The sequence below is a fragment of the Xanthomonas cissicola genome (assembly GCF_008801575.1).
Lineage (GTDB): Bacteria > Pseudomonadota > Gammaproteobacteria > Xanthomonadales > Xanthomonadaceae > Xanthomonas > Xanthomonas cissicola.
In genome coordinates this window covers 1-46,972 of the sequence record NZ_VZPL01000036.1, presented here as the reverse complement: position 1 = coordinate 46,972, position 46,972 = coordinate 1, and the positions used below count along the sequence as shown (strand labels likewise).

Below are 46,972 nucleotides of genomic sequence, written 5' to 3'. Positions count from 1 at the left end.
AACGGTTCATGCGTGTGTAGACCGTATGCCAGTTGCCAAAGCGCTTGGGTAGGCCGCGCCATTTGCAGCCATGCTCGGCAACGTAAAGGATGGCGTTGACCACTTGCAGGTTGGTCATGCTGACATTGCCGCGCTGCGCCGGCAGGCAGTGTTCGATCAGAGAAAATTGTGCTGGCGTGATCTCCATGCCCAATAGTTTAATCGCTCGGGCCATTAGTGTTAACAGGCCCTAGTTGCTGCGCCACGCCGTTGCCGCAATCGACGAGATACGGTTGCCCGTCGATGACCAAGGCATTGGCGGCCGCCGCCCGCAATGGCGAGGGTGTCGGGCCACCCTTGGTGCCCAGCAGCACCAGCACGCTGCCCTTGGTCGGAAAGGGTGCAGTCGGCGCGGGGCCGGGCTGGGAAGATGTTTGTCGTGCCGGGGGACGTGCCGCAGCGCCGAGCTGCCCCACCGCAGTCAGCGCACTCGCAGCTAATGCAGTGCGTAGCAGCGTGCGACGGGAACGGGAGGGATGAGATGCGGTCATTGCGGCTCGTGTCGATGTGCGTGGGTTGAGTGTCGACGCAATTCTGCGTGCTGGATACACAATACGGCAGGCGTCGCTGGCAGCGGTCCGAAACAGCGGCCCATACGCTGTTTTTTCGCAGCTCCTGCTGCCATTCTCAGAATTCGCGCGCAATGAATTGATCCAAGGCCTGCGAACGATAGAACGCCATGCATTGGGCGAAGATGCGATTGAAGGGGCCACGGCGCGCTTCGTCCTTCATCGGGACTTCGCGCTTGTCCAAACCCGCCGTGTTGGCGTCGACAAAACGATGCAGGCGGTCGGTTGCGCCGGCCTTGGCGTTGTCCATCGCATAGGTAGTCAGCAGATACGAGCGGTCGCGCAGCTGATCGGGTGCGTACTTGCCGCTATGCGTGTAGTTGTCATCCAGGCATCGCTGCAGTGCGTAAGCCTTGATGTCCTCGCGATCGGCCGGCTTGCCGGCCGCCAGGGCAGGGGTTTGCAGCGCCAAGGCAGCAAGGGTGATAACCCACAGTGGGGTATGTATGCGAACCATGGGCGGCCGTTGTGAAGGAAAAGACCCAATCAGTCTGCATCATTGCGTCGCTCGCCGCCGGTAGCGCAGCGTTGGTGCAGCCGAAGCCAATCTCGCATTGCCCGATTTGCCGAAGTGAGTCTTGTACACGCACCGTGGCGGCAACGCACCGACGCGCTTGTTGGGCGAGGCTGCAAAATAAGCAGCTGTGGAGCGATGCCTCGCGCGAGCGCATCACGCCATTGCCATGAGTACGTGGCCAGAAGATGGTGGTGTCATTCGAAGGCGTGCGGACATTGCAGCGTTAGGGGCAGCGCATGCACCCATCGCTGAACCGTAGACGCCTCGCCCGGCAAACGGATTGCCGGACCAAGCGCGATCAAGCGTGGCAGGCGCAACATCGCCTGCCACGCGGCTTGGCCGCTTACTGGCCGAAGTAGGTAGAAATGGTGGAATACACGTCCGAGAAGCGCGAGTAGTAATCCGGATCGGTCTGCGCGCTGCAGAACGAATAGCCGCCATACAGGCCGCCACGCAGCTGGTAGGCGCCACCGCTGGCGATGGTGAACAGGCCCGAGCCGGACGAGCCGCCTTCGGTGACACCGTCGTTCCAGACCACACGATAGAGAGGGCTCTTGCCATCGATGGAGCTGCTCAGCGCATTCACCGTACCCAGCGAATACTTCTTGACGTCGCCCGATGGGTGATGGATGCCGACAATCGAAGTACCGGTAGAACCGATCGCCGCGCTATTCCACGCTGCGTAGAATGCGCCGCTTGGCGGTGCGGTCTTCAGCTCCAGCAATGCGGTGTCGCGCGTGGTGTTGGCATGCCGCAGGAATGCGCCGCCCGTCAGTGTGGTTGCCTGCGAGCTGACCGTACTGCCATTGCAGCTGGCCGCATCGTAGAACCAGTATGTCTGCAGCGTGTTGGCCACGGTCTGCGTGCTGATGCAATGCGCCGCAGTCCAGAACAGGTTGCGTTTGGGCGAATTGGTATTGTTGAGCAGGGTGCCGGTGCCCAGGAACGAGCCCTGGCTGGTGGTGAACACCATGCGCGCCACTGCCTTTGCGGCGCTGGTAAAGCCGGTCGTGGGGTTTGGCACGGCAGACGATATCGTTCTGACAGGAATCGCTTTCGCCGATGGCAATGGTCATCATGTCGCGCGGGCTGGCAGTGGGGCTGATATCCAGATGCGACAGCTGCGGGATGCTGAGGCTGAAGTTCTCCGGATACAGCCCGGCCGGCAGCGACAGTTCGACCAGCAGGTCCTCGCCACTCACCGTCGGCGACCACCCGATGTCGTTGCCGCTGGCAGCAAAGCTGGCGCCGGATTGCTCGAACACGCGACCATCGTTGCCGGCAAAGCGCAGCGTCGCCTTGGACGGGTCGCCAGGCGTTGCACCGGCGCCACGCAGGATCAGCGATGCACGCAACGATGCCGCCTGTGCGGAGCTGACTTTGAGGCTGGCCACGCGCGAGCCATCGGGAGCCATCTGCCAATCGAGCTTGGACAGGTTCACCGTCGGCTGTGCGACTGCACGCGAAAAACCGATCTGCAACGGCTGCCCCTGCTTGACCTGCGCAATGCGACGCTCGCGCACACGGCCGATCTCGGCACTGGTGGGTGCGGCAAGTTGCACCACGCGCGTGGGCAGAACGCCGCCGCGTAAACTCGCCGATTGCAACGTTGCCGCACCAAGCTTGGCCGCCTGCGGCGCGGTGGTGACCGGCGCTGCATCCATCTCGGTCGGTGGAGCGGCCGCTGCGGTGCCGGAAATAGCGGAAAACAACGCCAGATACATCGCGTTCTTGCGATTCATGGGTAGTCCTTCTCGTCAGGGATCGTCAGGCTGCAGCGGGGGCTGCAACAAGCGGGCGCCATCGTTGGCGCCGAACGAGCCTAGCGGAAGTTCAAAGATGAATATGTGCTGAAAATCTCTTTCGTGAATGGAAAGTCGTTCTCAATACAAAGCTCGCAAGAGTCTGCCAACCATTGGGCCGTCGTGTCGTCGGCCCGGACGTCGCGGTAGCTCCCAGGGCGGCCATGTTGGTTCTGGTCAGCAGGTGCAAGTCCAGCATCCTGCTGCGCAGTGGCAGCTTGGTGTCTTCAATCCACGTGATCTTCGTGGTGGCGATCAGCGCTCCTAGGGCTTTGGGAGACCTCACCCCGGCCTGGAGGGATGCACAGCGATGGTGGAGCCAGTGAACCCTCCGTTCGTTTTCACGGCGGTGGACGACATCTCTGGCTGCTTGCCAGGCGGGGATATCACCAGAATCTCTGCGCACTCACGTGGAATATGTCGCATGCGACCCACTTCAACTTCTTTTCCAAGTCTGCCGCACGCGCAATCGCGCGAGAGCGATAGCTGCGTGCCTGTCTCCGCTACCGCTTTCCCCTGGCACGTGCGCGAGAGCGCCAATGCGTTTCCCGGTCTCAGCGCTGCGCCGGTCAAACGCGTACGCAAAGTGACACAATCAATCGCGGCAGATGCGTCGCGGTCATCTGGCATGCGTCTGCCGCAGGTAGATACCCAGGTATGCGATCTCGTCAGCGCGATTGCCCAAGTGGATCATGCATCGGCGCAGCCACACGGACAGGATCCGCAATGGGAAATGCGCTGCCGCACCGTACTCGAAAGCATGCGCGCATGCGCAGGCGAATCCTACAAGGGCGATCCGGCGACGGTGGCTGACATCGATGGGTTGCATCTCAATGTGCCGATGTCCACGCGGCGGTTGAAACTATGGGAGCGAGAGACCGACGACGTGATTGTCGTGGTGCTGGGTTTTTCCGGTACATGCCTGGATGCGACCGACGACCTGTTATGCGACATGAAAAGCCAGATCGCGCAGGTACACGTCAACGTCTTCGACGAGCGCCTTCCGACCTTGGGCAAGGTTGGAGCGGGCTGGCAGGAATGGTGGCAGTCCGAAGCTCAGTTGCCGCGCGCCGACGGAACCGTCATGAAGGACGTGCTGAAACGCTACACGAATCGCGCGCGGGAGAGCGGCAAGGCGTGTCGATGTCATTGACGGGACACAGTCTGGGCGCAGCAGTGGCCACGGTCGCCGGTTTCGACATCACGCACTTTCTGCGCGCGGCCGGAGCCCCGGGCAAGATCAGCATTTATTCATTCAATCCGCCGCGGCTCGGGCCAGCCGGCGCCGACAAACACTATATGCAAAGCTTGAGATCGAAGTACAGCGAGCTGCGATTCACGCTGCGCCAGTTTACGCGCGCTCTGGATCCGATCCAGTCGGTGCCCTTTTTCATGCATCACCCTCACTGGGATCACCCCGGGGCTGCTGACGAGCGCGCCGGCAGCACCAGCGGTGATCGCTTCGCTCAGTTCATCACCGTGACGGACGGCCCGGCCAGCACTGTCAACCTGGCGGACAATCACGAATTGACGTTGTGGCGACCTTATTTCCTGTCCAAGATCGAGCCGGCCGATCTGCAGCGCATCTTTTCTCCCATGGAAGTGCCACAAGGGACATCCGGAGACCGGCGTCTTTCCCGCAGGCGACTGTTCGCCTCGTTGCTGCCGTACCGCGAGCCGCCGGCCAATAGCCGGCCGGATTAAGTAGCCGGCAATCAATGGCGAATAAATTTTCTAAGCCAAGAGGGATTTTCTAAAGCGTTATCAATCCTGACCCCTGGCCATGAAGATCGCTCGCTGCACGTCAAACCGGCGCCAGGCAGTGCTTGGACTGCAACATGCCCGTGGCAAGTCGCGGCAGCATCTCGCGAAAACGGATCGATGGTTGAGCGATCGTCCATTTCTGCAACTAGAGCCCTGCGTATCCGCATTGATGGCGTGATGCACCACGCTGATGACGTGTTTGAGGTTGCCCAGCACGAATTTGACCCGTCGCGCACCGCGGCACCGGTGGGCCAGGAGTAAGCCGGCACAACAGACGGTGCTGCTGTGGCGGCTATTCCAGCGCGTCGCTGGCGCGGAATTCGGTGGAGCGTCCGCTGAGTTTCAAAAACGCCAGTACCGCCAGCCCCACCGCCATCCACGCAGCGCCGCCCAGTTGTGCATGCAGATCGGCATTGAGCAGCACGTAGGCCAGGATGACGATCCCGATCAAGGGCACCGCGCCATGCAGCACATGCCGGCCCTGGGTGCGGAAGTGCCACAGCACTGCGATATGCAGCAGCACGAAGGCGGTCAGTGCGCCGACGTTGCACAGCGACGACAGCAGCGCGATCTGCCCGACGAAGACTTCGCCCAGTACCAGACTCAGGCCCGCCACCAGCAGGATCGCGCGCTGCGGCACGCCGGTGCGTGGGTGGATGTAGCGCAGAAAGCCCGGCAACTGCCGGTCGCGCGCCATGGCGAACAACAGCCGCGAGGTGGCCGCCTGTGCAACCAATGAATTGGCGATTGCCGCGCTGATCGCCACGGTGAGCGCAATGACGATCTGCAGCCATGGCCCGGCGATCAATCGCCCGATCTCGAAGAACGCATCGTTGGATGCCTGCGCGCTTGGGTAGCGCTGCAGGGTGGGCTGCAGCAATGCCGCCAGCCAGGTTTGCAAGACGAACAGCCCTGCCACGATCAGCAATGCCAGCAAGGTTGCACGTCCCACCACACGGTTGCCACCGCGCGCTTCCTCGGACATGGTGGAGATTGCATCGAAGCCGAGGAACGACACCACCGCCACCGACAACGCGCTGAAGATCAACTGCGGAGAAAACGCTTGTGGGTTATACAGCGGGCGCCAGCTCCAGTGCGCCCCATTGACGCCGCGCTGGATCGCCAGCGTCGCCAGCACCACGAACACCGCCAATACCAGCAACTGCGCAAGCAGGAAAAAGCGATTGGCGCGTGCGGTGGTTTCGATGCCACGCAGGTTCACCACCGTGTTGAGCACCACGAAGAATGCAATCCACGCCGACTGGGGTACCGCCGGCAACACGGTATGCATCGCATTGGCGCCGACCACATACAGCAGGGTCGGCACCAGCAGGTAGTCGAGCAGAATCGCCCAGCCGGCCAGAAAGCCCATGCCGCTGCTCAGCCCGCGCCCGACATAGGCATACACCGAACCCGCCACCGGAAATGCCTGCGACATCTGCTGGTAGCTCAGTGCGGTGAACAGCATCGCCACGAAGCCGACCAGGTAGGTCAGCGGCACCATCCCGGCACTGATGTCGAAGACGCCGCCGAAGATCGAGAACGGCGCCGTGGGCACCATGCACACCAGCCCGTAGATCAACAGATCCTTGAGCGTGAGCTGCCGCTTGAGCTCCTGTGCGTAGCCGAAGCGTTCCAGCGTGGCCGCATCGTCGCGGCGTGGAGTGTCGATCATGCAGGTGTCCGCTGAAAGGAATGCCGGCACGCAGCGCAAGCGCCTGGACGACCTGAACGCCGGTGCCATGCTGCCGCCATATGACCGGCATTGTGACGATAATGTGGCCGGCAAGCCCATCCATTGGCAAAAGTGCTAGGTTTTCCATGCTGGATGTCATCTGCTGGCAACCACCGGTACCGAAGGATCACCATGTTCGACATTCTGGCCAGCCTGGGCCGCGATCTGCAGGCGTTGCGGACGCTCGATAGCTGCCTGGACCGGGTATTTGGCGATGTCTGTGCGCTCGGCTTCCAGTCGCTGGTTTACGACTACGCGCCGGTGCCCCTGAGTCTGGAGGGGGCGCTGATCACGCCGACGGTGTTCATGCAGCGCAATGCGCCGGGCGATATGCAGCATGTGTGGTGCGAGCACGGGTACTACCAACATGACCCTGTTCAGCAGCGTGCAACGCGACGTACCACGCCGTTCGTATGGTCGTACCGCACCGACGGCCATTGCCCGGGTGTGGAATATGTGGGCGGTCAGCACCGGCAAGTGACCCGGTATCTATGCGATAGCGGCATGGGCACCGGTGTCACCGTGCCGCTGCATTTGCCTGGTGGCGCATTCGCCACCTTCAGCGGCGCGATCGATGCCGCGGCGGCACAAGCGCCGCGTTTGGCCGAAGCGCAGTTGCTGCCCTTCCTGTTGCTGGCGCATGCCTTCCAGTCGCGTGCGCAGGAGTTGCTGGATCCGCAGGAACGCCGCTGTCACCACATCGCGCTGACCCGTCGCGAGCGCGAATGCCTGCAATATTCGGCCAAAGGCCTGACGTCCAAACGGATCGCCGCGGCACTTAACCGTTCAACCGCCACGGTAAACCTGCATCTGAATTCAGCCGCCCGCAAGCTGGGCGCACGTAACCGCGTGGAAGCAGTGGTGCGTGGTATGCACTATCGATTGCTGGAGCCATAAGCATTATTCGAGCGTGCCTGCGTCGCTGCGGTACCGCGGCGACGCAGGTTTCGCAGTGGCAGAGCGCATATGGAATGCCGCTTCGCTGGCGCGACCCACCCGTGTTCGAAACGCTGATCTGTTCTTGGACCGAATGGAATCCAGTGGCGCTCGCAGATGCGATAGATGCGGTGATTCGAAAGCCGTCATTTCGATCAAAAAGCGGTGCTGAGTCGCGCGCTCGCCGTTGCAGCCGGCGACGCGCCGCGTTCGATCGAACCGGCTATCGGCCAGCACCAACCGCGCATCCGGGCGCGCCCAAACCTGTGAAATTTGCCAGTTAACGCTGCTCGGCGCGCTCGCTAGGCTCGGGCCTCATCATTGCCGTAGGCAGGCGCAGGTCATGCAGTGCACCGAGGGTTACGTCGAATTCCGCGGCTACCGCACCTGGTACCGCATTACCGGCGACCTGTGCGCGGATGCCTGCCCGCTACTGGTGCTGCACGGCGGCCCCGGGTGCACGCACGACTACGTGGACAGCTTCAAGGACCTGGCAGCCAATGGCTGCGCGGTGATCCACTACGACCAGCTGGGCAACGGGAACTCCACCCATCTGCGCAATGCCGAGCCAGGCTTCTGGACAGTGGGGTTGTTCCTGGACGAGCTGCAGACGCTGATCGCGCATCTGGGGCTGTCGCAATACGCATTGCTGGGCCAGTCCTGGGGCGGAATGCTGGCAGCCGAACATGCGGTGCGCCGTCCGGCTGGCCTGCGGGCGCTGGTGATCGCCAATTCGCCCGCCTCGATGGGGTTGTGGCGCGCTGCTGCGCTGCGCCTGCGCGCGCGCCTGCCCGAGGATATCCAGGCAGCACTGGACGAGCACGAAGCCGCCGGTACGCTGGATCATCCGGCCTATCGCGCCGCCAGTCAGGTGTTCTACGCGCAGCACGTGTGTCGCGTGCTGCCGTGGCCTGCCGAGGTCGCGCGTACGTTTGCCGCCATCGACGCCGATCCAGCCGTGTATCACGCCATGAACGGCCCGACCGAATTCCACGTGGTGGGCAGCCTGCGCAACTGGAGCATCATCGAGCGCCTGCACCGCATCACCGCACCCACGCTGGTGCTCTCTGGCAAGTACGATGAAGCCACGCCGGAAACCGTCGAGCCCTATGCGCGGTTGATTCCGGATGCGCGCTGGCACGTGTTCGCCAACTCCAGCCACATGCCGCACGTGGAAGAACGCGTGGCGTGCATGCGCCTGGTCGGCAATTTCCTGGACGATCAGACACCGTGGCCCGGTGGCCAGATGTTGCGCTCGTCAGCACTGGCCAATCGCGCTGTTTGAGCGTGCAGGGTGCGTGTGCGATGGCCAGCGGGCCGATCGACCGCACTGCGTTTAGCTGCCTGCCTGCTGCGATGATGCGGCTATGGGCGGACACCTCAATCCGTGCCTGCGATAGATGCCCTGCAGCGTCGTATGCTTGCATCGAGGCAAGCGCGGCGCTGCATGCGTTCCGCGCATCCGTGTCGATGGAGGTTCGAGCACGGTCGCAGGCCCGCTTCAAGCTGCCGGCCCATGTTGATGCGCCGGCGTCTCAGTGCACACGCCGCAGCGTGGGAGGCATCGCAGGCTACTGGCGGCCAGGCGCGTAAGCGCTCTGATGCGCTGCGACGGCGCTCGCGCGCGACAGCTTGCGTCCGCAGGTTCGTGCCGATGTAGAGGCAAATGCTGCATTGCATGACGGCAATGCAGGGGCCAGCTGCGATCGCCAGGCGCGCTGATTGCGTCCATGCCTGTCGCTGCGATCGGCATGTCGATCGTGACGGTTGCAGGCGCGATTGCTCTGCGCGTTCGAGCACGTGCGTATCGCCGGCATCTGCAGGTACACGACACCTACATGCGTCGCCCAAGACAGGGCTAGTCGCACCGCAATGGCGTGTCCTGTCCTGGCTGTCCTTTGCTGTCCCTTTTGCATGTCTCGGAAAGAGAACGCCGCGGCGTGTCTAAATTTCGAAGATGAATAATTGTTTTATGTTTTAAATCGCGCGAAAAATGCAGCCCCCCACGCACCGCATTGCTGTTGTCGTCGCCACTGCGCAGACGGCCTGCATTGCTTGTCGACTTCTTTGGGAGAGGCTACATGATCATCAAGACGCTCCAGGGCGCACTCGCACTTGAACTGTCCGCTTGCGTCGCGGGCGCGATTGCCGGCCCGGTCGGCTACGGTGCCGCCACCACCGGCGGCGGCAACAAGACAGCGGTCAACGTGGCGACGTTCGAAGCGGTGCAGGCCGCCATCGACAACTATTCCGGTAGCGGCGGGCTGGTGCTCAACTACACCGGCCAGTTCGACTTCGGCACCATCAAGGACGTGTGCGCGCAATGGAAGTTGCCGGCCAAGACAGTGCAAATCAAGAACAAGAGCGATATCACGATCAAGGGCGCCAATGGCTCGTCGGCGAACTTCGGAGTGCGTGTGGTGGGCGATGCGCACAACGTGATCGTCCAGAACATGACCATCGGTTTGCTGCAAGGCGGTGAAGATGCCGATTCGATTTCGCTGGAAGGCAACTCCAGCGGCGAGCCGTCCAAGATCTGGATCGACCACAACACCATCTTCGCCTCGCTCACCAAGTGTTCCGGTGCGGGCGATGCCTCCTTCGATGGCGGCATCGATATGAAGAAGGGCGTGCACCATGTCACCGTGTTCTACAACCATGTCTACAACTATCAAAAGGTCGCGCTCAATGGCTACAGCGACAGCGACACCAAGAACTCGGCTGCACGCACCACGTATCACCATAACCGCTTCGAGAACGTGGAATCGCGATTGCCATTGCAGCGGCGCGGCTTGAGCCACGTCTACAACAACTACTTCAACAATGTGTTCACCTCAGGCATCAACGTGCGCATGGGTGGGGTGGCGAAGATCGAGTCGAACTACTTCGAGAACATCAAGAACCCGGTGACCTCGCGCGACAGCAGCGAGATCGGCTACTGGGACCTGATCAACAACTACGTTGGCAGCGGCATCACCTGGAGCACGCCGGACGGCAGCAAACCCTACGCCAATGCCACCAACTGGGTGAGCTCCAAGGTGTTCCCGGAGTCGCTGGGCTACATCTACACCGTGACACCGGCGGCACAGGTCAAGGCCAAGGTGATCGCCACGGCGGGTGCGGGCAAGAACCTGGCGGAGTGACTGGGCGCGCGCGGAGTCGCGAATGAGCGGTAGCGAGCACTGGTCAGATGGACGTGGAGGGCGCGCAGGAAGCGCGGAGCTCTGGTCTACAGGACGATCCGACGGGTGGCCGTCCATCTGAGGCTTGCACAGATGATTGCCCGTTGCTCTTGGCCGCATCAAAGCACATCTCCGGATTGTTCGGGGATGTGCCTTGCCCGTTTCTTGAAGACGAAAGGTCATGCGCGCGCTGCACGGGCCGACAGGCGGCAGCGTGCGCCAGCGGGTTGCTGGGCGTTGTCTGCTGCAAAGCCGAGCGCAAGGGTGCGATCGGGCGACATCGCCACTCCTTCCCCGGGCTGGCGTCAAGAGGCGCGGCAGGCGCTGCGACGCGGTATCGTGTCGCGATTCCATCCATGCAAGCCCATCCATGCCGCTTCCGACCGATTCCGTTGCTGAGACCGCTGCGCCCGCCACGCCTGCATTGCGCCATGCGCTGAAGCCGCGGCAATTGATGATGATGGGCCTGGGCACGGCGATCGGCGCCGGGTTGTTCCTGGGTTCCGGCGTGGGCATTCACGCGGCCGGGCCGGCGGTGCTGATCTCGTATCTGATCGCCGGGGCGTTGGTCATCATTGTGATCAACGCGCTGGGCGAAATGGCCGCCGCCAAGCCGGCCAGCGGGGCATTCTCGGTGTATGCCGCCGATGCGATGGGCCCGACGGCCGGCGCTACCGTGGGCTGGCTGTGGTGGTTTCAGATAGTGGTGGTGATTGCGGCAGAAGCGGTAGGCGCAGCCGGGCTGCTGGCCACGGTCTGGCCGGCGTTGCCGGTGCCGTTGCTCTCGTTGCTGTTCATGGCCACGTTCACTGCGATCAATCTGCTCGGCGTGCGCAACTTTGGCGAGTTCGAGTTCTGGTTCGCCATCCTGAAAGTGCTGGCGATCGTGGTGTTCCTGCTGATCGGCGTGGCGTTGCTGGCGGGCTGGTTGCCTGGGGTGGCGTCGCCCGGGCTGTCCAATTTCACCCAGAACGGCGGCTTTGCGCCGAAGGGCCTGGCCGGTATCGGCTCGGCGTTGCTGGTGGTGGTGTTCGCCTTCGGCGGCACCGAAATCGTAGCGGTGGCCGCAGCGGAAACCGCCGACCCGGGACGCAGCCTGGCGCGCACCATCCGCACCGTGGCCTGGCGCATCTTGGTGTTCTACATCGGGTCGATCAGCGTGATCGTGGCGGTGGTGCCGTGGACCAGCGCCGCGCTCAGCTCGCCGTTTGCGGCCGTGCTGGAGGTGGCTCGCATTCCCGGTGCCGCCACGGCGATCACCCTGGTGGCGGTGGTCGCACTGCTGTCGGCGCTCAACGCCAATCTGTACGGCGCTTCGCGGATGATCTTCTCGCTGGCCCAGCGCGGCGAAGCGCCGCGGTTGCTGGCCAGGACCAGCGGCGAGCAGGTGCCGCTGGTGGCGGTGATCGCCAGCGTGTTGTTCGGCTTCGCCGCCGCAGCGTTGGAGTTGTTGTATCCGAACAAGGTGTTGCCAATGCTGCTCAACATCGTCGGCGCCACCTGCCTGCTGGTGTGGACGATCTCGCTGGTGTCGCAACTGATCTTGCGCGCCCGCGCGGACCGTGCCGGCCTTGCGCTGCCGTTCCGCATGCGCGGCTATCCGTTTCTGACCGTGCTGGCGCTGGTCATCCTGGCCGTGATCTTCGTGTTGTTGGCCTCTTCGGCCGATACGCGCGCGCAATTCCTCTCGATGGTCGCGCTGACCGCAGTCATCGCGGCGGTCAGCGAAATCGCGCGACGCGTGCGCGCGCGGATGTGAGCGATGGTGGGCGTGGTTGGGTGCTGATGCGTTGTGTGCGATGACGGATTTGTAAGCTATAAGCAGCGGGCAGCCGCTCATGTGCGTGGGCAACGGGGAATTGCCCTCGCCGTTGCTGGCAACGTTGATGTGTTCCGGTTTTGGCCTGGCCACGGATCACGGCGTCAGCGGAGTGCGGCCGCAATCGCGCACGCGCGCTAACCCACTTGTCCAGGAGCCGCTGCGGGCGTACACCCAGGCCGTGGCCGATCAGCAGGCTCCTCGTCGCGTGCGGCGCCGCCGGCATGCGCGGCCGCATCGTCGCCAAAAGCGTCCAGGCCTCGTCCCGCCCTGGTTAGACGACGACGGGTCCAATAATGAAAAACCGCCGCACCGATAGATTGCGCAGCGAAACGAGAATTGCGTCAGCAGTCCTGCGTTTTCCTCTCGGCCTTTGCATTCGTCTCGGGAATCTGATGGTCCAGTTCGGTTATTCTCACCTGAACGCACAGGCTCGACCCATCAAGGCGCTCGAAGAATATCGGCCGGATAGTCAATGCGGGAACGCGCGTTATGGGTCACTTCTTCAGACGTCATTGCCGGGGTTCGCCCATGCATGCAGTTTCATCCGACAACCTGGCTGATTTGCCTTCGCCGCTCACGCTGGAAGCAGTGCATGCGTTGGCGTGTCCGGTCGATACGCATCTGGATTCGCTGTATCTGTCGCGCCTAGGCGGCTTCGATTTCTGGAAGGGCGATTGGAAAGCGCATCGGCGTTCTCCGATCCTCTGGTTGATGTCCAAGACCTCACCGAGAGGCCGCAATCAACCGCTGATGTACCACGTGAGCGGCCCGGACTTTCTCGCCGGCGGCTATGGCGGTGCCTGTTTCAGTGCCCACGCACTTTGGGAAAACCTCGTCGGCGCGCCTTTTCTCGACCCCTGGAAACACTGGGTGGAGCATCGGCGCTATGTCCAGGAGATGGTGGCGGCGAGCGGCGGGCGAATGCGGCTGGCACGCAGCGCCGCCGAGCTACGCGCGATTCGCGCAGCGGGTCTGTGCTGCGCCATCCTGTCGTTGGAAGGTGCGCACATACTTGGACCACGCGGGCGCCGCAGCCAGGCGCTGCGGCTAGCGCGTCTGGAAAGTGCAGCCAGGGCCGGCGCCGCCTATCTGACGCTCAACCATTTCAGCCATACCGACATCTCCCAGGCCGGCTATGCATCGCTCAATCCGTGGCGCGAACGTCAGGGCGCGGGGCTGACGGAGTTTGGCCGGCAGGTGGTGGAGCGCTGCATCGATATCGGGCTTCTGGTGGATCTTTCGCATACCTCAAGCCAGGGGATACGTGACGCCTGCGGCATCTGCCTCCGTCGCAACGTGCCGGCCTTCGTTTCGCATGGCGCATCGCGCAGCGTCACGCGCGGTGTGGAAACGCGGCCGTCGCGTCACTTGGACCGGGCGCTCGACGACGCGGCGATCCGTGCCATCGTGCAGACCGGTGGCTGCATCAGCGTCATCCTGGCGCCGTACTTCTTGCAGCACTCCTATCTGGCCGATGGCACGCCGGACATGGATACCGATCTTGCCTTCGTCGTCGGCTATTACGAAGCGTTCGCCCGACAGATTGCTGCCATGGGGATCGTGGAAGATCCATGGAAACACTTGAGTTTCGGCAGCGATTTCGATGGCGGCATTTCCAGCCTGCCGACCGGGATGAGCAGCGGTGCGGATCTGCCCAAGCTCACGCAGGCGATGCTGGATGCCGGCTGGCCGACGCAACGCATCGTCGATGTGTATAGCGGCAACTTTCTGCGGATCTGGGAGCGGGTGCGGCCATAGCGTTCCGCCGACTTGGTTGGAAGGCATGGCATGGCGGGTCCTGCGTCGTCTGTCGACGTGCACTGATTGGCGCCCGGTACTCCGCAGCGACAGCGGTCGCACCATTGGGTCGCCTCTGGCGCACGGCGCACTGCCCAGCGGAGGCAGGTGGTCCGACGCACCGCAGGACAAGGGCGGCAATTTGTCGCGGATGCGACGCCGTGTCGCATCGGGAACGGGCGCGACCGTCCCTATCATGATCGCCTAGCGCAGCAGCGTGCGCGCGATCGCCCGATGCAGTGCATCCCGGTGATCGACCTGCGAGCTGCACGTCGACGATCACTTTTCCTGGAGGGTTCTCCATGGACGCACTGCTGTTATCGCGGATCCAGTTTGGATTCGTCATCGCGTTCCACGTATTGTTTCCGGCATTCACCATCGGGCTTTCCAGTCTGCTGGCGTTTCTGGAATGGCGCTGGTTGCGCACGCGTCTGCCGGTCTGGCGCGAGCTGTATTTTTTCTGGCAGAAGATCTTTGCCGTGTCTTTTGGCATGGGCGTGGTCAGCGGCATCGTGATGGCCTTCCAGTTCGGGGCCAACTGGCCGGAATTGAGCCGCGTGGCCGGTGGCGTGATCGGGCCACTGCTGAGCTATGAAGTGCTCACCGCGTTCTTTCTGGAAGCCAGTTTCCTGGGCGTGATGATGTTCGGCTGGGGGCGTATTTCCGAGCGCCTGCATTTCCTGTCCACCTGCATGGTGGCGCTGGGCACGCTGTTTTCCACGTTCTGGATTCTTTCGTCCAATAGCTGGTTGCAGACCCCGGCCGGCTTTGATGTCATCGGCGGCATCGTGCATCCGGTCGACTGGTTGAAGATCATCTTCAATCCCTCGTTCCCGTACCGGCTTGCGCACATGGCGCTTGGCTCATTCATCACCACCTGCTTCGTGGTGGGTGCAGTGGGCGCGTGGTATCTGCATCGTGGCGTGCATCGCCAAGCCGGGCTGTGCATGCTGAAGCTGGCCGTGGTGTTTGCCGCGATCGCCGTACCGCTGCAGATCGTTGTCGGCGACATGCACGGCTTGAACACGCTCAAGCATCAGCCGATGAAGATCGCCGCGATGGAAGCGCACTGGCATGACGAAAAACCGGGCGAGGGGTTCCCGCTGGTGGTGTTTGCGGTGCCCAACGCACAGGCCGAGCGTAACGACTATGAGGTGGCGATTCCGCGCCTGGGCAGCCTGATTCTGACCCACCGCCCGGATGGCAGCGTCGCACCGCTGACATCGGTGCCGGCAAGCGAGCGCCCGCCGGTGACGCCGGTGTTCTTCGCCTTCCGCATCATGGTAGGGATCGGCTCATTGATGCTGCTGGTGGCCTGGGTGTCTGCGTTCGCGTTGTGGCGCGGCAAGTTAGTGCACTGGCGCTGGTTGCTGGCGGTTTGGCGCTGGATGTTGCCGAGCGGCTTCATCGCGCTGATTTCCGGCTGGTTCGTCAACGAAATCGGCCGGCAGCCCTATGCGGTCTACGGCTTGTTGCGCACCGCCGATGCGGTGGGCCCGCAGTCTGCGCTGATGACGGCCATCTCGCTGGCGGTGTATGTAGCCGGCTACGCGTTCGTGTTCGGCTGGGGCATCTGGTACCTGGTCAAGATCGGCAAGCAAGGGCCCACCCCACATGCCGACGCGTCGCATCTGGACCATGGCGAACACACGCCCGCACGGCCGCTGTCGGCAGCCGACGAATCGATCGACGGAGCCGCATGATGGAGATGACGAGCGTCTTGCCGGTGGCGTGGTTTGCGGTGATCGGCTTCGGGGTGCTGATGTACGTCGTGCTGGACGGCTTCGTGCTCGGCATCGGCATCCTGGCGCCGTTCCGCAAGGACGAAGCGCAGCTGGATCTGATGATGAACACCGCCGCGCCGATCTGGGACGGCAACGAAACCTGGCTGGTGCTCGGCGGGGCAGGGCTGCTGGCCGCATTTCCCAAGGCGTATGCGGTGATCTTGTCGGCGCTGTATCTGCCGGTGCTGTTGATGGTGATGGCCTTGGTGTTCCGCGGCGTGGCCTTCGAATTCCGTTTCAAGGCGCATCGCTCGCGGCGCTTGTGGAGTAATGCGTTTGCCGCCGGTTCGATCCTGGCCACTTTCGCGCAGGGCGTGATCCTGGGCGCCCTGGTGCAGGGTCTGCCGATCGAGAACGACCGTTATGTCGGCGGCATCTGGGGCTGGTTCAGCCCGTTCGCGATGTTGACGGGCGCCGCCTTGGTGTTCGGCTATGCGCTGCTCGGCAGTACCTGGCTGATTCTCAAGACAGAAGGCCATGTGCAGCAGTTGGCGCGGCAGTTGAGTCGACCGTTGACCATCAGTGTGTTGATCTTCATCGGCCTGGTCAGCGCCTGGTTGCCTTCGCTGCAGTCGCATGTGATGGAGCGCTGGTTCAGTGGCACTCACTATCTGTGGCTGATGCCGATGCCGCTGCTGGTTGCCATCGTGGCGGTTGCGCTGTGGCGTGCGAGCGAGGCCGCACGCTCGGATGCGCTGCCATTCCTGCTGGCGATGGGCCTGGTGCTGGGCATGTGGCCGTATCTGGTGCCGCCGGTCTACACCCTTTGGCAGGCTGCCGCACCGCCGTCTTCGCAGCTGTTCGCGATGGTGGGGCTGGTCATGTTGCTGCCCCTGATCCTGGGCTACACGGTATGGTCGTACCGCGTATTCTGCGGCAAGATCACCGCTGACAACGGCTATCACCACTAAGAGCAGCTAACAAAACGACTGCGCAGCCGCCAGGCGGGCGCGGCTGGTGCTCGGAATCGGCATGTACCACGCGAACACTTCGGTTCCTGTGCGCCGTCCGCACCACCTGACGACTGATCGCTACGTTTTGTCAGCCGCTCTAAGGCGCATTGGCCGTGTCATGCCGGCACGCGGGCGCAGTGCCGGCGTGGCGCTGCACACCGTCAGCGCAGGCGCTGCTTGAACATCCATTCCCACATCGCCGGGTCCGCATAGGTTGCGTCCCAGGCATTGTGATTGCCCTGCGGATATTCGCTGTAACGTACATTGGCACCGACGCCCTTCGCGGCGCGGTACAGCGCGCGGTCGTCGTGCGGCGGCACCGAATCGTCCTTGGCGCCATGGAACATCCAGATCGGCACGTGCTTGAGTTGCGTCACTGCCGCGGTGTACGGGTCCGCTTCCTTCGCCACCAGGCTCACGTACAAGGTGCGGCGCTCATCGCGCGGTGCCTTGAGCGCGCCGCAGATCGGCACGATCGCCGCAAACCGCTGCGGCTGCATCAGCCCGATTTCCCAGGCGCCATAGCCACCCATCGAAATGCCGGTGAGGTAGGTGCGCTGCGGGTCGACACCGAACTCGGCGCTGGCCGCGTCCAGCGCTGCGATCGCCATGCGCGCATTGATGCCCATCCACTCCTCGTCCTCGGGCACTTGCGGCAGCACGACAAGTGCGGGGAAGTCGGCGGTGTGTTCGCTCAAGTACGGGCCCACGCCGACTTCGGCCTGGTCGCGCCCGTTATCGCCGCGCTCGCCCGAGCCATGCAGGAACAGCACGATGGGCCGCGGCTGCGGCACCTTGGACGCGGGCACGAACACTTGATAGCGGTACAGGCGCCCTTCCAGTTTCAACGTGCGGGTGACGAAGTGGCCGCGGCGTTCGTCGTGGTGGCGCTCAGCCATGCTGGAACAGCCGGCCAGCAATAGCGCAAAGGCAATGACAACAAGACAACGACGAATCACGCAGCTCTCCCGACCGATCACATGGGTGCAGTATTACCGCATGCCGGTGCGCTAGCGTGTCGATGCGCGGCGATTCCGGTCGAATATTCATCTGCTTGTCGTCATCGCATGCATGGCCGCTGGGCCCAGGCACCGCAAGGTCAGGGCAGCAGTATCAACGTGGCCAGGCCCAGGAAGCTCAAAAAGCCCATCACGTCGGTCAATGTGGTCAGGATCACGCCACCGGCCAATGCCGGATCGAAGCCCAACCGTTTCAGCGTCACCGGCACCAGCACTCCGCCGAAGGCGGCAGTGAGCATGTTCACCGTCAGCGCGGTGCCGATTACCAGCGAGAGCATCGGTTGCCGGAACCAGGCCAGCACAATCAAGCCAAGCCCGATGCCCAGGCACAGCCCGTTGATCAGCGCGACAGTGAGCTCTTTCTTGAGCAAGGTCATCACATTGGACGAGCCGATCTGGCCCAGTGCCAGACCGCGCACCATCAGTGCCAGCACCTGGGTGCCGGCATTGCCGCCCATCCCGGCAACGATCGGCATCAGCGCCGCAAGCGCCACCAGTTTTTCGATGGTGCCTTCGAACCTGCTGACCACGCTGGACGCCAGAAACGCGGTGCACAGATTGATGCTCAGCCAGATCAGGCGGCGCCGGAATGCGCGCCGTGCCGGGCTGAACATGTCTTCGTCTTCGTCCAGGCCGGCCGCGCTCATGGCCTGGTGCTCGGCCTGCTCGCGGATGATGTCGACCACGTCGTCGATGGTGATGCGGCCGAGCAGGATGTTGTTGTCGTCCACCACCGGCGCGGAGATCCAGTCGTGGTCGGAGAAGCGCCGCGCCACTTCGTCCGAACCGTCGCCGACATCGATGGCCGGTTGCTCGTCGTCGATCAGCCGGTTGACCGGCGTACTGTCTTCGTGGGTGACCAGCGCCGCCAGCGGCACACGGCCCAGGTATTGGTGGCGCCGGCTCACCACGTACAGGTGATCGGTGTGGTCGGGCAGCTCGCCGCGCAGGCGCAGATAGCGCAGCACCACGTCCACGTTGACGTCGGCGCGCACGGTGACCACGTCCGGGTTCATCAGACGCCCGGCGGTGTCTTCCGGATACGACAGCACCTGCTCGAGCCGCTCGCGGTTTTCGCGGTCCATCGACTTGAGCACTTCATCAATGACGGTGTCGGGCAGGTCTTCGACCAGGTTGGCCAGATCGTCGATGTCCAGGTCTTCGACCGCAGCCACGATCTCGTCCGGGTCCATGTCGGCCAGCAGGCTTTCGCGCACTTCGTCGCCGACGTGCAGCAGCACCTCGCCATCGTCTTCCGGATCGACCAGCCCCCACACCACTTCGCGCTTGCCGGGTGGCAGCGATTCGAGCAGGTTGCCGATTTCCGCCGGCGCCAGCGTATTGACCAACCGGCGTACCGGCCCGAGGCGTCCGCTATCCAGCGCGTCGGACAGCAGGCGTAGCTGGCGCGCGGTTTTGTCGTGGCGGACGGCTTCGGCCATGCGCGGCTTCCCGGAAGAGTGGACGCGCCATCGGTAAAGGACGCGGTGCTGGGTCAGCGAGGCATTATCGCTTGCGCATGGTGACGAAACATACAGGGTCGCTGCCGCGCGCTTGCGCAGGGCGTGCGCGGTGGACGCAGCCAAGCCGCGAGGGCTGCTGAAGGTGGATGGAGCGGTACGCGATTGACGATGCAGGCGGCATCGTCGATGCGCTTTTCGACCAAGGAAGCGATCAAAGCGGTGCGAGCGGGCGTGACCGGCGCGCAGCAATCGTACTGTCCAAGCGGTGCATGCCGATTCGCAGCACCGTCTGGGCCAGCTGCAGGGCTGCGAAATCGTGTCGAACGCCGTTTTGAAGGAAACGCAGGTCTTGAAGCATCGGCCGCGCTGCCGGGCCGGGTGCGTGCCGCAATTACCGCAGCAACCCCTGCGCATGGCCAGTCAGCCATTTTTCGATGCCCTTGCGATCGCGGGCGCGCAGCAATTTTTCGCCGTGCACGCGCAAGTCGCCCAGATGGGTGTCGCGCACCGCGCGGCGCACTTCCAGCAAGGTGGCCGGATGCAGGCTGAACTCGGTGAGCCCCAACGCCAGCAGCATCGGCACGAAGCGCGGATCGCCGGCGATTTCGCCGCACACCGCGACCTGCTTGCCGTAGGTGCGCCCGGTGGCGATGACCTGCGCGATCAGTCGGAGGACGGCGGGATGCAGGGGCGAGTACAGCTCGCCCAACGCCTCGTTGTTGCGATCCACCGCCAGCAGGTACTGCACCAGGTCGTTGGTGCCGATGGACAGGAAATCGATATCGTCGATGAAGCAGTCCAGCGCCAATGCCGCAGCCGGCACTTCGATCATCGCGCCCAGCGGAATGTGCTCGGCGATCTCATGGCCTTCCTCGCGCAGCTGCGCGGTGAGCTTCTTCAACTGCTTGCGCAACTGCAGGATTTCTTCGCGGCCGCTGACCATCGGCACCAGGATGCGCACCGGCCCGTAGCCGGACGCCCGCAGGATCGCGCGCAATTGCGCCTGCGCCACCGCCGGCCGCGCCAGCGACAGGCGCACGCCGCGCAGACCCAGCGCCGGGTTGTCCTCATCGCTGAGTGTCAGACCGGTGCGGTCGGCCTTGTCGGCGCCCAGGTCCAGGGTGCGGATGGTGACCGGGCGGCCGCTCATGCCCAGCACGGTGTCGCGGTAGGTGTGGAACTGTTCGTCTTCGTCCGGCAGCTCGTTGCGCTGCAGGAACAGGAATTCGGTGCGATACAAGCCCAGGCCGCTGGCCCCGAGCGCATGCGCGTTGGCCACGTCTTCCAGCGATTCGGCGTTGGCCAGCAGGGTGATATCGACGTTGTCGCGCGTGCGCGTGGGCTTGGAGCGTAGCCGGCCCAGCTCGCGCTGTTCCTTGGCCAGCGCGCGCAGACGCTCGCGGTAGTCGCGCAGATGTTCGGGCTTGGGGTCGACGATCACCTGGCCCGAGCCGGCATCGACGATCAACACATCACCATCTTCGATGCGCTGCAGCGCGTCGCTGACGCCTACCACCAACGGCAGGTGCAGGCTGCGCGCCAGGATCGCGCTGTGCGACAGCGTGCTGCCGGCGGTGGTGACGATGCCGACCACGCCTTGCGCCTGCAGCTGCGCCAGCTCGGAAGGTGCCACGTTGTCGCACACCAAGATCTCGCCGGCCACCCCCTTGAGGTCGGGTGCGCGCTTGTGCAGGAACGCATGGATGCGGCCGATCACGTGATCCAGATCGTCCATGCGGCTCTTGAGGTACGCATCCTCCATCCCGTCGAACACCGCCGCCAGGCGGTCGCGCTGCACACGCAAGGCATAGTCGGCGCTGTAACGGTGGGTGCGGATCAGCTCATCCAGGCCTTGCAGCAGCTCGGGGTCGTCAAGCAGCAATGCATGCAGCTCGAGAAATTCGCCGACCTCGCGCGCCAGTGCGCCGTGCAGGCGGTCGCGCAGCTGCTGCATTTCGACCCGTGCCGACGCGATGGCGGCATGCAGGCGCTGCAGCTGCGTTTCCACCTGATTGGCGGGCACGCGTTGTTCGGCCACTTCCAGGGTATGGCTCTGGCGCACGCGCGCGCGGCCAAGTGCATTGCCGCGTGCAGCGCCATGTCCGCGCAGGCGCAGGCTCATGCGCGTCCCTGGCGCGGCGGCGCCGTGTCGGTCGCAACGGCCCCGACGCCGCGCATGCTCAGCTGTCCTCGTCGAAACGACGCTCGAACAGGTCCACCAGCGCCTGCAAGGCCTCGGCTTCGTCTTCGCCGTCCAGCCGCACCACCACGCTGGTGCCCTGGCCTGCGGCCAGCAACATCACGCCCATGATGCTCTTGGCATTCACCTCGCGCCCCTTGGCCGCCAGGGTGGCGTTGCTGCGATACGACGACAGCGTCTGCACCAGCTTGGCGGTGGCCCGCGCATGCAGTCCGAGTCGGTTGGAAACTATGAGTTCGCGTTTAAGCATCGTCGATGATCGCTCCGTTGCGGGTACCGGCCGCCGCAGTGGCGGGCAGCTCCTGCAGTCCTTGTTCGGGGTAGTTCATCACGCGCAGCAGCATCGGCAGGCTCAGCGCGGATACCCGCCGAACCGGGGTGCCCAGCTTGGCCAGACGGTTGGCCAGATTGCTGGGGCTGGCGCCGTACAGGTCGGTCATGACCAGCACGCCGTCGCCGCTGTCGACCCGGCGCATCGCCGACGATGCCTGGGGCAGTAACGCGTCCAGGTCTGCATCGAACGGCACATCGAATGCTTCGGTCTTCAACGGCAACTGCCGCAATAGCCCCGTCGCCACGTTCAACAACGCTGCGCCGATGCCGGGATGAGTAATGAGGAGAATGCCACAGGCCATGCCGAAACGTTAACAGGTCAGCATGACTGCGCGATAGCGTTTGCCCGCACAGATGCGTTGCGAACTGAATAGACGTTTAGGACCGCTGCAGCGACGTGGCGGCAGCATGTGTCGCCATCGTGCGCACCGTGCGCTGCATACGTGGCGCCGATGTGTGCCTTGCAGCGTCAGCAGTGCGGCCTGCATGGCAAGCGAGCGCTGCCGTTTTCCCTGTAGCGAGCATGGGCACGTAGCCATGCGCGGCGGAATACCTCCGACGCGTTGGTCGTGCAGCGTTGCATGGCGCGTCGAACGAGAACGGCAAGCGGTGTTCGGGGCGTCGGCGATCCAGTCGCATCAGCTACAGCGTCGTCGGCCTGCACAGCGGCGCCACACGCCAGCCACCGCGCAAGCAATCCAACCTAAGAAGTAAGGCTAGCGAGCGTGTTGTTCTCAACATAGGTGCAGCTCGCTCACGTCGCAGGATGCCGCTGTAACGAATCCCGAATCCCAGCCCCTCAGTCCTGCTCGCGATGAAACGTCGCCACTTCCGGCCAGCCCTGTTCGCGCGCATGTCGGGCCATGCGTTCGGCCATGTACACCGAGCGGTGCTTGCCGCCGGTGCAACCGAAGGCGATGGTCACGTAGCTGCGGGTGTCGTTGCGCAGCCGCGGCAGCCAGGTGTCGAGCAGGTCCACGATCTGCGCGCTGTAGCGTTGCACGTCGGCCTCGTTGTCCAGATACTCGCGCACGCCGGCATCGCGGCCGGTGAGTGGGCGCAGCTCCGGATCCCAATGCGGATTGGGCAGCACGCGCGCATCGAACACGAAGTCGGCTTCGGCCGGCACGCCGCGCTTGTAGGCGAACGATTCGAACAGCAGCGACAGCCGATCATGGGAACCGAGCGCGAACTCGGTGACCACGCGGCGGCGCAATTGATGCACGTTGAGCGTGCTGGTGTCGATGACGGCATCGGCCTGCGTACGCAACGGTTCGGTCAACTGGCGCTCGCGGGTGATCGCTTCCGGCAGCGCCAGGCCGAGATGGCTGAGCGGGTGGCGGCGGCGGGTATCGGCATACCGCTTGATCAACGCCTCGTCGCTGGCTTCGAAAAACAGCAATCGCGCCTCGATGCCGTATTCCTGCGCAGCCTGGCGCCACTGCGCCAGCTGGGTCAGGTCGCTACGGCTGCGCACATCGATGCCCACCGCCAGGCGCTGGTCGCCGACCGGGTTGCCACGCAGACGGCTTTTGACGAAGTCCGGCAGCAGCTCGACCGGCAGATTGTCCGAGCAATAGTAGTCCAGGTCTTCGAAGGTCTTCAGCGCGACCGATTTGCCCGAGCCGGATAGCCCGCTCACGATCATCAGCGTGGAGGGCGCGATACTCATGGCGTGCGTCGCTCCAGCAGGTTGCTATGGCGGGCGACGAACATCGCTGCCGGGTCGATGCCTTTGGTGCGCAGGATATGCAGCCGGGTCGCCGCTTCGGTCAGCACGGCCAGATTGCGGCCGGGCATGACCGGCAGGGTGATCAGCGGGACGTCCAGGTCCAGCACATGGCGGCTGCCCGAATCGCCGGTCAGACGCTCGTAGCCGGACGGCGTCGGCTCGGTCATCGGCCGGGTCAGGTGCACGATCAGACGCAGGTACTTGTTCTTCTTCACCGCGGTGTCGCCGAACATGTCGCGTACGTTCAAGACGCCCAGGCCGCGTACTTCCAGCAAATCCTGGAGCAATTCTGGGCAGGTGCCGTCGAGCACGTCGGGCGCGATCTGGGTGAACTCGGGGGCATCGTCGGCCACCAGCCGGTGACCGCGGCTGAGCAGTTCCAGCGCCAGCTCGCTCTTGCCCGAGCCGGCTTCGCCGGTGATCAGCACGCCGATCGAGTAGATCTCCATGAACACGCCATGCAAGGTGACCCGCGGCGCCAGCGTGCGCGCCAGATGGTAGGAGAGGTGGTTGAGCAGTTCGTGGCCGCGCTTGGACGAGATCCACAGCGGCGTATTGGATTCGTCCGCCGCCGCGCGCAGATCTTCCGGGCATGACTGGTTCTTGCTGATCGCCAGCGCCAGCGGTTGCACCTGGATGATCTTTTCGATGGTTTCCCAGCGCTGCCGCGCATCCAGCGAGTCCAGCCAGGCCAGTTCCTCGGTGCCCAGGATCTGCACCTTGTTGGGATAGATCACATTGAGGTAACCGGCCAGCGACGGGCGCCGTGCGTTGTTGCTGCCGGCCTGGATCTCGCGGTGCTCGCCCTTGGGGCCGGCGACCCAGCGCAGGGCCAGCTTGTCGCGCTGCTGGTCGAATAGTTCGCGTGCGGTGATGCTGGTATTCATGCCGCGCTCGCCTGCGCGGGCGGCACGTCGGCCAGCAGCGCCATCAGGGCATCGGCGTTGGGTGCGGCGCGCAAGTTCCGACGGAAGTCGGCATCGGAGAACCGTTCGGCCAGCTCGGACAGCAGCATCAGGTGCTGGTGGGTGTAGTGCGCCGGCACGGCCATGGCGAAGACCAGATCCACCGGCTCGTCGCTGCCGAAGGGCACCGGCGTGTCCAGCCGCAGCAAGGCCCCGCGTGGCTCGGTGAGGTTGGGGCAGCGCCCATGCGGAATGGCGATGCCATGGCCAATGGCGGTACTGCCCAGGGCCTCGCGCTCGCACAGGTTGGCGTAGAGCTCGTCGGCGCCGGCCTGACGACAGGAGAGCAGATCGGCGGCGGCATGCAGGACGGTGTCGCGATCGGCGGCCGGCGACACCAGGGTGCGCACGGCCGCCATCAGATCGGTTAAAGGCATGGGGGCATCAGGCGGGAAGCGTCATGCGGGATTGTCGCGCACCTCGCGGGCGTGGTGGTTACATTTCTTCTCTTTGTGCTTGAGGACCAGGCGGTCGAGCTTGTCGACCAGCAGGTCGATGGCCGCATACATGGTGGAACCGCTGGCATCTGCGTGCAGGGTGCGACCGGGAAGGTTGACGGTGGCGACCACGTGGTGGTCTGGCTTGCGGACGGCCAGCTGCGTTCGGACTTCGCAGTGCTGGTCGAAATGGCGCTGCAGTCGCTGCAGCTTGCTTGCCACGTACTCCCGCAGGGCGGGGGTCACTTCAAGCTGGTGGCCATACGTCTCGATACGCATCGGATACCTCCATTGGTCGGTGGGCCAATGAACCGTTCCGGTGATCCGACAAACCCGGCGCAGGCCGGCGTTGCGGTGGTTGCAACGTCAGGCGATGCGCACGCGTTCGTGGGAGGCGGAAATGTTCATGGCCTCACGATACTTCGCAACGGTGCGCCGCGCCACTGGGACGCCGGATGTTTTCAGCAGATCGGCCAGCTTGGCGTCGGAGAGCGGCTTGCGCGGGTTTTCCGCATCGATCAGGCGCCGGATCATGGCCTGGATGGCAGTGCTGGAGGCCTCGCCGCCGCTGTCGGTGTCGATGCCGGAGGCGAAGAACGCGCGCAGCGCAATGGTGCCGCGCGGGGTGCGCACGTACTTGCGGGCGATTGCGCGGGAAATGGTGGACTCGTGCAGGCCGAGCTCGCCTGCGATCTCGCGCAGCGTCAACGGGCGCAAGGCCTGCGCACCGAACTCCAGGAACCCGGCCTGATGTTCCAGCAGGCAGCGCACCACCCGCAGCAGGGTTTCGCCACGCGCCTCCAGGCTCTTGAGCAGCCAGCGCGCCTCCTGCAACTGGCCGCGCAGATAGCCGGCATCGGATTCGCCGCAGCTGCGGATCAGGTTTTCATAGCCGCGGTGAATGGTGACCTTGGGCTGCGCGCGGCCGGCCAGCGCAGCCCGCCAGACCCCGCGCTGGCGCCAGATCACGCAGTCGGGAACAACGTAGGTGTCCTGCGACAGGTCGCCGATCTGTTTACCCGGGCGCGGGTCCAGCGAGCGCACCAGCTGCACCGCCTGTTCGACATCGGCAGTGGAGCGCTTGAGCTCGTGCGCCAGCCCGGCCACGCCGGCGCGCGGCAGCCGTTCCAGCGGGCCGGCAACGATCTGCAGCGCCAGCTCGCGGCCAGGCGTGTCCGCATCGAGCACCCCCAGCTGCAGCGCCAGGCATTCGCCCAGCGTGCGCGCGCCCACGCCCACCGGGTCGAAGCGCTGGATCTGATGCAGGACGGTGAGCACGTCGGCCTCGTCGACCGCTGCGCCCAGCGCGAGGGTTTCGAGAATGGCCGACAGTGGTTCGCGCAGGTAGCCGTCTTCGTCGAGGGCGTCGATCAGCATCGCGCCGATCTGGCGGTCGCGCGGCGACAGCGGCGACAGATGCAACTGCCACAAGAGGTGGTCGGCCAATGTTTCGGATTCGGCCACGCGCTCTGCGGCATCGCCGGACTCGTCGTCGTCGAAGCTGCCGCCGCTGCCCGAGCCGGTCCACTGCAGCTCGTCCTGCGACCAATCGTCGTCGCGCTCGGCAGGCGCGACTTCTTCGCGCTGGGGTTCTTCGGTGGACGCGGACGGGGCGGATTCCACCGCGATGTCGCTGGCCGCATGCGCGGCTTCGTCGGCCCATTCCAGCAGCGGGTTGGTTTCCACGGCCTCGGCGATTTCCACTTCCAGCTCGGTGGTGGACATCTGCAATAGCTTGATCGCCTGACGCAACTGCGGCGTCATGACCAACTGCTGTCCTAGCGATGTCTGGAGCCGGGCTTTCATGCGGGCACTGACTGGAAAAAACGTTGGCGCGGCGACGCGCTCAAAGGCGGAAAGTTTCCCCCAGATACACGCGACGGACGTCGGGATTGGCTAGCAACGTGTCTGGTGCCCCCTGCGCCAGTACGCCTCCCTCGGCGAGGATATACGCGCGGTCGCAGATTCCCAAGGTCTCGCGCACGTTGTGGTCGGTGATCAGCACGCCGATGCCACGCTCCTTGAGGTGGATGATGATGCGCTGGATCTCGCCGACCGAAATCGGGTCCACGCCGGCGAACGGTTCGTCCAGCAGCATCATGCGCGGCTTGGCCGCCAGCGCGCGTGCGATCTCGCAACGGCGCCGTTCGCCGCCGGAGAGGCTGGCGCCGAGCTGATCGGCCACATGGGTGATCTGCAGTTCTTCCAGCAGCGAGACCAGTTCCTTCTCACGGCCGGCGTTGTCCAGTTCCTCGCGCAGCTCCAGCACCAGGCGGATGTTGTCGGCCACGGTGAGCTTGCGGAAGATCGACGGCTCCTGCGGCAGATAGCCGACGCCCAGCTTGGCGCGTGCGTACATCGGTTCGGCATTGAGGTCGCGGCCATCCAATTCGATACGGCCGGCATCGGCTTCGACCAGACCCACGATCATGTAGAAGCAGGTGGTCTTGCCGGCGCCATTGGGGCCGAGCAGACCGACCACTTCGCCGGACTCGAGCGTGAGGCCGAACTCCTTGACCACTTCGCGTTGCTTGTACTTCTTGCGCAGACCGGTGGCGACCAGCATTACTTCTTCCCCTGCGGCTTGGCAGCGGGCTTGGCGGCCGGTGTCGCCGCAGGCGTTGCAGCGGCAGGCGCCGCATTTTTCGGCTGGATGATGGTGCGCACCCGGCTGCCATCGCCGCCGCTCTGCATGTTGCCGGTCTTGGTGTTGTAGACCATGCGCTGGCCGGCGTTGGTGCCCTTGGGCGAATCGACCTTGTAATTGCCGGTCAGGATGATGATCTCATCGGCGACCTTGTATTCGATGTTGTCGGCCTGGCCGTGCATCGTGGCGCCGTCGTCCATCTCCTGCTTGAGCGTGGCCTGCTTGCCGTTGAGCACCACGCGATCGGTCTGGCCGTTCTTCTGGAAGATGTCGGCGGTGTCGGCGTGGATTTCCAGCGTGCCCTGGGTGATCACCACATTGCCGCTGAAACGGCACTTGCCGCTGTCGTCGAGCATGTTGCAATCGTTGGCATTGGAGTCGATCGCCATCGGCTGGTTGCGATCGCTGGTCTTGGCCATTGCCAACGCAGGCAGCAGCAGTGCGGCAAACGCCAGTTTAGCGGGCAGCATTCGGTTCATAGCGGGTCTTGACCTGAGAGAGGAGCTTGTACTGGCGTGATTTGAGGTCGGCTTCGAAACCGACGCCGCTCTGCATGATACCCGGGCGGGTCATGGTCACTTGTGCGTCGGTCTTGGCGATGTTCTGTTGCGGGAACACGTCCAGGCTTTGGGTGCGGAACGTGGTTGGCGGGGTGGCGCCGCCGGTCGGGCTGTCGCCCTCGACATCGCCGCGCAGGCGCAATTGGGTGCCGTCCGGATTGACCCAGCCGGTCTTGGAGCGCAGGGTCCACGGCAGATTGGCGTTGTCGGGCATCAGGAATACCGGCGTGGTGATGTCTGCGGTCTGGTCGGCACGGTTGCGATGCATTTCCGGCGCGCGCAGCGTCATCGACTCCTTGCCGCTCTGCTTGTCCAGGGCAATCAGCTCGAAGTCGCGCAGGATGTAGTCCGCGCCGGACTCCTGCACGGCCGCGGCGGCCGGACGCGCGCGCTGCTTCCAGGCCGACCAGCCGGATATCAAGGCGGCGACGAACAGCACGACGCCCAGGGTGGTGCGCCAGTTCCAATTCATGCCGAGAACCTTTCGATGATGCGTTCGACCTGGCCTTGTGCAGCCAGCACCACATCGCAGACTTCGCGCGCGGCACCTTCGCCGCCACGGGCGCGGGTGTGCCACTGCACGCGCTCGGCGATCCATGGGTGCGCGTTGGCCGGCGCCACCGGCAAGCCGACCGCCAGCAGGGCGGGCAGGTCGGGGAGGTCATCGCCCATGAACAGCACCTGGTCCAGCGACAGGCCGTGCTCCTGGCACAGCGCCAGCACTGCCAGGCGCTTGTTCTTGACCCCGATCTGCACATGCAGGCCCAGATCCTGCCCGCGCTTTTCCGCCGACAGGCTGGCGCGCGCAGTGATCAGCGCGACCTGGATGCCGGCGTGGTCGAGCTGCTTGAGACCCTGGCCGTCGAGCACATTGAACGCTTTGCTCTCGTGGCCGGCGTGGTCGTAATACAGGCGGCCATCGGTCAGCGTGCCGTCGACGTCGAAACAGGCCAGGCGGACGCGCGCGGCGCGCTCGATCAGCTCGGCTGGAAGGTGCTGCAAAGGGGAATAGGGCATCGGCACGAATCGGTGAGAACGGGGTCCGGCGGTTGAAAACTGAACCTGTTAAACCACCTTGGCGCGCAACAGGTCGTGAATGTTCAATGCGCCCACCGCGCGGTGCTGCGCATCCACCACGATCAGGCCGTTGATCTTGTAGTCCTCCATGAGCCGCGCGGCCTCGGCGGCCAGCTGGTCGGCGCCGATGGTGCGTGGGTTGCGCGTCATCACCTGCGCGATGCCGGCGCTGCGCACGTCGATGTCGCTGTCCAGCGCGCGGCGCAGGTCGCCGTCGGTGAACAGCCCGATCAGATGGCCGTCGGCGTCCACCACGGCAGTCATGCCCAGCCGCTTGCGGCTCATTTCCATCAACGCCTCGCTCAGGCTGGCGTCTTCGCGCACACGCGGCAGGTCCTCGCCGGCGTGCATCACATCGGTGATGTGCAGCAGCAGGCGCCGGCCCAGGCTGCCGGCCGGGTGCGAGCGCGCGAAGTCGTCGGCGGTGAAGCCGCGCGCATCCAGCAGCGCAACCGCCAGTGCATCGCCCATCGCCAGCGAGGCGGTGGTGCTGGAGGTGGGGGCCAGATGCAGCGGGCAGGCTTCGGCCGACACACTGACGTCCAGGTGCACGTCGGCGGCCTGGGCCAGGGTGGAACTGGTGCGGCCGGTCATGGCGATGATCGGGTTGCCCTGGCGCTTGAGCACCGGCAGCAGCATGCGCACTTCGTCCGATTCCCCGGAGTACGACAGCGCCAGCACGATGTCGGCCTCGGTGATCATGCCCAGGTCGCCGTGCCCGGCTTCGCCCGGGTGCACGAAGAACGCTGGAGTGCCGGTCGAGGCGAGGGTGGCGGCGATCTTGCGCGCCACATGGCCGGACTTGCCCATGCCGGTGGCGACCACCCGGCCGCGCGAGGTCAGCACCAGCCGGCAGGCTGCGGCGAACTCGCGGCCGATGCGTGCGCCCACGCTGGCCAGCGCCTCGCGCTCGATCTCCAGCACGCGCTGGCCGCTGGCGGCCAGGGTGGCGTCGCTGACGGTGGCGGAGGGCAGGTGCGAGACAGCCATGCAGGACTCGGGCGAAGAGTAGAATGTGCGCTCATTTTATGAGGAAACGCCCTTTGGACGCCGAAACCATCCGTAAACTCATCGAATCCGGCTTGCCCGAAGCCCGCGTCGACGTGCACGGCGACGACGGCGTGCACTTCGAGGCCACCGTGGTCAGCCCCGCATTTATCGGCAAAGCGCCGCTGGCGCGGCACCGCATGGTCTATGCGACCCTGGGCGAGCTGATGGGCGGGGCGATCCACGCGCTGCAGCTGAAGACGCTGACGCCCGAAGAAGGCTGAACGCAGCCGCCGAGCGGGCTGGGCCGGAGCGGTGCGCAGGGCGGGGCCGGGAATCGGGATGCACCTGCATCGCCTCGGCCGGCGTCGTCCACGCTCACGCAGTGGTTGCGTCCAGCGCGTCTCGGGCCGTACCCGGCGCGGCTCGATCCCCGGCGCCACCACGCGCCGCGTGCACCATGATCGATACGTCCCGCACTTCATTCCCCCGACATCCCTTCTACTTTCGGATTTCTTAAGATTCCCATGGCAAAAATCGTAGTGACCGGCGGCCAAGCGCTGCATGGCGAAGTCCATATTTCCGGTGCCAAGAACGCAGTGCTGCCGATCCTGTGCGCGACCCTGCTGGCCGACGCGCCAGTGGAAATCAGCAACGTGCCGCATCTGCACGACGTGATCACCACGGTGAAATTGCTCAGCGAGCTGGGCGCCGAGGTCACCATCGACGAAGGCACGCTGGCCAAGGGCCGCTCGATCCTGGTCGACCCGCGCTCGGTCACCCATCAGGTCGCGCCGTATGAGCTGGTCAAGACCATGCGTGCCTCGATCCTGGTGTTGGGCCCGCTGCTGGCGCGCTACGGCACTGCAGAAGTCTCGCTGCCCGGCGGTTGCGCGATCGGTTCGCGCCCGGTGGACCAGCACATCAAGGGCCTGCAGGCACTGGGTGCCGACATCAGCGTGGAAAACGGCTACATCAAGGCCACCAGCAATGGCCGCCTGACGGGTGCCCGCTACGTATTCGACATGGTCAGCGTCACCGGCACCGAGAACGTGCTGATGGCCGCGGTGCTCGCCGAGGGCACCACGGTGCTGGAAAATGCGGCGATGGAGCCGGAAGTCACCGACCTGGCCGACTGCCTGGTCGCACTCGGTGCGCGGATCGAAGGCGCCGGCACCCCGCGCATCGTGGTGCAAGGCGTCGAGCGGCTGGGCGGCGGGCACCATGCGGTGCTGCCGGACCGCATCGAAACCGGTACCTTCCTGGTCGCTGCGGCGATGACCGGCGGCAGCGTCACCGTGCGCCGCGCGCGCCCGGAAACGCTGGACGCAGTACTGGACAAGCTGACCGAGGCTGGCGCCACCATCACCACCACCGCCGACAGCATCACGCTGGACATGCAAGGCAAGCGCCCGCGCGCGGTCAGCCTGACCACCGCGCCGTACCCGGCGTTTCCCACCGACATGCAGGCGCAATTCATGGCGCTCAACTGCGTGGCCGATGGCGTGGGCGTGATCAACGAAACCATCTTCGAAAACCGCTTCATGCACGTCAACGAGTTGCTGCGCCTGGGCGCGGATATCCAGGTCGAAGGTCATACCGCCATCGTGCGCGGTGCCGAACGCCTGAGCGGCGCGCCGGTGATGGCGACCGACCTGCGCGCGTCGGCGTCGCTGATCCTGGCAGGCCTGGTCGCCGATGGCGACACCACCATCGATCGCATCTACCACCTGGACCGTGGCTACGAAAACATCGAGGAGAAGCTGGGGGCGCTGGGCGCGATCATCCAGCGCACCGCATGATCCTGCGCGGTCGTTTCACCACCCGGCGCAAGATCCTGCTGGGTGTGATCGTGCTGATCCTGGCATGGCTGACCTATGCCTGGAGCGTGGGCATGGCCATCACCCAGGGCGTCGAGTTCAAGGACATGGACTGGAACAACGACGGCACCGCAAGCCGCGAAGAAATCGCGCAATCGTTCTATGCAGTGGCAGTGAAGAAGACTGTCGAAGGCAAACGCCATTGCGACCTGTTTTATTGGCGCAAGAACGACCAGCAGATTCGTGTGGATTGCCGCACGGTGTTCACGACTGGCGATGACAAGGCAGCGGCCAAGCCTTAGGGTTGAGCGTGTTTCTGCGTACTGCGGAGATTGCGCTGCAGGCCGATTGAAACGAAGAGCCCGGCTCGCAGCCGGGCTCTTCGTCGCCGCCGCAGGCAGGGCGCCCGCCCGGCGAGTCGCATGCTTCGGTAGGAGCGTGCCTGCACGCGACGGGGCGTTACCGATAAAGGTCCCGTCGCGCGCGGGCACGCTCCTACCGAGATCGCCTGGCGTTTAGCGCAACGCCTTGATGGTCAGATCCAGTGCGTCCTGGCCTTTTTCCTTCTGCAGCAGGCGCGCCGGGACCGGCAGGTCCTTGACCACCCACGCGATCAATTCCGTGTCGCCGTCCACGCGCGACACCTTGGTGGCCTGCTCCTGCTTGCCGTTGACGGTGATGGTTTCCTTGCCGACCACCTTGTAGCTCATCGGCTTGATGCGGCCTTCGTCCACCATGCGGTAGTTGAGCGGTTTGCCGGCGGCCAGATCGCGCGTGATGGCCAGGTTGATCAGCAGCGCATCCATGTCGCCCGGCTGCAGTTTGACCGGGCCGCGGCGGTCCGGCTTGATATCCCCGCCCCAGGTCGCCTGGCTGGTCTTCCAGTCGTAGTTGGCGGTGACATTACGGCGCTTGACCATCATCGACGAAGTGTCGTTGCTGCTGACCGGGCGTAGCCGGCCATTGGCTTCTTCGAACACCGTGCTCTGGGTCAGGTTGGCGAGCTGGTTCTGGATAGTCAGCGTGTACCGCCACTGATTGGCACCGGCGGCGGCCAGGGTCATGGTGCCGTTGGCTTGCATGCCCATGTAGTTGGCCGAGTAGTCGGCCTGGAATGGCTGCATGGCCAAGGCAGGCAGACTGGCCACGGCCAATGCGGCGGCGGCGATGATGGCGCTGGGACGGGGGAGGGTGTTCATCGGTCAGGCTCCTTGGTATTCGACCAGGCGTAGATCGACCTGATCCTCACCTTTGTCACGTTGGAGGATGCGCACCGGAGTGGGAACTCCGTTGGCGATCCAGAGGATGGTTTCGTTGTCGCCACCGTTGACGCGGTACACGCGCAACGCGTCGTAGCTCAGGTCGCCCACCTGCACCACCTCGGTGGCATCGGCAGCGCGGTAGTCGTATTTGCGCACCTTGCCCACGTCGACATAGCGATAGCTCAGGCTGCGCCCGGGTTGCGCGTCGCGCATCAGCGACAGGTTCAGCGACAACGCACTCTGGTCGCCATGCTGCAAGGGGATCGGCTGCTGGCGATCTTCCTTCAGATCACCGTTCCATTGCGCTGTGCCGGCCTGCCAGTTGTAGACGCCGGTGACCTTCTTGCCGAAGAACACGGCCTTGCGCACCGTGCTCTGGCTCAGCGGCACATAGGTGTCGCCATCCACGCGGAACACCGTGCTCTGCTCCAGGTTCAGGCCCAGGATGCTGGCGAAGCCCTTGCGGCCACGCACCGACATGTCGATGCGCCACTGGCTACCCTCGCCGTGGCTGACCTGCATGGTGGCATCGCCTGCTTCCTTGCCACGATAGAACGCTTGGTAGGTCGCCACGAACGGCTCCAGCGGCGGTGGCGTCCAGGTGCTGGCGGGCAGGGCAGCGGGCGGTGTCGGTGCCGCGCCTGGAGTTGTGACCGCAGCGGGCGCCGCTGATTCAGACGCGACGGGCGCCTGCTGCGCACGGCCGGGGCCGGCCTCGGTAAGCAAGGCAACAGTTAACAGCGCGGCGGCGATCGGGATGACGTTCATGCGCTGGTGGCGGGCACGGAGGCCGCAAGGATGTCCGAGACGGGATGAGGGAGATGTCTTCCGCATTCAGGCGAGTGCGGTGTTTGCGGACTCTAGTCGCAGTGGCGTAAACAGGCACTGACCGTCGATAAGCACGGTGTCGCCATGCACCGCGACGCGGCCACTGGCAAGCACCTCCAGCGTGGCCAGGAGCAGCGGGTGCTCGCGCGCCAGCACCCGCGCCGCCAGTTGTTCGGCACTGTCGCCGGGCAGGACCGGGACGCGCGCCTGCGCGATCACCGCGCCGGCATCCAGCTCCGGCACCACCAGATGCACGCTGGCACCATGCTCTGCATCGCCGGCTTCCAGCGCCCGCGCGTGCGTGTGCAGGCCGCGGTATTTGGGTAGCAGCGAGGGATGGATGTTGAGCATGCGCCCGGCGAAACGGCGCACCAACGGCTCGCCCAGGATGCGCATATAGCCGGCGCAGATCACCCAGTCCGGCTGCGCTGCCGCGATCGCCTGGCCAAGTGCGGCATCGAACGCGGCACGGTCGGCGAAATCGCGCGGGCTGGCGCTCCAGCGACGCGCCGGCTCGACCTTCTGCAAGGCTGGCGCCTGCGGGCGATCGGAAAACACGCCGACCACCTCGGCATGCAGACGCCCACTGGCGATCGCATCGACAATGGCCTGCAGATTGCTGCCACGGCCGGAGGCCAGCACGGCCAGGCGTAATGGGGCGTCAGGTGCGGGCATTGAATAACGTTCTCACGATGAGGTAGGCAGCCAGGCTGCCCAGGGTTGCCAGCAGCATGTCGGTGTGCGCATCCCAAGGATCGCCCTGTTGGCCGTTGTAGGCCTCGGCGGCCTGCGGCGACAACAGCAAGGCGATGCCCCATTCGAACCATTCGTAGACCAGGCTGACGCACATGATGCTCATCACCGTGAGGCGAAACGTCTGCCCTAGCGTCAAATTGGGCCATAGCCTCGATGTCAGCTGCGCGATGGCAGGGGTAAAGCACAGCCCGAACAGCAGGTGGATTAGCCGGTCGAAATGATTGCGCTTCCAGCCGAAGGTGGCGTTTGGCGACCAGTGCAAGAGCTGCTGGCTCCACTGCTCGTAAGGTACGTTGGAATACAGCCAGCGTGCACCGATGCAGTGCATGCCGATGAACACGCAGATGCTCGCGAACGCGCCATTCTTCAATGGCCAGCGGCGGTCGACGCACACCAGCGCGATAAGCCCGAATACCGTGAGCGAGCTGTGCAAGGCCTGCTCGACCGGCCACAACGGGGCGATCCAGGTCACCGCAAACAACGCGACGGTAGCGGTCAATGCAGCTAATTTCGTACGGCGCATGGCCCTGGTGCTCACAAACGTCAAGCCGCAGCGTTGCCGACACCGAACAGAGCCTTGACCTGCGGGCGCAGCAGCGTCACCAGCGTAAAGACGCCAAGCACGGTGCCGAACGGCATGAAGGAACAGGAAATGCCGGCCACGATCAGGCACAACAGATGGCGCCTGCGCTGGGCGATGCAGCGGCCGGCATAGGCCATGAAGCCGGCCATGGTGAGTCCGCCCAGGATGAGCATCGCTGCAATGATCACGAAGACCCAGCCGAACAGCTGTATCTCCTGTGGCGCCGTCTGCCCGGTGCTGTCCTTCATGGGCAGACGCCCGGTGACGATGGCCAGCCCCATGAACAGGTGGATCAGCGGAATCAGGGAAAACAATCCGGTCAGTCCGGCCAGCACGTAGTGGAAGATCGACAGCAGCTTGAGATGCTGCAGATCGTCGGTGCTGGCCGATGCGGTCGTGGCGACTGGAAAAGCGTCCATGCGGGTGTCCTGATCGATCAGCCGATGCGCACGCGCTCGTCGCCATGCGCCGTCACCACCTGGCCGATGCGCCAATGCGCCAGCGACTGCGCATCCAACGCCTGTTCCAGCGCGGCCGCCTGCGCGGGCGCGGCAACCAGCACGAAGCCGATTCCGCAGTTGAAGGTGCGCCACATTTCGGCATCGGCCACCGCACCTTCGCGCTGCAGCCAGGCGAATACCGGCGGCAGGGTCCAGGCAGTGGCGTCGATGTCCAGACCCAGGCCTTCGGGTATCACGCGGATGATGTTTTCGGTGAGGCCGCCACCGGTGATGTGCGCCATCGCGTGGATCGCTTCACCGTGCGACTTCAGCAGCGCCAGCACCGGCTTGACGTACAGCGCGGTTGGCGCCATCAGCGCATCGATCAGCTTGGTGCCATCGTCCAGTACGTGTTCGGCCGGCGCGCCGGCGCGCTCGTAGATCTTGCGGATCAACGAATAGCCGTTGGAATGCGGGCCGGAGGAGGCGATGCCGATCAGCAAGTCGCCTTCGCGCACCTGTGCGCCATCCAGCAGCTGCGACTTTTCCACCGCACCCACGGTGAAGCCGGCCAGGTCGTATTCGCCCGGCGGATACATGTCGGGCATTTCAGCGGTCTCGCCGCCGATCAGCGCGCAACCGGAAAGCTCGCAGCCGCGTGCGATGCCGCCCACCACCGCCGCAGCGGTATCCACGTCCAGCTTGCCGGTGGCGAAGTAATCCAGGAAGAACAACGGCTCGGCGCCCTGCACCAGCACGTCGTTGACGCACATGCCGACCAGATCGATGCCGATGGTGTCGTGCCGCCCCAACTGCTGGGCCAGCTTGAGCTTGGTGCCCACGCCGTCGGTGCCGGACACCAGGACCGGCTCCTTGTACTTGCCGGACAGGTCGAACAGCGCCCCGAAGCCGCCCAGGCCGCCCATGACCTCGGGCCGGAAGCTGCGCTTGACCAGCGGCTTGATGCGTTCGACCAATGCATTGCCGGCGTCGATGTCGACCCCCGCGTCGCGGTAGGTCATGGGCGAGGGGCTGGAAGGCGTCTGGCTGGTCACGGGCGGGGGTGGCTCGGCGGTAAAGGCGGCGATTTTAGCAGCCACGTTGGCGCTAGCGCCCCATTCGGGCAACAATTCACCCGGATACGCTTATGTCATGGAACCGTCGATGCGCCGCAGTCTCGCTTTCTTTCTCGCCCTCGTGGTCGCAATGCCCGTCGCTCCGGCCTTTGCGCAAGCAGATCTGCGCACCGAAGGCGACGTTGCCAAGGCGCAAAGTGCCTACGACGCCGAAGTGCCGGTCAATAGCCAGAGCGAATCCGATCGCCCCGGCGCACTGGCACGTGCGCTCGGCGCCGTGCTGGGCAAGGTCTCCGGCGACCGCGGCGTGATGAGCCGTCCCGGCGTGCCGCAGGCGCTGCGCAATGCGCCCAACTACGTCGAACACTACGACTACCGCCAGGATCAGGGTACCTCGCGCACCGGCGCGCCGACCTTCCGTACGACCCTGGTGGCACGTTTCCGGCAATCGGATGTGGATGGCCTGATCGCCGCGCTGGGTTTGCCGGTGTGGCCCTTGCCGCGGCCCAAGCCGGTGCTGTGGCTGGCCATCGACGACGGCAGCGGCCCACGTCTGGTTGGCGTGGCCCAGGCCAATGCCGCGCGTAGCGTGCTGGACCGTGCGATCGAACGCGGTTACCGTCTCGGTCTGCCGAGCGGCGCCGCCGCCGAGCAGGCGCTGGCTGGCGCGATCTGGCGCAAGGACACCGCCGCGGTGTCGCGCGCCTCCGCCAAATACAGCCCGCCGATGCAGTTGATCGGCAAGCTCTACCGCAACGCCGCCGGCTGGACTGCGGACTGGGTGTTCGTGGACAACGGCAATGTGCTGTCCAGCTGGACCAGCAGCGACGGCGACGCACGCCGCGCCATGGCGGCCGGTGCCGACGGCGCTGCCGATGCGTTGGTCAAGCGCTATGCCAAGCGGGTGGATTCGGGCGTGCCCGGTGTCTACCGCGTGGTGATCACCGGCATCAGCAGCGCCGACGATTATCTGCGCGTGTCGGCCGCGCTGCAGGGCGTCTCGGTGGTACGCAGCATCCGCCCGGTCAGCGCCAATGGCGACCGCATGGAAGTGGACCTGGAATTGCTCACGGGCATTTCCGGCCTCAACCGTATGCTCGGCGACAACAGCCCGCTGGTCTCGGTCTCGGTACCGACCGAGGGCCCGATCATTCTCGAAAACGAGCACGCCGAGTACCGCCTGAAATGACTTTGACTCCCGAAGCCGAAATTGCCCTGTTCCTGCGTCGCCTCAAATGGGCGGCGGTGATTGTCGGTGTGTTGTGGGTGGTCTCGCTGCTGGCGCCGATCTTGACCCCGTTCGTGCTGGCGCTGTTGCTGGCATGGCTGGGCGACCCGCTGGTGGACCGCATCGAACGCGCCGGGCGCTCGCGCAATGTCGCAGTGGTGCTGGTGTTCGTGCTGGCAACGCTGCTGTTCGTGCTGGCGCTGATGATTCTGGTGCCGATGATCGAGCGCCAGATCATGACCTTGATCGATGCGCTGCCGCAGATGCGCAACTGGGCGATCGGCACCGCCATTCCATGGCTGGAAGCCAAGACCGGCATGCAGCTGATGGCCTGGCTGGACCCGGAGCGCCTGATCGACTGGATCCGCAGCCACTGGGAACAGGCCGGTGGCGCCGCCAAGACGCTCTTCGGCTACGTGTCGCGTTCGGGCTTTGCAATGGTGACCTGGGTGATCAACCTTGCGCTGCTGCCGATCCTGGCGTTCTACTTCCTGCGCGACTGGGATCGTTTGGTCGAGCGTGTGGCTGCCGTCATCCCGCGTGCTTACATCGGCACCGCAAGCCGGCTGGCACAGGAATCCAACGACGTGCTCGGTGGCTTCATCCGCGGCCAGTTCCTGGTGATGCTGGCGCTGGGTGCGATCTACGCCACCGGTATGTCCATCATCGGGCTCAATTTAGGCTTGTTGATCGGCATCATCGCCGGCTTGATCAGTTTCATCCCGTACCTGGGCGCGACTACCGGCATCGTGCTCGCATTGCTGGCGGCCATCGTGCAGGCGCAAGGGCTGGATCTGAAATTGCTGATCGGCGTGGGTGTCGTGTTCACGGTGGGCCAGTTGCTGGAAAGCTACGTGCTCACTCCGCGCATCGTCGGCGACAAGATCGGCCTGCATCCGGTGGCGGTGATCTTCGCGGTGATGGCCGGCGGCCAGTTGTTCGGCTTCCTCGGCATGTTGCTGGCATTGCCGGTCGCGGCGGTGGCCAACGTGCTGTTGCGCTATGCGCATGAGCAGTACACGCGCAGCGATCTGTATGCGGGCGAGCGCGCCGGCATCGTGCTGCGGTCCACGCCCGAGCGCAGCGTGATCATCGACCCCAGCAAGGACGCAGATCGGTTGTGAGTGTTCCGCAGTTGCCGCTGGCGTTGCGCGCGCCACCCGATCAGCGTTTCGACAGTTACATCGCCGCGCCCGACGGCCTGCTTGCGCAATTGCAGGCGCTGGCTGCGGGGCAGGTGAGCGATTGGCTGTATCTCTCCGGCCCCGCCGGCACCGGCAAGACGCATCTGGCGCTATCGCTGTGCGCCGCCGCCGAGCAGGCCGGGCGCACGCCGGCGTATCTGCCGCTGCAGGCGGCTGCCGGCCGCTTGCGCGATGCGCTCGAAGCGCTGGAAGGCCGCAGCCTGGTCGCCCTGGATGGCGTGGAAAGCATCGCCGGCCAACGCGACGACGAAGTGGCGTTGTTCGATTTCCACAATCGCGCGCGTGCGGCCGGCATCACGCTGTTGTACACCGCGCGACAGATGCCCGATGGACTGGCCTTGGTGTTGCCGGACCTGCGTTCGCGGTTGGCGCAATGCATCCGGATCGGGTTGCCCGTGCTCGACGATGCGGCACGCGCGGCGGTGCTGCGCGACCGCGCGCAGCGTCGCGGCCTGGCGCTGGACGAAGCGGCGATCGACTGGCTGCTGACCCACAGCGAGCGTGAATTGGCGGGGCTGGTGGCCTTGCTGGATCGTCTGGATCGCGAATCGTTGGCCGCAAAGCGCCGCATCACCGTGCCGTTCCTTCGGCGTGTGCTTGAGGATCGCGGCTCGTAGCGCTGCTGATGTGCGGATGTTCTGCAGGGCCTTGCCCGCACACCGTCGCGGGACATGCTGCAAGTAGGTCCATCCAGCCCCGTGGCGGCATCTGTGCCGCCAAAGGGTCCGGCGACGGTGGCGGGCACGGACCAGTCAAGTTGGTCGGTGTCAGTGCACCGACAGGCGACGTTCGCTTGCTACACATCGCCGCCCGCATATCACGAGCCGCTTCCTTAAACTGCCGACCAATGTTCTGCTGCGGTGCCCTCACCCGCAAGGACGGGTGACGGGGCGTCCCGCGCGCGGTGAGGGCACCAGCGCGCTTGACGATGCAAGTCGTTGCGAAGACCAGTTGAGATCTTCGGTCTGCGTGGTTGTAAGCCGTGCACGTGGCGCGGCCGGCCGATAAGGTGCAGTCTGATCAGCTGTTTCGAACCAAGCAACGTTATTGCCAGTGCCGACAGCATGTCACCCGTCGATCGGGCGCATGCGGCAAACACGTTGTAACCATCGAGCCGTCGTTCGAAGCTGTCTTTGGCGATACGCTTGTTTGCGAACGTTGCAGCAGCGAGCGTGGCGATCAGCCGCCGTCGCCCAGCAACTGGGCATCCAGCGCGGCCAGCCGCTGCGGGGTACCGACATCGGTCCAGCGTCCAGGGTGATGGATGCCATCGATCAGGCCTTCGGCCATCTTTGCGCGCAAGATCGGCGCCAGCGCAAAACGAGGTGCGGTGCCGACCTGCTCCGGCAACGGGCCATTGACCGATTGCCAATCGCGCAGCAGCGCCGGTCGATACATGCCAATGCCCGAATAGGTGAGCGTCGCAGGCAGATCTGCGCGTACCTTGCCATCCGCATCCAGCGCAAAGTCTGCGCGCGCTGCGTAGCTGGGGCGGTCAACCAATACCAGCTCTGCAAGTCCTTTGGGTGCATGCGACAGCCGGGAAAAATCGAAATCGGTCCAGATGTCGCCGTTGATCAGCAAGAAGGGCGCATCGCCCAACAGCGGCAGCGCATGCAACATGCCGCCGCCGGTTTCCAGCGGTGTGGTCCCTTCGTAGGAATAGGTCAGCCGTAGACCGTACGCGCTGCCGTCTCCCAACAGCTGCGGGAATTGCTCGGCTAGCCATGAGGTATTGATCACCGCCTCGTCCACGCCCAGCGCCGCCAACTTGCGAAGGTGCCACACGATCAACGGCGCACCACCGACGTACAGCAGCGGCTTGGGCGTGTGCTCTGTCAGCGGGCGCATGCGCTCGCCGAATCCTGCGGCAAAGATCAGCGCCTTCACGTCGGGACCTGCTGCGCACGCGCAGTCAGCGCGGGTTTGATCACCTCGTCAAGCAGGCCGATTAACGACGCAAGCTCGGCGTAGCGCGGCAGTACTTCGTCCAGATACGCAATGAAACGCGGCACATTGTCCAGATACCAATGCTTGCCATCGCGATGACTCAGGCGCGAGAAAATCCCCAGGTTTTTCAGGTGGCGCTGCACGCCCATCCAGTCCGCATCGCGCAGGAAGTGCGCCAGCGGCGGCACCGGCAACCTGGCAGCCGTTGCTCGTGCATGATAGTGCTGCAGCCAGCCGTCTACCCGAGCGATCGGCCAGCTCACCGAGGTGTCCTTGAACAGGCTGATCGGGTCGTAGGCGATCGGGCCGATCACGCAGTCCTGAAAATCCAGCACCGCCGGGCCATCGGGCACCGGCATCAGATTGCGCGGCATGAAATCGCGGTGGGTGAAAACGCGCGGCTGCGCCAGCGCGTTGTCCATCAGGCGGCGCTGCACCAATTGCAACTGCTCGGCATGGGCGCAGTCCAGCTGCACGCCCAGGTGGCGGCCCAAAAACCATTCTTCGAACAAGCCGGCATCGCGTTGGAGCAGCGCTTCGCCAAACACGCCACTATCGGCAGGTGGGGGGATTTGTTGCAGCAGCAGCAGCTGGGCAATCGCGCCATCCAGCAAGTCGTCGGCATTGGCGTCGGTGAGCACCTGTGCCAGCGTTGGCACGCCCAGGTCCTCCAATAGCAAAAAACCGTTTTCCAGGTCCTGGGCAAATACCTGCGGTACGCGTACCCCATGGGCGCCCAATAGCGCATGCATGCGCAGCCACGGCGCAACGTTTTCCAGCTGCGGCGGCGCATCCATCAAGATGCGATCCACACCACCCCCGCGCGTGCGCCAATAACTGCGAAACCCCGCATCGACCGATGCGCGCTGCAGCGAGGCCTGTGGATCGTCGAGCGCTTGCTCTGCCCAGTGCAGGCGAAGCGCGTCGCGCGCAGGATCCGGATGAAGTGACGTCATGGAGAGAAGATGCTTGGTGAAGTGATGGATAGACGCAGTAGAAACGCGTTGAAACGCTCAGCGCTTGCTGCCACTGAACAACCGCAACAACGCCAGGATGGCAATCGCTCCGAGCAGCGCGCCAAGGAAACCGGCCGGCTCGCCCGCGCGGTACCACCCCATGTAACGGCCAAACCAGGTCGCGACCACGGCACCGGCAATACCCAGCACGATCGTCAGCAGGCAGCCCAGACGTTGCGTACCAGGCGTAATGAAACGCGCCAGCAGCCCAACCACAAAACCGACCAGCAGAATGTAGAGCCAGCTGTCGCTACCAAACAGATGATTCATCGCAGCACCGAAGGTGGACGGGATCGGCAGACTAGCATTTCGGATGTCGCTGCCTCACGCAGCGGGCACAGGAGCGCGCAAGCGGATGCACTGCCTTCAGGATGGCATGGTCATCGGCTCCTGCTGCCAAGCGCTCATGGTCTCGGGTTGTTATCTCTCGGGAAGTTGTCTTCCCACAGAGAAGTCGTCTTTCAATAAAGAAACCCCTGCGAGAACCTTGACGATTTAGGCGTGCAAAACACACCGGTTCTGCGCAGGGCAATGCGCACCAGGCACGTCCCGAAGAAGAGCAACGGCTAGCCCCTCTCCCAACGGGAGCAGGGTTGGGGGAGGGTGCGGGGCCAGGCAGTGCGTGAAGCCCGGCGGCCAGGTTGCACCAGCAAGCCTGGCCGCCAAGCGGGTTAGCTGCCGACCAAGGCGCACCCGCACCAATCCTCATTTGAAAACGCAGACCGACCTCTCATGACATCGATGCGCGCCAACCGCGCGCATCGATGAAGCCACAACTCAACAGCAACCATGCCCACCATGACGGGTGCCGCTATCGGCCGCCACCGGCGAGCCGCTGGTTTCGCCGCGCAGGCAGGCGGCGTGATGGTCGGCAATCACCTTCGAGACGCAGGCGGTCACGCGCTTGCCCATCGGGATGTGCAGGAACTCGTTGGGGCCATGCGCATTGGAATGCGGGCCGAGCACGCCGGTGATCATGAACTGCGCGCCGGGAAACTTCTCGCCAAGCATGCCCATGAACGGGATCGAGCCGCCTTCGCCCATGTACATCGCCGGCTTGTCGAAAAAAGCCCGGCTGGCGTCGTCGATCGCCTGCGCCAGCCATGGCGCCATCGCTGGTGCATTCCAGCCGGACGAGGCCTTTTCCAGATCGAGCGTCACCTGCGCACCATTGGGCGGGTCGCGCAGTAGCGCTGCCTTGAGCAACTCGCCGCAGGCCTTGCCGTCGGCCGTTGGCGGCAGTCGCAGCGACAGTTTCACCGCGGTCTGCGGACGCAGTACGTTGCCGGCCGACGCCAGCGGCGGCATACCGTCCGCACCGGTGATCGACAGCGCCGGGCGCCAGGTGCGGTTCAACACCAATTCGGTGAGGTCCTCGTGCATCGGCACCAGGCCATCGACCATCGGGAACTTGTCGAAAATTGCGGTATCCAGAGTGGCAGCGGCGGCCTTCGCTTGGGTCAGCCGCTCGGCGGGCACCTCCACATGCAGGCCATCGAGCAGGATGCGGCCGGTGGTTTCGTCTTCGATGCGCGACAGAAGCTGGCGCAGCAGGCGGAAGCTGGACGGCACCACGCCCGAGGCATCGCCCGAGTGCACGCCTTCTTCCAGCACCTTGACCGTCAGGTTGCCGCCGGTCAGCCCGCGCAGCGAAGTCGTGCACCACAGCTGCTCGTAATTGCCGCAGCCCGAGTCCAGGCACACCACCAGCGACGGCTTGCCGATGCGCTCGGCCAGATGGTCCACATAGGCCGGTAGATCGTAGCTGCCGGATTCCTCGCAGGCCTCGATCAACACCACGCAGCGCGCATGCGGCAAGTCTTGGTTGCGCAGCGCCAGGATCGCGGCCAGCGACCCGAAGATGGCATAGCCGTCGTCGGCGCCACCACGCCCGTACAACTTGTCGCCGCGCAACACCGGCTCCCAGGGCCCGAGGTCCGCATCCCAGCCGGTCATCTCCGGCTGCTTGTCCAGGTGACCGTACAGCAGCACGGTGTCGTCGCCCGATTCGGGGCCGGTGGCCGGAATCTCGATGAAGATCAATGGTGTGCGGCCTTCCAGGCGCACCACCTCCACCTGCATACCGTCGATGGCCTGCGCGCGCGCCCAGGTCTCCATCAACACGACCGCCTGCTCCATATAGCCATGGGCCACCCAATCGGTATCGAACATCGGCGACTTGTTGGGAATACGGATGTAATCGACCAGTTGCGGGACGATCTCGCGGTCCCAGGTGTCGCTGACGAATTGGTCGATCTTGGCGCTGTCCATGGAGGCTCCGAATGCGTGACGTAGCCGGACATTCTACGCCCGCCTCGGGGGGTAGGTATTTCCCTACAAGGCGGCGCGCAGTTCACTGGCTGTGTGAAAAGTTCGTTGGCGATAGGATTGCTGCATGTGGCGCGGGACACTGGCTCCGCTGGCAGGAATGCTGGCTAGGACCATCACCCAAGCCACAAGGAGCGTTGCAATGAAGTCATTTACCGTAGTCCTGAAGTCCCTGCTACTGGCGTTGCTGTTGTCCTCGAATGCGTATGCACTCGATAAGGTCGATATCAACACCGCGTCTGCTGAGGAATTGGACAAGGTGCTGGTGAATGTCGGGCGATCAAAAGCCGAGGCAATCGTCGAGCACCGTCAGGCAAACGGTCCCTTCAAAAGCGCCGAGGAACTGGCACTGGTCAAGGGCATCGGACTCAAGACGGTCGAACGGAATCGCGACCTGATCGAAGTTGGAGCCACGATGGCTCCAGCCAAGAAGGCTGCCAAGGGGGCGGCGGTGAAACCGGTGGGACGGCGTTAAGGGGAAGGGATCCGAGATACGGTTCGACGCGAGGATGCGTGGCCGCAACCTAACTGGACAGGATGTCCGGGGGATGGCTGGAAGCCGACAAGGACGTGGAATCGCCCGGTGTTGCACTTGGATGTGCAGCCGGGCGTTTTTCGTTTTGGGTCCGTGTGGGTTCCGAGCGCACGCAAGCGTATGCGACTACAGGAAAGAGGCAGTCACAGCATGAAGCGCCGGTTACATCGTGAGGCGTCAGTCGTGTTGTAGGAGTCGGCCACATCCTCAAGTTTGAGGCTAGGTAGCAAGCCTGAGGCTCGGCAGCAGGCTTAAGTCACAGCATGACGGCTTGGCGCCGGGCTTGCGGCACAATGTGCCCATGCAGCTGACAGACCTGAGCAGCCGGGTGATTCCGGCCACCGAGTACCGCCGTGAGCGGTGGCGCAATCAACTGGGCTGGACGCGCGAGATCCTGCGCCTCGGCGACGCCGATGCGTGGTCGCTACGCCTGTCGATTGCCGAGATCGAGCAGGATGCGGTGTTTTCCGCGTTCCCGGGCATCGATCGCGAGCTGGTGTTGTTGCATGGCAATGGCATGCGGCTGCAGTTTGGCAATGCTGCCAGCTGTATGGGCAGCGACACCAGCACTGGCACCGACACCAACACAGACACCCGCACCCGCACCGGTGCAGGCATTGGCATCGGCATCGGCATCGGCACGGCTACTAGCGGTGGCGTCAGCAAAAGCGATAGCGGCAATGGCAATGGCAATAAGGCCAGTGGCGCTGGCCGGGGCGACCATGCCGCCGGCGCCGGTACCGACGTTCCTGGCAGCAGTCATCGCAGCTGCGAGTTGCTGCCGCCGCACCAGCGCGTCCGATTTGCAGGCGAGGAAACGGTACATGCCACGCTGCTCGACGGGCCGACCCAGGATTTCAACCTGATGTGGCGGCGCGATCGGCTGCAGACCGAACTGCTGCACCGGCCGCTGGTCGGCACCATGTTGTTTTTCGCCGACCCGGGCAGCGCGTGGGCGATCCACCTGCTGGCAGGCCAGGCCAGCTTCGGGCGCGAGAGTGGCTTGCCACCGTTGGCTGCCGGCGATACCGCGTGGCTGAGCGCCTCCACACGCACGCGCCATGTGCTCGACGGCGGCGGCGAGCTGCTGGCGATCCGGGTGAGCCCGGTCTAGGGCCTTTTTCACGTATCTGCGAGCAGGGCGCGCCTCCTGGCACGCGCCCGGATGCATTCGTGTCAAGGCAGACAAGCGACGGCATCGCTGTGCCACCTGGCTAGGGAACAGTGCAGGCGCCGGGAGTGGTTCCGGCAATTCTAGGGGGAAACCAATGAGTACCATCAGCTCGGTCGGAGCCGGCTATGCCGCCTACCCGTCCTATGCAAGCCGCAGTGCGACCACCGGCAACGCCGCATCCGCCGCATCCGCCGCATCCGCCGCACAGGCGGAAAAAACTAGGGCCTGTTAACACTAATGGCCCGAGCGATTAAACTATTGGGCATGGAGATCACGCCAGCACAATTTTCTCTGATCGAACACTGCCTGCCGGCGCAGCGCGGCAATGTCAGCATGACCAACCTGCAAGTGGTCAACGCCATCCTTTACGTTGCCGAGCATGGCTGCAAATGGCGCGGCCTACCCAAGCGCTTTGGCAACTGGCATACGGTCTACACACGCATGAACCGTT

The 46,972-nt window shown here is 64.5% G+C and carries 46 protein-coding genes, 1 other RNA gene and 3 pseudogenes; 20 read left to right on the top strand and 30 right to left on the bottom strand.

Annotated elements, in window-relative coordinates; translation table 11 throughout:
* The 4 genes and pseudogenes from F7R02_RS15345 to F7R02_RS15330 form a co-directional block, all read right to left on the bottom strand.
* Positions 1–187 (bottom strand): transposase (locus tag F7R02_RS15345; protein WP_151210039.1); only part of this gene is annotated, 187 nt, incomplete at its 3' end.
* 19 nt (positions 188–206) lie between these two features.
* Positions 207–530 (bottom strand): annotated as a pseudogene (locus F7R02_RS15340) (MBL fold metallo-hydrolase); the annotation flags it as partial.
* 136 nt (positions 531–666) lie between these two features.
* The gene (locus F7R02_RS15335) at positions 667–1,065 is read right to left on the bottom strand and encodes a hypothetical protein (RefSeq protein ID WP_011051961.1); all 399 of its coding nucleotides are present in this window, start codon (positions 1,063–1,065) and stop codon (positions 667–669) included.
* Between the two features lie 403 nt (positions 1,066–1,468).
* Positions 1,469–2,867, bottom strand: a pseudogene (locus tag F7R02_RS15330) (trypsin-like serine peptidase).
* Between the two features lie 484 nt (positions 2,868–3,351).
* On the opposite strand from F7R02_RS15330, the pseudogene xopAP reads away from it, so the two are divergent.
* Positions 3,352–4,631, top strand: a pseudogene (gene xopAP, locus F7R02_RS15320) (XopAP family type III secretion system effector).
* Positions 4,632–4,983: 352 nt separating this feature from the next.
* On the opposite strand, the gene F7R02_RS15310 reads toward xopAP, so the two are convergent.
* Entirely contained in the window at positions 4,984–6,366 is a 1,383-nt protein-coding gene (locus F7R02_RS15310) for an APC family permease (RefSeq protein ID WP_078590110.1), read from the bottom strand.
* On the opposite strand from F7R02_RS15310, the gene F7R02_RS26400 reads away from it, so the two are divergent.
* From F7R02_RS26400 to F7R02_RS15255, 9 genes are all read left to right on the top strand, one after another.
* Positions 6,365–6,505 (top strand): hypothetical protein, encoded by a 141-nt coding sequence (locus tag F7R02_RS26400; RefSeq protein WP_016850087.1) that lies wholly within the window; start codon positions 6,365–6,367, stop codon positions 6,503–6,505. The two genes, F7R02_RS15310 and F7R02_RS26400, sit on opposite strands and share 2 nt — an antisense overlap.
* 53 nt (positions 6,506–6,558) lie before the next feature.
* Positions 6,559–7,323: a LuxR family transcriptional regulator gene (locus tag F7R02_RS15305; protein ID WP_003491035.1), complete on the top strand. Its 765-nt coding sequence runs from the start codon at positions 6,559–6,561 to the stop codon at positions 7,321–7,323.
* A 382-nt stretch (positions 7,324–7,705) separates the two neighbouring features.
* A complete protein-coding gene (locus F7R02_RS15295; RefSeq protein ID WP_078590111.1) occupies positions 7,706–8,647 on the top strand; it encodes a proline iminopeptidase-family hydrolase in 942 nt (313 codons plus the stop codon).
* 796 nt (positions 8,648–9,443) lie between these two features.
* Positions 9,444–10,505 carry a pectate lyase family protein gene (locus F7R02_RS15285; protein WP_078590112.1) on the top strand — a complete coding sequence of 354 codons (1,062 nt, stop codon included), beginning with the start codon at positions 9,444–9,446 and terminating at the stop codon, positions 10,503–10,505.
* Positions 10,506–10,914: 409 nt separating this feature from the next.
* On the top strand, positions 10,915–12,303 hold the full coding sequence (locus F7R02_RS15275) for an amino acid permease (RefSeq protein ID WP_078590114.1): 1,389 nt from the start codon (positions 10,915–10,917) through the stop codon (positions 12,301–12,303).
* A gap of 591 nt (positions 12,304–12,894) precedes the next feature.
* On the top strand, positions 12,895–14,124 hold the full coding sequence (locus tag F7R02_RS15270) for a dipeptidase (protein ID WP_078590115.1): 1,230 nt from the start codon (positions 12,895–12,897) through the stop codon (positions 14,122–14,124).
* 341 nt (positions 14,125–14,465) lie between these two features.
* Positions 14,466–15,866: a cytochrome ubiquinol oxidase subunit I gene (locus tag F7R02_RS15265; RefSeq protein WP_078590116.1), complete on the top strand. Its 1,401-nt coding sequence runs from the start codon at positions 14,466–14,468 to the stop codon at positions 15,864–15,866.
* Positions 15,866–16,858 carry a cytochrome d ubiquinol oxidase subunit II gene (gene cydB / locus F7R02_RS15260; protein WP_078590117.1) on the top strand — a complete coding sequence of 331 codons (993 nt, stop codon included), beginning with the start codon at positions 15,866–15,868 and terminating at the stop codon, positions 16,856–16,858. The genes F7R02_RS15265 and cydB overlap by 1 nt, the downstream gene beginning before the upstream one ends.
* Positions 16,859–16,919: 61 nt before the next feature.
* A non-coding RNA gene (locus F7R02_RS15255) (sX9 sRNA) lies at positions 16,920–16,994 on the top strand.
* A gap of 67 nt (positions 16,995–17,061) precedes the next feature.
* Here the strand turns inward: F7R02_RS15255 and F7R02_RS15250 are convergent.
* From F7R02_RS15250 to F7R02_RS15175, 15 genes are all read right to left on the bottom strand, one after another.
* Complete coding sequence (locus tag F7R02_RS15250) at positions 17,062–17,799, bottom strand: carboxylesterase family protein (RefSeq protein ID WP_235857395.1); 738 nt, start codon at positions 17,797–17,799, stop codon at positions 17,062–17,064.
* A 200-nt stretch (positions 17,800–17,999) separates the two neighbouring features.
* Positions 18,000–19,361 carry a magnesium transporter gene (mgtE, locus tag F7R02_RS15245; RefSeq protein WP_003487859.1) on the bottom strand — a complete coding sequence of 454 codons (1,362 nt, stop codon included), beginning with the start codon at positions 19,359–19,361 and terminating at the stop codon, positions 18,000–18,002.
* 412 nt (positions 19,362–19,773) lie between these two features.
* Positions 19,774–21,504, bottom strand: a complete 1,731-nt coding sequence (ptsP, locus tag F7R02_RS15235; protein ID WP_078590118.1) for a phosphoenolpyruvate--protein phosphotransferase — start codon at positions 21,502–21,504, stop codon at positions 19,774–19,776.
* A gap of 58 nt (positions 21,505–21,562) precedes the next feature.
* The gene (locus tag F7R02_RS15230) at positions 21,563–21,832 is read right to left on the bottom strand and encodes an HPr family phosphocarrier protein (RefSeq protein ID WP_078590119.1); all 270 of its coding nucleotides are present in this window, start codon (positions 21,830–21,832) and stop codon (positions 21,563–21,565) included.
* A complete protein-coding gene (locus F7R02_RS15225; RefSeq protein WP_003487850.1) occupies positions 21,825–22,217 on the bottom strand; it encodes a PTS sugar transporter subunit IIA in 393 nt (130 codons plus the stop codon). The genes F7R02_RS15230 and F7R02_RS15225 overlap by 8 nt, the downstream gene beginning before the upstream one ends.
* A 497-nt stretch (positions 22,218–22,714) precedes the next feature.
* Complete coding sequence (gene rapZ / locus F7R02_RS15220; protein ID WP_003487848.1) at positions 22,715–23,587, bottom strand: RNase adapter RapZ; 873 nt, start codon at positions 23,585–23,587, stop codon at positions 22,715–22,717.
* Positions 23,584–24,534, bottom strand: a complete 951-nt coding sequence (gene hprK, locus F7R02_RS15215; RefSeq protein WP_078590120.1) for an HPr(Ser) kinase/phosphatase — start codon at positions 24,532–24,534, stop codon at positions 23,584–23,586. Before hprK ends, rapZ begins: the two co-directional genes overlap by 4 nt.
* Entirely contained in the window at positions 24,531–24,989 is a 459-nt protein-coding gene (locus F7R02_RS15210) for a PTS sugar transporter subunit IIA (protein ID WP_003487843.1), read from the bottom strand. The genes hprK and F7R02_RS15210 overlap by 4 nt, the downstream gene beginning before the upstream one ends.
* Before the next feature lie 21 nt (positions 24,990–25,010).
* Positions 25,011–25,328 carry a ribosome hibernation-promoting factor, HPF/YfiA family gene (gene hpf, locus F7R02_RS15205; protein WP_005913379.1) on the bottom strand — a complete coding sequence of 106 codons (318 nt, stop codon included), beginning with the start codon at positions 25,326–25,328 and terminating at the stop codon, positions 25,011–25,013.
* A gap of 87 nt (positions 25,329–25,415) precedes the next feature.
* Entirely contained in the window at positions 25,416–26,855 is a 1,440-nt protein-coding gene (locus F7R02_RS15200; RefSeq protein WP_011051949.1) for an RNA polymerase factor sigma-54, read from the bottom strand.
* Positions 26,856–26,895: 40 nt separating this feature from the next.
* Positions 26,896–27,615, bottom strand: coding sequence for an LPS export ABC transporter ATP-binding protein (gene lptB / locus F7R02_RS15195; protein WP_078590121.1), 720 nt, complete (start codon positions 27,613–27,615; stop codon positions 26,896–26,898).
* Positions 27,615–28,175 (bottom strand): lipopolysaccharide transport periplasmic protein LptA, encoded by a 561-nt coding sequence (gene lptA, locus F7R02_RS15190; RefSeq protein ID WP_011051948.1) that lies wholly within the window; start codon positions 28,173–28,175, stop codon positions 27,615–27,617. The genes lptB and lptA overlap by 1 nt, the downstream gene beginning before the upstream one ends.
* Positions 28,153–28,728: an LPS export ABC transporter periplasmic protein LptC gene (gene lptC / locus F7R02_RS15185; RefSeq protein ID WP_078590122.1), complete on the bottom strand. Its 576-nt coding sequence runs from the start codon at positions 28,726–28,728 to the stop codon at positions 28,153–28,155. Before lptC ends, lptA begins: the two co-directional genes overlap by 23 nt.
* Positions 28,725–29,273: a KdsC family phosphatase gene (locus tag F7R02_RS15180; RefSeq protein WP_005913372.1), complete on the bottom strand. Its 549-nt coding sequence runs from the start codon at positions 29,271–29,273 to the stop codon at positions 28,725–28,727. Before F7R02_RS15180 ends, lptC begins: the two co-directional genes overlap by 4 nt.
* A 48-nt stretch (positions 29,274–29,321) precedes the next feature.
* On the bottom strand, positions 29,322–30,323 hold the full coding sequence (locus F7R02_RS15175) for a KpsF/GutQ family sugar-phosphate isomerase (RefSeq protein WP_078590123.1): 1,002 nt from the start codon (positions 30,321–30,323) through the stop codon (positions 29,322–29,324).
* A gap of 53 nt (positions 30,324–30,376) precedes the next feature.
* Between F7R02_RS15175 and F7R02_RS15170 the strand changes: the two genes are divergently transcribed.
* From F7R02_RS15170 to F7R02_RS15160, 3 genes are all read left to right on the top strand, one after another.
* Positions 30,377–30,604 carry a BolA family protein gene (locus tag F7R02_RS15170; protein WP_005913369.1) on the top strand — a complete coding sequence of 76 codons (228 nt, stop codon included), beginning with the start codon at positions 30,377–30,379 and terminating at the stop codon, positions 30,602–30,604.
* Positions 30,605–30,847: 243 nt separating this feature from the next.
* The gene (murA, locus tag F7R02_RS15165) at positions 30,848–32,122 is read left to right on the top strand and encodes a UDP-N-acetylglucosamine 1-carboxyvinyltransferase (RefSeq protein ID WP_078590124.1); all 1,275 of its coding nucleotides are present in this window, start codon (positions 30,848–30,850) and stop codon (positions 32,120–32,122) included.
* The gene (locus F7R02_RS15160) at positions 32,119–32,442 is read left to right on the top strand and encodes a hypothetical protein (RefSeq protein ID WP_078590125.1); all 324 of its coding nucleotides are present in this window, start codon (positions 32,119–32,121) and stop codon (positions 32,440–32,442) included. The genes murA and F7R02_RS15160 overlap by 4 nt, the downstream gene beginning before the upstream one ends.
* 213 nt (positions 32,443–32,655) lie before the next feature.
* Here the strand turns inward: F7R02_RS15160 and F7R02_RS15155 are convergent, their stop codons facing one another.
* The 6 genes from F7R02_RS15155 to purM form a co-directional block, all read right to left on the bottom strand.
* Positions 32,656–33,339 carry a DUF3108 domain-containing protein gene (locus F7R02_RS15155; RefSeq protein ID WP_078590126.1) on the bottom strand — a complete coding sequence of 228 codons (684 nt, stop codon included), beginning with the start codon at positions 33,337–33,339 and terminating at the stop codon, positions 32,656–32,658.
* A gap of 3 nt (positions 33,340–33,342) precedes the next feature.
* On the bottom strand, positions 33,343–34,170 hold the full coding sequence (locus F7R02_RS15150) for a DUF3108 domain-containing protein (protein ID WP_015472439.1): 828 nt from the start codon (positions 34,168–34,170) through the stop codon (positions 33,343–33,345).
* Positions 34,171–34,236: 66 nt separating this feature from the next.
* On the bottom strand, positions 34,237–34,905 hold the full coding sequence (purN, locus tag F7R02_RS15145; RefSeq protein WP_011051944.1) for a phosphoribosylglycinamide formyltransferase: 669 nt from the start codon (positions 34,903–34,905) through the stop codon (positions 34,237–34,239).
* Entirely contained in the window at positions 34,892–35,509 is a 618-nt protein-coding gene (locus F7R02_RS15140; protein WP_078567161.1) for a DUF2238 domain-containing protein, read from the bottom strand. Before F7R02_RS15140 ends, purN begins: the two co-directional genes overlap by 14 nt.
* Positions 35,510–35,529: 20 nt before the next feature.
* On the bottom strand, positions 35,530–35,988 hold the full coding sequence (locus F7R02_RS15135) for a hypothetical protein (RefSeq protein ID WP_005913357.1): 459 nt from the start codon (positions 35,986–35,988) through the stop codon (positions 35,530–35,532).
* 17 nt (positions 35,989–36,005) lie between these two features.
* Positions 36,006–37,139: a phosphoribosylformylglycinamidine cyclo-ligase gene (gene purM, locus F7R02_RS15130; protein WP_172397243.1), complete on the bottom strand. Its 1,134-nt coding sequence runs from the start codon at positions 37,137–37,139 to the stop codon at positions 36,006–36,008.
* A gap of 22 nt (positions 37,140–37,161) precedes the next feature.
* Between purM and F7R02_RS15125 the strand changes: the two genes are divergently transcribed.
* The 3 genes from F7R02_RS15125 to hda are packed head-to-tail and all read left to right on the top strand — an operon-like array spanning position 37,162 to position 40,135.
* Positions 37,162–38,274 (top strand): DUF2066 domain-containing protein, encoded by a 1,113-nt coding sequence (locus F7R02_RS15125; protein ID WP_016850073.1) that lies wholly within the window; start codon positions 37,162–37,164, stop codon positions 38,272–38,274.
* The gene (locus tag F7R02_RS15120; RefSeq protein ID WP_003487806.1) at positions 38,271–39,437 is read left to right on the top strand and encodes an AI-2E family transporter; all 1,167 of its coding nucleotides are present in this window, start codon (positions 38,271–38,273) and stop codon (positions 39,435–39,437) included. The genes F7R02_RS15125 and F7R02_RS15120 overlap by 4 nt, the downstream gene beginning before the upstream one ends.
* The gene (gene hda, locus F7R02_RS15115; protein ID WP_005919161.1) at positions 39,434–40,135 is read left to right on the top strand and encodes a DnaA regulatory inactivator Hda; all 702 of its coding nucleotides are present in this window, start codon (positions 39,434–39,436) and stop codon (positions 40,133–40,135) included. Before F7R02_RS15120 ends, hda begins: the two co-directional genes overlap by 4 nt.
* Before the next feature lie 562 nt (positions 40,136–40,697).
* Here hda and murU read toward each other — a convergent pair.
* The 4 genes from murU to F7R02_RS15095 all read right to left on the bottom strand — a co-directional run bounded on the left by murU (position 40,698) and on the right by F7R02_RS15095 (position 44,755).
* A complete protein-coding gene (murU, locus tag F7R02_RS15110) occupies positions 40,698–41,408 on the bottom strand; it encodes an N-acetylmuramate alpha-1-phosphate uridylyltransferase MurU (RefSeq protein ID WP_078590128.1) in 711 nt (236 codons plus the stop codon).
* Entirely contained in the window at positions 41,405–42,424 is a 1,020-nt protein-coding gene (locus tag F7R02_RS15105; protein ID WP_078590129.1) for an aminoglycoside phosphotransferase family protein, read from the bottom strand. Before F7R02_RS15105 ends, murU begins: the two co-directional genes overlap by 4 nt.
* A gap of 57 nt (positions 42,425–42,481) precedes the next feature.
* Positions 42,482–42,754: a GlsB/YeaQ/YmgE family stress response membrane protein gene (locus F7R02_RS15100; RefSeq protein ID WP_003487798.1), complete on the bottom strand. Its 273-nt coding sequence runs from the start codon at positions 42,752–42,754 to the stop codon at positions 42,482–42,484.
* Positions 42,755–43,261: 507 nt separating this feature from the next.
* Positions 43,262–44,755, bottom strand: a complete 1,494-nt coding sequence (locus F7R02_RS15095) for a M20 family metallopeptidase (protein WP_033484276.1) — start codon at positions 44,753–44,755, stop codon at positions 43,262–43,264.
* Between the two features lie 157 nt (positions 44,756–44,912).
* On the opposite strand from F7R02_RS15095, the gene F7R02_RS15090 reads away from it, so the two are divergent.
* The 4 genes from F7R02_RS15090 to F7R02_RS15075 form a co-directional block, all read left to right on the top strand.
* The gene (locus F7R02_RS15090; protein ID WP_003487793.1) at positions 44,913–45,287 is read left to right on the top strand and encodes a ComEA family DNA-binding protein; all 375 of its coding nucleotides are present in this window, start codon (positions 44,913–44,915) and stop codon (positions 45,285–45,287) included.
* A gap of 361 nt (positions 45,288–45,648) precedes the next feature.
* On the top strand, positions 45,649–46,461 hold the full coding sequence (locus tag F7R02_RS15085) for a HutD/Ves family protein (protein WP_078590130.1): 813 nt from the start codon (positions 45,649–45,651) through the stop codon (positions 46,459–46,461).
* Positions 46,462–46,615: 154 nt separating this feature from the next.
* Positions 46,616–46,753 (top strand): hypothetical protein, encoded by a 138-nt coding sequence (locus F7R02_RS26665; protein WP_235900908.1) that lies wholly within the window; start codon positions 46,616–46,618, stop codon positions 46,751–46,753.
* A 32-nt stretch (positions 46,754–46,785) separates the two neighbouring features.
* Positions 46,786–46,972 (top strand): transposase (locus F7R02_RS15075; RefSeq protein ID WP_151210039.1); only part of this gene is annotated, 187 nt, incomplete at its 3' end.

Coding starts and splice junctions, on each gene's coding strand:
- F7R02_RS15180 (WP_005913372.1), bottom strand. CDS start 29,273: ATGCCCTATTCCCCTTTGCAGCACCTTCCAGCCGAGCTGATCGAGCGC.
- F7R02_RS15150 (WP_015472439.1), bottom strand. CDS start 34,170: ATGAACGTCATCCCGATCGCCGCCGCGCTGTTAACTGTTGCCTTGCTT.
- F7R02_RS15295 (WP_078590111.1), top strand. CDS start 7,706: ATGCAGTGCACCGAGGGTTACGTCGAATTCCGCGGCTACCGCACCTGG.
- mgtE (WP_003487859.1), bottom strand. CDS start 19,361: ATGGCCGAAGCCGTCCGCCACGACAAAACCGCGCGCCAGCTACGCCTG.
- purN (WP_011051944.1), bottom strand. CDS start 34,905: ATGCCCGCACCTGACGCCCCATTACGCCTGGCCGTGCTGGCCTCCGGC.
- F7R02_RS15335 (WP_011051961.1), bottom strand. CDS start 1,065: ATGGTTCGCATACATACCCCACTGTGGGTTATCACCCTTGCTGCCTTG.
- murA (WP_078590124.1), top strand. CDS start 30,848: ATGGCAAAAATCGTAGTGACCGGCGGCCAAGCGCTGCATGGCGAAGTC.
- F7R02_RS15275 (WP_078590114.1), top strand. CDS start 10,915: ATGCCGCTTCCGACCGATTCCGTTGCTGAGACCGCTGCGCCCGCCACG.
- F7R02_RS15210 (WP_003487843.1), bottom strand. CDS start 24,989: ATGCCTTTAACCGATCTGATGGCGGCCGTGCGCACCCTGGTGTCGCCG.
- F7R02_RS26665 (WP_235900908.1), top strand. CDS start 46,616: ATGAGTACCATCAGCTCGGTCGGAGCCGGCTATGCCGCCTACCCGTCC.
- F7R02_RS15305 (WP_003491035.1), top strand. CDS start 6,559: ATGTTCGACATTCTGGCCAGCCTGGGCCGCGATCTGCAGGCGTTGCGG.
- F7R02_RS15095 (WP_033484276.1), bottom strand. CDS start 44,755: ATGGACAGCGCCAAGATCGACCAATTCGTCAGCGACACCTGGGACCGC.
- F7R02_RS15105 (WP_078590129.1), bottom strand. CDS start 42,424: ATGACGTCACTTCATCCGGATCCTGCGCGCGACGCGCTTCGCCTGCAC.
- F7R02_RS15225 (WP_003487850.1), bottom strand. CDS start 22,217: ATGGCCTGTGGCATTCTCCTCATTACTCATCCCGGCATCGGCGCAGCG.
- F7R02_RS15285 (WP_078590112.1), top strand. CDS start 9,444: ATGATCATCAAGACGCTCCAGGGCGCACTCGCACTTGAACTGTCCGCT.
- F7R02_RS15265 (WP_078590116.1), top strand. CDS start 14,466: ATGGACGCACTGCTGTTATCGCGGATCCAGTTTGGATTCGTCATCGCG.
- F7R02_RS15230 (WP_078590119.1), bottom strand. CDS start 21,832: ATGCTTAAACGCGAACTCATAGTTTCCAACCGACTCGGACTGCATGCG.
- lptC (WP_078590122.1), bottom strand. CDS start 28,728: ATGAATTGGAACTGGCGCACCACCCTGGGCGTCGTGCTGTTCGTCGCC.
- F7R02_RS15155 (WP_078590126.1), bottom strand. CDS start 33,339: ATGAACACCCTCCCCCGTCCCAGCGCCATCATCGCCGCCGCCGCATTG.
- F7R02_RS15140 (WP_078567161.1), bottom strand. CDS start 35,509: ATGCGCCGTACGAAATTAGCTGCATTGACCGCTACCGTCGCGTTGTTT.
- rapZ (WP_003487848.1), bottom strand. CDS start 23,587: ATGAGTATCGCGCCCTCCACGCTGATGATCGTGAGCGGGCTATCCGGC.
- F7R02_RS15125 (WP_016850073.1), top strand. CDS start 37,162: ATGGAACCGTCGATGCGCCGCAGTCTCGCTTTCTTTCTCGCCCTCGTG.
- F7R02_RS15085 (WP_078590130.1), top strand. CDS start 45,649: ATGCAGCTGACAGACCTGAGCAGCCGGGTGATTCCGGCCACCGAGTAC.
- F7R02_RS15310 (WP_078590110.1), bottom strand. CDS start 6,366: ATGATCGACACTCCACGCCGCGACGATGCGGCCACGCTGGAACGCTTC.
- ptsP (WP_078590118.1), bottom strand. CDS start 21,504: ATGAGCCTGCGCCTGCGCGGACATGGCGCTGCACGCGGCAATGCACTT.
- F7R02_RS15090 (WP_003487793.1), top strand. CDS start 44,913: ATGCTGGCTAGGACCATCACCCAAGCCACAAGGAGCGTTGCAATGAAG.
- lptB (WP_078590121.1), bottom strand. CDS start 27,615: ATGCTGGTCGCCACCGGTCTGCGCAAGAAGTACAAGCAACGCGAAGTG.
- F7R02_RS15175 (WP_078590123.1), bottom strand. CDS start 30,323: ATGGCTGTCTCGCACCTGCCCTCCGCCACCGTCAGCGACGCCACCCTG.
- hpf (WP_005913379.1), bottom strand. CDS start 25,328: ATGCGTATCGAGACGTATGGCCACCAGCTTGAAGTGACCCCCGCCCTG.
- F7R02_RS15270 (WP_078590115.1), top strand. CDS start 12,895: ATGCATGCAGTTTCATCCGACAACCTGGCTGATTTGCCTTCGCCGCTC.
- F7R02_RS26400 (WP_016850087.1), top strand. CDS start 6,365: ATGCAGGTGTCCGCTGAAAGGAATGCCGGCACGCAGCGCAAGCGCCTG.
- hprK (WP_078590120.1), bottom strand. CDS start 24,534: ATGAATACCAGCATCACCGCACGCGAACTATTCGACCAGCAGCGCGAC.
- F7R02_RS15200 (WP_011051949.1), bottom strand. CDS start 26,855: ATGAAAGCCCGGCTCCAGACATCGCTAGGACAGCAGTTGGTCATGACG.
- F7R02_RS15135 (WP_005913357.1), bottom strand. CDS start 35,988: ATGGACGCTTTTCCAGTCGCCACGACCGCATCGGCCAGCACCGACGAT.
- lptA (WP_011051948.1), bottom strand. CDS start 28,175: ATGAACCGAATGCTGCCCGCTAAACTGGCGTTTGCCGCACTGCTGCTG.
- F7R02_RS15160 (WP_078590125.1), top strand. CDS start 32,119: ATGATCCTGCGCGGTCGTTTCACCACCCGGCGCAAGATCCTGCTGGGT.
- F7R02_RS15120 (WP_003487806.1), top strand. CDS start 38,271: ATGACTTTGACTCCCGAAGCCGAAATTGCCCTGTTCCTGCGTCGCCTC.
- F7R02_RS15100 (WP_003487798.1), bottom strand. CDS start 42,754: ATGAATCATCTGTTTGGTAGCGACAGCTGGCTCTACATTCTGCTGGTC.
- F7R02_RS15250 (WP_235857395.1), bottom strand. CDS start 17,799: ATGGCTGAGCGCCACCACGACGAACGCCGCGGCCACTTCGTCACCCGC.
- cydB (WP_078590117.1), top strand. CDS start 15,866: ATGGAGATGACGAGCGTCTTGCCGGTGGCGTGGTTTGCGGTGATCGGC.